The sequence below is a fragment of the Streptococcus sp. HMSC067H01 genome, from assembly GCF_001814775.1.
Classification (GTDB): domain Bacteria; phylum Bacillota; class Bacilli; order Lactobacillales; family Streptococcaceae; genus Streptococcus.
On the sequence record NZ_KV817803.1, the window covers coordinates 93,659 to 150,220 of the forward strand.

Sequence of the window (56,562 nt, forward strand, 5' to 3'; positions counted from 1 at the left end):
TAGGAAGCTAGCCGCAGGCTGTACTTGAGTACGGAAAGGTGAAGCTGACGTAGTTTGAATTTGATTTTCGAAGAGTATAAAAACGCCAGACGTCGTTTTTATGGCTATTAAGGTTTGATACGGTGCAACATACGTGGGAATGGAATGGCTTCACGGATGTGTTTAGTTCCAGCTGCGAAGGTTACCATACGCTCGATACCAATACCAAATCCACCGTGTGGTACTGTACCATATTTACGAAGGTCAAGGTAGAATTCGTACTCTGTAAGATCCATTCCAAGTGATTCCATCTTAGCGACAAGGGCATCGTAGTCTTCCTCACGCATGGAACCACCGATGATTTCTCCGTAACCTTCTGGCGCAAGCAAGTCTGCACAAAGCACGCGATCTGGGTTCCCAGGAACTGGTTTCATGTAGAAAGCTTTGATGTCTGATGGATAGTTGATCACAAAGGTTGGTACACCAAAGTGGTTTGAAATCCAAGTTTCGTGTGGTGAACCGAAATCATCTCCATGCTCAAGATGTTCGTAGTCAGCATCTTCGTCGTTCTCATGCTCTTGCAAAAGATCAATGGCTTCATCGTAAGTAATACGTTTGAATGGCTCTGCAATATAACGTTTCAAGAGCTCTGTATCACGTTCCAATGTTTCCAAGGCTTGAGGAGCACGATCTAGAACACCTTGAAGTAACGCTTTAACATAAGCTTCTTGCAAGTCAAGTGATTCATCGTGTGTTAAGTATGAATACTCAGCATCCATCATCCAGAACTCAGTCAAGTGACGGCGAGTTTTTGATTTCTCCGCACGGAATACTGGTCCAAAGTCAAAGACGCGACCAAGGGCCATAGCACCTGCTTCAAGATAAAGCTGTCCTGATTGGCTCAAATAAGCTGGTGTTCCAAAGTAGTCTGTTTCAAAAAGTTCTGTAGAATCTTCTGCAGCATTTCCTGAAAGGATTGGGCTATCAAATTTCATGAAGCCATTCTTATCAAAGAACTCATAAGTTGCATAGATAATAGCGTTACGGATTTGCATCACTGCTACTTGTTTGCGTGAACGCAACCACAAGTGGCGGTTATCCATCAAGAAGTCTGTTCCGTGTTCTTTTGGAGTAATTGGGTAGTCTTGAGATTCACCGATGACTTCGATGTCTGTAATATCCAACTCATAACCAAATTTTGAGCGCTCGTCTTCTTTAACAATCCCTGTTACAAAGACTGAAGTTTCTTGGCTTAGGCGTTTGATGGTGTCAAATTTTTCAAGACCTACTTCTTCTCCAAATTTTTCGATAAAGTTTGGTTTGAAAGCCACGCCTTGGAAGAAGGCAGTTCCGTCACGCAATTGCAAGAAGGCAATTTTTCCTTTTCCTGACTTGTTAGCAACCCAAGCACCGATAGTGACTTCTTGACCAACGTAGTCTTTTACTTCGATAATTGTTACACGTTTTGTCATGTTTTATCTTCCTTTTTTTGTTTAACTTGTCTAGAGACATTATTACCCACTATTGTACCACAAATAATGCCTGATAGCTAGATTCTATCAGAGAAAAATCTCAGGTTTTATCCAAAAAAATCTCCGTCAAGACGACGAAGATCTTAGTTTTATTTTTCCATAAATAGGTGCAAGCGACGAATAGCTTCTTTGAGTGTATCTAGGTCTGTCGCATAGCTGAGACGGACATTCTCTGGTGCTCCAAATCCTGCTCCTGTAATCAGGGCCAGACCAACTTCCTCAAGAATAGCCGTTGTAAATTCTGTTACATCTGTATAGCCTTTCATCTCCATAGCTTTTTTAACATTTGGGAAGAGGTAGAAAGCTCCTTGCGGTTTGACTACTTCAAAGCCAGGGACTTGGCACAAGAGAGGATAAATGGTATTGAGACGTTCCTCAAAAGCCTGACGCATGGTTTCTACAGAGTCTTGTGGACCAGTTAAGGCCTCGATTGTTGCGTATTGTGAAACAGCGGTTAGGTTAGAAGTTGTTTGACCAGTCAATTTGCTCATAGCAGCAATAATTTCTGGATCACCTACTGCATAACCAACACGCCATCCTGTCATAGCGTAGGCCTTAGACACTCCATTGATGACAATAGTTTGTTTGCGAATAGCTTCTGAAAGACTGGAGATTGGAACAAACTCATTCCCGTTATAGACCAAACGACCATAAATATCATCTGCTAGGATAAGAATATCATGCTCAACTGCCCAATTTCCAATGGCTAACAATTCCTCCCGAGAGTAGATCATACCGGTAGGATTAGATGGTGAGTTAAGAACTAAGACTTTAGTCTTATCTGTTCGAGCTGCTTCTAATTGCTCCACAGTTACTTTAAAGTGATTGTCTTCCTTGGCTTGGACAAATACTGGTACACCTTCAGCCATCTTAACCTGATCCCCATAGCTGACCCAGTAAGGAGTAGGAATGATTACCTCATCTCCAGGGTTGATAACAGCCATAAAGAAAGTATAAAGGGAAAACTTGGCACCTGTAGCAAATGTGACCTCATTAGCCGCTACAGAATAACCATAATAACGTTCAAAATAGGTATTGACCGCTGCTTTTAATTCAGGCAAACCTGAAGCTACCGTATAGAAAGAAGCACGTCCATCTCGAATAGCCTCAACAGCAGCATCTTGAATATTTTTAGGAGTATGGAAATCTGGCTGACCCAAGGTTAAAAAAAGGACATCCTTTCCTTCTGCTTTTAACTTCTTAGCTTTTGCATCGCTAGCCAGAGTGACGCTTTCTTCCATTTCTAAAACACGTTTGGATAATTTCATAGCTTCTCCTTTTCGAGTATGACACCTGTTTCAAAATCAACCAGATAGTAGTCTCCACCAGACTTGATTTCCCAGACGGGCTTATCAGCATACCGTCCAAAGGTAATCTTGTCGATTTCAGTTGCTCCTTTTTCTCTGACAACTGCTTCTGCTTTTTCTTGTGAAGTGCCACTTTCTAGTTGATACACATAGATTTTTTGACTATTTTTCTCAATTAAAACAGCTATTGGATTTTGATTTTTATCTTGGCCGATAACACTATAGTAGCTCTCTAAACCATTAAAAAAGTCAATCTGGCTAACCGTTTCCAGCTCAGCATACTGCTTGGCCAGTCTCTCCCCTTCTGTCTTTGCAGTTCGATAAGGCTTCATACCAAGCCACACCAAATAAAGAAAGGAAGAGGTCACAACTAGAGCCAGCATGGTTAAGCCAATACTGTACTGAAATAATAGGGAATTTTTTTCTTTTTTCTGTCTCATTTTCACTCGTCTATTTTACCATCTATCCTTCTTTATTACAAGTGAATAGAGGGACTGTTCTTGGATTTTTATAGGACTTGATTGGCTAGCTGGAGAAGGTCCAAACTAGCCATACATGGACTTTCCCTTAACCCTCCGTGAATAGAATTTTGCCTTTAGGTTATACTTTTAACAAAATTTTTTTGATTGCTGAGCAAATTCCTTGAAAATCATTTTGTTTTGTTGTAACATTGTATGTAACAACAGAGGAAACTCTGATTAAAATCTAAAGGAGACTTCCTATGTCTAAAAAAGTATTATTTATCGTTGGTTCACTTCGTGAAGGTTCTTTCAACCACCAAATGGCATTAGAAGCTGAAAAAGCACTTGCTGAAACTGTTGAAGTCAGCTACCTTGATTACTCAGCTATTCCACTATTTAGTCAAGATCTTGAAGTTCCAACTCTTCCAGCTGTAACAGCAGCTCGTGAAGCAGTTCTTGCTGCTGATGCTATCTGGATCTTCTCTCCAGTCTACAACTTCTCCATTCCTGGTACAGTGAAAAACTTGCTTGACTGGCTTTCACGCGCCATTGACTTATCTGATACACGCGGAGCATCTGCACTTCAAGATAAGATTGTTACAGTATCATCTGTAGCAAATGCTGGACACGCTCAACTCTTTGCGATTTACAAAGACCTCTTGCCATTTATCCGTACACAAGTTGTCGGTGATTTTACTGTAGCTCGTGTCAATGATTCTGCTTGGGCAGATGGTCAATTAGTTCTCGAAGATAGTGTTGCAGCATCGCTAAAAATTCAAGCTCAAGACCTGCTTAAAGCCATTCAATAAAAGTCCTAAACTGTCTTAACTAACAACCAAAAAAGCTATAGGAGAGAAAAAAATTACTCCTATAGCTTTTTGTTGTTAATCGACTAATTCTTCTACTAAGGCACTGTGTTTGAGAGGTAAACTACACATGACCAAGAGGAAGATGAAAGATGACTGAATCCAAAATAGAGCCAAGTCAAAAATTCCATGTACTGCTACTACAGTTAGGAATGAAAGATAAAGACCAACTATTGGACGTTTACTAGGTACCTGACTCATATCAATCAGCATACGGATTGGAGTCGCTGAAGCAATCCCTAAAAGTACTGTTCCCACCACACCGTAGCTTAAAATCGTGTCAATGTATATACTATGAGCATGTTCATGGTAGGGGGCACCGATACGTGGGAAAGAGTGCATATAGGTCAGAGGACCTTCACCCCAGAAGGGATTTTGCTTAAACAAAGCCATCCCGGCATTCCAGATCGATATTCGTTCTTCCATAGATGAATCCAAGGTCCCCATCCGAACTCCCAAATCACTTGAGAATAAAAATGCTAAGCCAACGCCAAAAACTCCTATACTAAGCCAGAAGGCACGCCAGTTTTTAATGGTTGTAAAGAGATAAATAACGGCTCCAAAGATGATGGCTGGAAAAGCTGTTCGATTCTGCGTAAAGTTCAAACCAAAGAGATTAGCAAAGATGGCAATCATAGAAAAAATTCGTAACCATCTTAATCGAGTCGTACTAATCAGGTAAAAACCAATCATGATACAGAAACAGCAGATAATCCCGTAATAATTAGGATTAAAGAAAGCAACCTCAGCTCGGTTTTGATGCCATACCTGCATCCGTGGTGATAGGAAGGTATAATCAAATTTCTTTACAATTTGGAAATGTTCCAAGGCTGCAAAGGCCGCTGCCAGAACACTAAAAGCTAAAACACCCTGTAAGGTCAAGCGGAAAAACTTAGGAGTTAACTGGGCTTGATAATAGTAAAAGAAAATGGCAAAAAGTAACATGCTCACCGAGGCCACTACTCCCATCACATTTTGTGCTAAGAGAGAAATAGCGGTACTATAGGCAATAAAAAAGAGCAAGACAGGGTGCTGAGACAAACGTTTCAAAATTCCCTTCATCTCCCCAGTATAAACTAACCAAAGTAAGTAGGAGAAAAAAATAATAACGAAAAGATAAAAAGGGAGAAAAATGCTAAGAATCACTCCAAGGAGAATTCTTTCTTGTTTCGATAAGCCCTTTAACTTTTCAATGATACCTATTGATTTCACAACAGATCCTTTCCTTCTGAATACTAAATTCAGATAAATAAGCTATTAAAACATTTTACCACTTTTCAAAGGATTTGAAAACAACTTTGCACATACCATGGATACTAAAACTCGGTAAAATTTTATAGCTTAAGAAGATTAGCCTAAAAAGCACTCACCCTTTTTTGAAAATATGGTACAATAACATTAATTGCTAGAGAAAGGTCTTACCATGAAATCCTACCAAGAAGTTTATAAAATTTTAGCTACTGAAAAAGACTATGTAAGTGGAGAAAAAATCGCTGAAAGATTAAGTCTATCCCGAACCTCTGTATGGAAGGCTATCCAGCGTCTCCAACAAGAAGGTCTTGAGATTAATAGCATTAAAAATCGTGGCTATAAACTCCTCCAAGGTGACCTTATCTTGCCCCAAGAGATTGAAGACCAGAGTCCCGTCACTGTCCGATTTAAACCCCAGACCAAATCAACCCAAACCGATGCCAAAGAAGCTCTGGAGGCTGGCTCTAACGGAGACACTCTCTATCTCTCAACTAGCCAAACTTCTGGACGTGGACGTTTTCAACGTCCCTACTTTTCTCCTCCTCAAGGAGGGATTTATATGTCTCTTCATCTCAAACCCAACCTTCCTTATCAAGACCTCCCTGCCTATACCCTCTTAACTGCTGGAGCTATCTACAAGGCTATCAAGAACCTTAGTCTGATTGATGTGGATATCAAGTGGGTTAATGATATTTATCTGAATCAGAAAAAAATTGCTGGCATCCTGACCGAAGCAATTACTTCTGTTGAAACTGGACTGGTAACAGATGTTATCATTGGGGTCGGGATCAACTTTTCTATTACTGATTTTCCCAAAAACCTACAAACAAAAGCTGGAAGCTTATTCCAGCAAAAAGCCCCTATCACTCGGAATGAACTCATCGCTGAGATTTGGAAATGCTTTTATGAAACAGAAGTCGATGAACTCCTCTATCTCTATAAAAAGCGCTCCATCGTTTTAGGAAAAGAGATTTCTTTTAAGCAAGATTCAGAGATTATTTCTGGTAGAGCATGTGAAATTTCTGACCATGGACAACTGCAGATAGAATTACCGACGGGTGAAAAAATATGGCTCCATAGCGGTGAAGTTTCCCTAACCAAATGGTAAGCACTCGTTAACAACATAAAAATCGACCTTCTTTAAAGAGAGGTCGATTTTCTTATCTTTTATTTTTTCAAACGTTCAACGTCACGAGCAATGACAAGCTCTTCATCAGTTGGGATGACAAGTACACGAATTTTTGCTGCTTCTGTTGAGATATCTCCAGTCACACCAAAGACATTTTTCTCTGGGTCTACATCACAACCGAACCAAGAAATACCAGTGATGACTTTCTCACGTACAAGAGCAGCATTTTCACCAACTCCTGCGGTGAAGATAATAGCATCTGCTCCGTTTAGGACAGCCAAGTATTGTCCGATGTGTTTCTGGATACGGTCAACGTACATTTCAAGAGCCAATGTTGCATCAGGATCACCTGCTTCCATTGCCGCTTGAACATCACGCATATCACTAGACTTACCTGAAACACCCATCAATCCTGACTCGCGATTGAGGATACGACTGATATCTTCAGGCTTGTTAAAGTCCTCTGTATATTGCATCAAATAAGGAATGATAGCCGGGTCAATATCCCCTGTACGAGTTCCCATCATAACACCACCAAGTGGAGTGAATCCCATGGATGTATCAACAGATTGACCACCCTTAACAGCTGTAATAGAAGCACCATTACCAATGTGACAGGTAATCAATTTCAACTCTTCAAGTGGACGTCCCAAGAGTTTTGCTGCTTCTTGAGCTACGTACTGGTGGCTTGTACCGTGAGCTCCATATTTACGAACCTTGTTTTCTGTATAGTACTTAGTTGGTAATGGATAGCGGTAGGCTTTTTCTGGCATTGTTGTATGGAATGATGTATCAAAGACTGCTACACTTGTAATCTCTGGCAACAATTCTTTGAAGGCACGAATACCAGCTGCGTTGGCAGGGTTGTGCAATGGAGCTAGAAGACCTAGTTCTTCGATTTTTTCTAGAACATCCCCTTCAACAACTGTAGATTCTTTAAAGTATTCTCCACCTGCAACGACGCGGTGTCCAACACCAGTAATTTCATCATAAGCTTTAATAATTTCAAAACGAATCAAGTCATCAAGCAAGATTTTTACAGCCAAAGTATGGTTTTCAATATCAAGAACTTGCTTCTCTGAACGACCATCAAACTTAACTGTGGAAACTGAATCATTCAATCCAATCCGCTCAATCAAACCTTTTGCAAGTACCTTTTCTTCTGGCATTTGGTACAGTTGCCATTTTAAGCTAGAGCTCCCAGCGTTAATTGCAATGGTTTTTGTCATAATTTATTCCCCTTTTTAAGCGTTTACAGCTATTATATCAAAATTTATACTAGATTTCATGTTCTTGAACCCAATTTTGAAAATTTTCCTTAAATTCCAACAAAATTTCAGGATCACGAAGACTAGCAAGTGGATAAACGAAGGTCTCAAAGCCTTCTATCACTTTCTTTTGTACAACAAAAATGGTCTTAGACTGGGCTCCTTGAGCGAAGAGATCCTCTGGTAAAGCTACGATAGCTACTAGTTGAGCCTGATCAGTCAGCCAGGATTTCAAGAGGTCACTCTGGGAACTCGTTAAAAGATCTGTTGGAGCAAGGAAAATAGCATAGCCTCCCATCTTAAGATACTTGAGAGATTGCTCCATCATCAAATGGTGAGCGTAAGTGTGTTCATCCTTAGCTGCCACTTGGTAACGTGAAGCTATTTGATTATCTGGATAGTAGCCAATCGGTAGGTCACTCACAATGACATCACTTTCTTTGAGGACCTGCGGCCTCACAGCATCACCCTGTACAAAGGCTGCTTGAAGATCCATGACTTCTGCCATACTTGCCGCCAGATCAATCAAGAGATCATCAATCTCAATCCCCAGGTAATCTACTTTTTTGTTCATAGATGTCAAGAAATTAGCACCCAGAATTCCCATCCCAGAACCCAATTCTAACAGACTCAAGGCTTCAGTTGGCCAAAGCTGCTCGATGATAAAAATCATCAAGCGACCAATCGCGTCAGGTGTAAACTGGTGATTAGCCTGAAGAGGTTCCGTTTGCGAAGCTTTCATCAATAGGAATTGGTAGGTCCGTAGCCACTCCTCTTTTCGAAGTGCCAAGCGTTTTAGGGCCTGGTTATTTTTTTTGACTTGCTCCAAATTGGTTTGGCCATCTAGGTAAATCCCATTTTGTTCAATCAAGGCATCGTAAAAATTTGTCGCCAAATCGTTTTGAATGATTTGAACGTTTTCTAGTAAATAAGTATATGCTTGTTCAATTTTTTCAAAATCCATAACTCTATCTTATCAAAAATAGTGTCCTTTTTCCAGATTTTCATAATTATGAAAATGAAAAAAAGAAAATCTACCTTCTCAGTAGACTTTCTCTGTTTCATGATTATTTCCAAGCACCGCTGCCATCTACATAGTAGCCGTCTGGTGTGTATGTATTGCGAAGCATTTTACCAGATGAAGCCAGATAGTACCACTTACCATTGTCCTTGACCCAGCCTGTTGCCATTGAACCTGAATCTTTTAGGTAATACCATTCCCCCTGATCCTTGACCCAGCCTGTCGCCATTGAACCTGACTTGTTTAGGTAATACCAAGTGCCACCATCTTTAAGCCAGCCTGTTGCCATAGAACCTGAATCTTTCAGGTAATACCAAGACCCATTATCATATAACCAATCAGCTGAAATCATGGCTCCTGATGACTTAAAGGCATACCAACTGTCACCTTGATAGAGCCATGTTTGATTAAACATAACTCCTTCATCATCCATAAAGTACCAAGTTCCATTATCCTTAACCCAAGCATTTTGAACTAATTGACCTTGTTTTTGATAATACCAGTTCTGATGTGATTTTAACCAGCTTTCTGCTTTTACAATTGGATAAAGTTCTCTGAATGCTCCTCCCCCCTTATAGTAATGACTGATAGATTCTGGTTTTGTAAGTTTTAACTCACCATTGTCATAGTCTTCCCAAGCATAGACTTTTTGACCATTGACAGTTTCTGGTAAGGTAGCTGTGTAGGTCTTGGTTTGATAGTCCCATTTAGTATCAAGGTAGGTGTATTGATCATTTGATTCTTTAATATGGTAGTAGCCACTCTTTCCGCCATTATATACGTCATCTACCACTTTAGTGGACCAGGTCTTTACTTCATTTCCGCTCTTAGCTTCTACTACAATATCTCCACGGTATCCATAAGGTACATAGAAATTCAGGTAACGCCCCTCTGAACCTACCATAGACTTGTCCTTTTCTTGACCTAGGAAATTGACTGTCTGATCCTGACCATTTAAAGTAACTTTCCACTCGATTTTCTCGTTTTTTGGCAAATCCAAGACTTTAATATCTACTTCATGGCCATTATTAAATCGGAGAATTTTGCCATCTTGATACCAAACGCCACCCTTGATAACCCATTCTTCTTCCAATTCGAAGGCCTTTCCTGAATGAGGGAAAGCTAATAAAGCTAGACCTGCTAAAGACAAACTAAATAGTGTGATTTTTTTCATGGGATTTCCTCCTGTTTTTTATGTTAATTATATCACTATGTTGTTTTTTTGACAAAAGATATCTAAATTTATATAGGAAAAACCTCTGAGATTGTTCTCAAAGGTTCTGATTTTGCTAATTGCTGTTCTCAACCGCTGCAGTCACAAAAGCAGTGTAGAGTTCTTCTGGGCGGTTTGGACGGCTTGATAGCTCTGGATGGTACTGACAAGCCACAAAGAATTTATTTTCTGGAATTTCCACAATTTCTACCAAACGATTATCTGGTGACACTCCTGAAAAGACAAAACCTGCTCCTTCAAACTGTTCACGAAAAGCATTGTTAAACTCATAACGGTGACGGTGACGGCGTTGCACCACCTCTTTGTTATGATAAGCTGCCGCTGCCTTAGAACCACGTTTTAACTTAGAAGGATAAAGTCCCAAACGAAGGGTACCACCCATGTCCTCAACATCAATCTGATCACGCATGATATCGATGATAGGGTATTTGGTATCAGGATTTAGCTCTGCTGAATTAGCTCCTTCAAGACCCAAGACATTACGGGCAAACTCGATACAGGTCAACTGCATTCCCAAGCAGACTCCCAACATTGGTACATCATTTTCACGCGCATAGCGAATCGCTTGAATCTTACCTTCTGTCCCACGTTGACCAAAACCACCTGGAACGATAATTCCATCAGCGTCATCTAATAGTTCCGCCACATTGTCAGCTGTCACATCGTTAGCATTGACCCAATCAATCTTCACTTCTGCATCATTGGCATAACCAGAGTGTTTCAAAGCCTCTACGACAGAAATGTAGGCATCTTGCAACTCGACATACTTACCAACAAGGGCAATCTTGACTTGTTTTTTGAGATTCATGACCTTGTCAACCATAGCTGACCACTCTGTCATATCTGCTGCCGGTGCATCAATCTTCAAATGGTCACAGACGATTTTATCCATGCCTTGTGCTTGCAGATTAAGTGGGATTTGGTAAAGATGATCCACATCCAAGGACTCAATAACTGCTTCTGGCGCCACATCACAGAACTGGGCTAGTTTATTTTTAATCCCTTGTCCTGCTGGTTTTTCTGTACGAATGACCAACATATTTGGCTGGATTCCCAAACCACGCAATTCTTTGACAGAGTGTTGAGTCGGCTTGGTCTTCATTTCTCCAGCCGCCTTGAGGTAAGGAAGCAAGGTTGTATGGATATACATGACATTTTCTGCTCCGACATCAGACTTCATCTGACGAAGCGCCTCTAAGAATGGAAGGGACTCAATATCGCCGACTGTTCCCCCAACCTCTGTAATAATAACATCAGAGTCAGTCGTTAGGGCAGCACGCTTGATTTTTTCTTTCAAGGCATCTGTAATATGAGGAATGACTTGGACAGTTGCACCGAGGTACTCTCCACGACGTTCCTTACGAAGAACTTCACTGTAGATTTTACCAGTTGTCACGTTTGAGTATTTGTTGAGGTTGATATCGATAAAACGTTCATAGTGACCCAAGTCCAAATCTGTCTCAGCCCCATCATCAGTTACAAAGACTTCCCCGTGCTGGTAAGGACTCATGGTTCCTGGGTCGATATTGATATAAGGGTCAAATTTTTGAATGGTCACCTTCAAACCACGATTTTTCAAGAGCCGTCCTAGGCTCGCCGCAACGATCCCTTTCCCAATAGACGACACCACACCACCAGTGACAAAAATATATTTCGTAGACATAGATTCCTCTTTCTAAAATTCACAAGGTCTTGTTCACTAACAGGGGATTGAGAAAACAAGACCTTCATCGACAACTACAATCCAGTATGATAATTTTCCTGGAAAAACAAAAATAGCTCCCTAAAAACTAGGAAGCTCCGACCTCAAAAAGAGGTGCCCGAACAATATCTTACCTCAAAATGAACCATTTGTCAAATAGAACAAATCGTTGACTTGGCGCATTCCAGCTTACAAAACTAATTCAGACTAATACAAAAAAGCTGGACTAGGAAATCGAGACTTGATAGACCGATTCCAGCTCCAACTCCTTTTTATTTTTATTCTTCCTCTTCTTCAGAGTCTTCGTCGTCTTCTTCATTAAGATCGACTTCTTCATCTAGATCATCTGGTGCGATTTCGTTGATTTCAGCATCATAGGCTTCAACCTCATTCTTCTCATCATCTGGATTTTCATCGTCATAAGAAAGGGCTGGATCTTCTTCATAAGCATCCTCATCTTCAGGATCATCTGCATCATAATCAATGGCATCTGCATCTCCGTCCATGAAGGCATTAACACGTTTTTTCTTAGGTTTAGGTGCGACCTCTTCATCGTCACTTTCTTCAAGAGCAATGATTTCCTCATCGATTTCGTCCACTCCATACCATGAACGAAGACCCCATTTATTATCTCCAAGAGAGATAAAGCTTCCGTCAAAGTTCAACTCTGTATAGAACAAAGGCAAAGCTTCACGAATATCGCTGTTAGAGGTACCGAGATAGTTTTGGATTTCATTCACTAAATCACTAAAATGCATCTCATTATCACGACCACGAAGTTCTAAGATGGCACGAGCCACCTCAATCATAGATAGTTCACTTTTTTCTTGCCCAGCAAATACTTCTAATTCCAAAGCGTTTCTCCTCAATTATTACTACTATTGCCAGAGTGAATAAACTCTGATCTCATTTTATCATGTACTCTTTATTGTACGATAATTTTGCCTAATAGTCAAAGGTTTAGAAGAAATAAATGTGAAATATTTCAGCTAATTGAAAGACCTGAGAGATACACTCACAGGTCCAATAATTTATTTGTAACTTAAAGCTCGTTTAAAGGTTTTCCAGATACCTAAATCATCTGTTTGAAGGACCAGACTAGCATACATCCGTCCGATAAAGATGGTTGCAGTCACCGCAAAAGCAATCGTAATCATAAGTGAAATCCAAGCTTCCAAACCATTTGCATAGCCATTGATAGCTCTAAAAGGCATAAAGAAGGTCGAAATGAAAGGAATATAAGAACCGATTTTCAAAATCAAATTGTCTCCTGCAGCGCCTAGGGCAGTAACGCCTACAAAACCAGCTATTATCAAAATCATCAACGGAGATAAGGCCTTTCCTGCATCTTCAGGACGGGAAACCATAGAACCTAAGAAGGCAGCCAAGACCACATACATAAAGAGACTGACTAAGACAAATAACAAGGTATTGATCGAAAAGGCTTCTCCCAAGTGATTCAGAATACCTGAATTAGCCAAGATAGGCATATCCTTAAAGAATAAGATAGCTCCGAGTCCACCTACAACATAAATCCCAATATGACTTAAAATGACTAGGAGCAGGGCAATCATGCGGGCGTAGAAGTAATGGCTGGCACGAATACTGGAGAAGACCACTTCCATGATTTTGGTCCCTTTCTCGCTGGCTACTTCCTGAGCAGTAACACTAGCATAAGTGATTAAGATCATATAAAGGAAGAATCCCAGTCCTGCAGCCGCAAAGGTTTGGACCATCTTTTTATTTTCCTTGGCTTCATCAATTTTCTCTGTAAATTGAACCGTTTGAGCCAAGCGTTTTTCCTGTTCCTGAGACAAATTTGCTTCTGAACGGTTGAGTTGGGACTGGAGTTCATTCAACTTAGCGGTCACTGCTAATTTAATTCCACTCTCTAGTGAAGTTTCACCATGATAGACTGCCTTAAGGACACTATCTTCTTGGTCAATCATCAGATAGCCCTTGATTTTCTCATCCTTGATAGCAGCTTGGGCACTGGCTTCGTCCTGATAATCAAAATTAAGACCATTGGCTGTTTTAAGACCTTCTGTAACAGTTGGAACCGAGCTAATCACTGCAACTTTATCATTTTGTGCCAAAGACGTTCCTTGAAGATAACCAATTCCTCCAGACAGACCTAAAAAGAGGAAAGGTGAAATCACCATAAAGAAGAAACTCCACGACTTAACATGTCGTAAATAAGTTTCTTTGATTACAACCCACATATTTCTCATACTTCCACCCCTGATTCTAGTTTAAAGATTTCATCGATTGTCGGCGCTTGTTGGTCAAAGGTTGCGATATATTTCCCCTGAGTCAAGATTGGGAAGAGTTCCCTACCAGCACTTTCATCATCCAAGATCAACTTCCAACTACCTTGCTTGGTCAAGCTAACCTGTTTGACATGAGGAAGACTCTCCAGTTCTTCCTTGCTTCGTTCACTTGAAACAAAAAGTCGTGTTTTCCCGTATTGATTGCGGACTTCTTGGACAGGTCCATGCAAGACCACACGCCCATCACGAATCATGAGGATATCATCACAGAGTTCCTCGACATTGGTCATGACGTGATCAGAAAAGATAATGGTCGCGCCACGTTCTTTTTCTTTTAGGATAACCTGCTTAAGGAGTTCGGTATTGACTGGATCCAAGCCACTAAAAGGCTCATCTAGGATAATCAAGTCGGGTTCATGAATCAGAGTAATAATCAATTGAATCTTCTGTTGATTTCCTTTTGAGAGACTCTTGATCTTATCCGTCAGTTTTCCCTTGACTTCCAGTTTTTCCATCCATTGAGGGAGTTTTTCTTTGATTTCCTTGGTGTCCATGCCTTTTAGGGTCGCCAAGTAACGAACTTGTTCAAGGACTGTCAATTTAGGCATAAGACTACGTTCTTCAGGGAGATAACCAATGCGAGCATAGGTCTCCTGACGAATATCTTGACCATCAAGCTCAATCTCCCCTTGATAGTCTAAAAATTTCAAAATACTGTGAAAAATAGTGGTTTTCCCAGCTCCATTTTTCCCAACCAGCCCCAAAATACGCCCTGGTCGTGCTTGAAAGTCAACACCAAACAAAACTTGCTTAGGCCCAAAACTTTTCTCTAGATTCCTTACTTCGAGCATCATCCACCTCCGAAATTTATTGCACTCATTATACTCCTTTTTGATAACTTTTACAATGATTTATGTACATTTTTAAATCTTTGTTTTTAAAAGGATATTTACTGAATTGGTATTTTATTGGCTCTTCGCCAAGTATTTTATCCCCAGATTTTAAGTGATAAATTTATTATACTCATTTCTTGATAAATCCGTTGGCTATGTCCTCAAATGTTCATTTTCAGTCCTGAATTGTGACTAGCAATCTTCATCATCCTGCCTAGCTTATCGTGCTATTTTATGGTATATTTTTGATAGACTATAGATTATCATAGGCAAGGAATCTGATATGAAAAAAAGACTTAAACTCGAACCAAACAACAATAACTTAATCATTTGGGAAGCTGAACAGCCAAAAGCCGTTCTTCAGCTTGTACATGGAATGGTAGAGTACGTGGAACGATATGAAGAATTTGCTCTAGCCATGAATAAAGAAGGCTTTACGGTTATCGGCCATGATCAGCTTGGCCATGGTCATACTGCTCAAAATCCAAGTCAACTCGGAGTCTTTCCTGAATCTCCCGAGGAACTCATCGATGATATTGAAAGAGTGACCTCCTTCATTCAAGAAAGCTATCCAGAACTTCCAATCGTCCTTCTAGGGCATTCTATGGGTTCTCTTATGTGTCGCTATTATGTAGCTAAACGAAAACCACCTATCAATGCCTTGATTATCATGGCGACTGGTCAACAACCTCAGTTTCTAACTCGATTTGCTCTCATCCTAACAGAATGCATCCGACTTATAAAAGGGAATAAACACCGTAGTAAACTCCTGACCTATCTATCAACTGATAGTTTTAACCGTAGTATTAAGAATCCTAAAACATCTGTCGATTGGCTCTCAAAAAATGAGGAATCCAATCAAGCTTATCTGAAGGATCCATTCTGTCAATTCATACCTACGATTCCTATGTACAGATCTATTTTTTACTTTTCTAACCAAGTAGCTAGTAAACAAGTGATTGATGAGATCCCAGCTCAACTTCCTATTCTCGTTATTTCGGGACAAGAAGACCCTCTAGGTGAAAATGGTAAAGGTATCGAAAGATTTGTAAAACTCCTAAAGGCTTCACATTCGAAAGTAAGCCTCCGATTAGTTGAAGAGGTTCGTCACGAAATTCTAAACGAGAATAATCGAAACGATACCTATCACTTCATAGCTGATTGGATGACAAAAAATACCGATGTCTGATCATCTTGTAACAGTATTAAAAAGGAGTTGTTTCCCCGTCAATTTAATTCAATCATCAGGCTAAAGCTTGATGATTTTTTCTACTAAAAAATCCATCCCTAGGGATGGATTGAAAATTTTTAACGCACTTCTGCATTCACTTTTTCTTCGAGTGATGCTTGGATTTTTTCCATGTAGCGTGCGACTTCTTCGTCGGTCAAGCTATCTTCTGGATTTTGGAAGGTCAAGCTATAGGCCATTGACTTCATACCAAGTCCTAGTTTTTCACCTGAGAAGACGTCAAAGAGTTTGATGTCTGTCAAACGTTTCACGCCAGCAGCTTGGATGGCATCAACTACATTTTGGTGAGTGATTTCTGCTTTCAAGAGGAGAGCAATATCACGGCTGACTGCTGGGAATTTAGTAATTTCCTCAAATGGAGCGGCTGGTTGAAGAGCTGTCTCAATAGCTGAAAGGTTGAGCTCTGCTACATAAGTTTCTGGAATATCATAAGCCTTAGCCGTAACAGGGTGTACTTGACCGAGGAAACCAAGGACTTGGTCACCAAGTGAAATCAAGGCTGTACGTCCTGGGTGGAGACTAGCGATTTCAGAGGTTGCTGTATAAGTCACTTCAAGACCCAAGCGGGCAAAGAGAGCTTCCAAAATTCCTTTGGCGTAGAAGAAATCAACTGAAACTGCTGCTGTTTGGAAGTCTTTTTCAGCGACTAAACCTGTCAAGGCAAAGGCAAAGCTGTTGATTTCATTTGGCAATTCTTCTTTTGGATTACCAGTTTGCTCGAAGACTTTTCCTATCTCATAAAGAGCCAAGTTTTTATTCTTACGTGCTACGTTGTAGGCAACTGTATCCAAAATACCTGAAACCATATTTTGACGGAGAACTGAACGATCCACAGTCATTGGCCACATCAATTCTGTCAAATGACTTGGCTGAATCGTAAACTCGACCGCTTTTTCAGGAGTTGTAAGAGCGTAGGTGATGATTTCAGTTAATCCTGCTCCTTCAGCGATAGTACGAACTTGACGACGGAGTTTTTGTGTCGCAGTCAATTCACCAGCGGTACCATCATCTTTTGGAAGACTGGTTGGCAAGCGATCATATCCATAGATACGAGCGATTTCTTCAAAGAGGTCAGCCTCGATAGTGATATCCCAACGACGACGTGGTACGCTTACTGTGAAGCTATCTGCATTTCCAGAAAGACCGAAGCCAAGGCGACGGAAGACATCTTCAACATCAGCAAATGAAAGCTCTGTACCGAGGACACGGTTGACATCAGCAAGAGTTGAAGAAACTTCCACATCAGAAGTGTCAAGCTCACCTGCTGAAACAATGCCCTTACGCACTGTTGCACCTGCAAGCTCTGCAATCATGCTGGCTGCCGCATCAAGGGCTTCATTGACTGTTGCTACATTAATGCCTTTTTCAAAACGAGAAGAAGATTCAGAACGAAGGTTGAGACGACCGCTGGTCTTACGGATAGATTTGCCATTGAAGACAGCAGCTTCAAGGACAACACGATTAGATTTTTCAGAGATTTCTGTAGCCTGACCACCCATAACACCTGCAAGAGCAACTGGCTTGTCAGCCACAGTAATCACTAAGTCATTTATTTCCAACTCACGTTCTTCACCGTCCAAGGTTACCAATTTTTCACCAGCACGCGCTTCACGCACACGGATCTCGCTTCCTTCAAAGGTATCCAAGTCAAAGGCATGCATGGGTTGACCAAAGTAAAGCAGGATGTAGTTGGTCACGTCAACGACATTGTTAATCGGACGGATGCCTTCATTCATGAGAAGGTTTTGCAACCATTGTGGACTTGGTGCGATGGTCACATTGTCCAAGATACGAGCGGCATAATAAGGCGCCTTGTCTGTGTCAATGCTGACAGAAAGAGCATCGGCTGCAGCTTGGTCTGTTTCTGTTAAACTGAATTTCTTAAAGTTGACTGCCTTGCCACAGATAGCTGCTACTTCGTGCGCTACCCCACGCATAGAAAGAGCGTCTGCACGGTTAGGGGTGATGGAAAGTTCGATAATTTCATCATCCAAGTCTAGGTAAGAGAAGACTTCGTCTCCAGGAACGGCATCTTGAGGCAAGATTTGGATGCCATCTGCGAATTCCTTAGGTACAACGGAGTCAGAAATGCCCAATTCACCAAGTGAACAAATCATCCCGAGTGACTCTAAGCCACGGATTTTCCCTTTTTTGATCTTGTAGTTGTCCGCGATGCGAGCACCTGGAAGAGCTACCATAACCTTGATGCCTGCACGCACATTTGGTGCTCCACAGACGATTTGACGGGCTTCTTCTTCACCCACATTGACTTGGCAGACATGCAAGTGTGTTTCTGGCACATCTTCGCAAGACAAGACTTCTCCGACGACAATTTTTGAGAGACCAGCAGCTGGTGTTTCAACACCTTCTACCTCGATCCCTGTAGTTGACATTTTTTCAGCCAACTCTTGTGAGGACACATCAATGTCCACCAATTCTTTTAACCATTTGTATGATACTAACATAATTCTAATTGTAAGGTCCCAGCAAGCGAGACCTTTTCAATTCCTTTCTTTTTCTTCGAGTCAATCGTTTCAATTTCTAGACTATGTGAAAACGAGAACAACTGTTTAGGATTGTGTTTCAGGTTTCAATCTTATTTAAACTGTTCTGAGAAGCGGACATCTCCTTGGTAGAATCCACGGATATCGTTGATTCCGTAACGGAGCATAGCGACACGCTCTTGTCCAAGACCAAAGGCAAAACCAGAGTAAACAGTTGCATCGATGCCACTCATCTCAAGGACACGTGGGTGAACCATACCGGCACCCATAATCTCGATCCAACCTGTTTTCTTACATACGTTACAGCCGGCTCCTCCACACTTGAAGCATGAAACATCCACTTCAACAGATGGCTCAGTGAATGGGAAGTAAGATGGACGCAAACGAATTTGACGCTCTTCACCAAACATTTTTTGGACAATTAACTGGAGAGTTCCTTGAAGGTCAGCCATAGAGATGTTTTTCCCAACAACCAAACCTTCGATCTGGTGGAACTGGTGACTGTGGGTTGCATCATCCGTATCACGACGGAATACACGTCCTGGTGAGATCATCTTCAAAGGCCCTTTTGAAAAATCATGGGCATCCATAGCACGAGCCTGAACTGGAGACGTGTGAGTACGAAGCAAGATTTCTTCTGTGATATAGAAAGTGTCCTGCATATCACGAGCTGGGTGATCCTTTGGAAGGTTCATACGTTCAAAGTTATAGTAGTCTTGTTCTACTTCAAAACCATCCACTACTTGGTAACCCATCCCGATGAAGATGTCTTCAATTTCCTCACTAGTTTGTGTGAGGATGTGACGGTGACCAGTCGCAACTGGGCGACCTGGAAGCGTAACATCGATGCTCTCACTTGCTAGTTGAGCTTCAACTTTCTTTTCTTCCAAGAGCTTAGCTGATTCTTCAAATGCAGCTGTCAAAACATCACGAGCTTCATTGACGTGTTTTCCGATAATTGGACGCATTTCTGCAGAAACATCCTTCATCCCTTTAAGGATTTCAGTCAATGAACCTTTTTTACCAAGGACAGAGACGCGCAATTCTTGCAGCTCTTTTTCATTTTCAGCAGAAATCTGCTTTAAGCTAGCTAGCGTTTCTTCACGAAGCGCTTTTAATTGTTCTTCAATAGTTGACATATTTCCTCCATCAGTCTCTCATAAGATAAAAAGAAAACCACATGCCAAAAACTCCACTCGGAGCGTTGACACGCGGTACCATCCGTTTTCATCTGACAAGTCAGACCTTTATTTCTGAATCCATAGGCAAGTGAATTCACCCAGCTTTCATATAGAGAGCTTTCAGTCACGGCTCTCCTCCCTGATATACTTCCCCTGAGATACTAGTCTTGCAGATTCCTATTTAATTACTATTCATTTTATCAAATTTCAAGCATTCTTGCAAGATATTTTGCGACTAATCAACATAGTCTCCACCTTCAAAGCCATAGTACTCTTCTAAACTGAGACCACTAGCTGCGATTTCTTTAGCTTCTTTCCCGACGTAGCGAAGGTGCCATTCCTCAGCCATATAACCCGTTTCCTTTTCCTTACCTTTTAGATAACGAACGACAAAACCATAGTCTGCAGCATGATCTAAAAGCCATTGGGCAGCTTTTTCTTCTGTCACTAAATCTCCATCTGTGCCGATAAGGTCGAAAGCAAGACCAGTTTGGTGTTCACTATATCCAGGTCGTGCAGAATAGCGGTCAGCCTCTGCCTTTCCGTCTTGGTTGACATAGTCCTGATAAAGTTGAGTTTGAGTTTCATAACTTCTGAAACCACTATAGTGGTCGCTGATTGGGAAACCTGCTTCCTGCATGGCAGCAATAAGCTTCAACAACTCCGCCTTTGCTGTAGGATTTTCTCCAGGATTATAGTCTTTAGACAAGGGATAATGCTTATTAGCGATAACAATCTCATCGTACTTCCCTTGAACGCTATAGTAATCTCCCTTATTAACTACTTCTGCCTTTTTCTGGCTTGCTTCCTGAGATTTACTACCGACGGTCCCTTCTTGGACGGTTTTTTCTTCAGTTGAAGTCTGCGTTTCTGAAGTCGCTGGCTTTTCTTGCGAACAAGCTGCCAATGTCAAGGCTAGCAATCCTGATAATACAAGGTATCTTTTTTTCATTGTTTATCCTTTCATTTCTATCATTTGGTCCAAAGTTTCAGATAAGGTTTTAACCAAACCTTCTAATTTGCTTCCCTTAACCTGATATTCTTCAGCGGCCATTTCTTCCCAAGGAACCCACCAAACTGGGCCACGACCGTTAAGACCGTGTCCTTTCATATCGCCCTCTCGTCTAGGGAAAATATGCAAGTGAGCATGTGCATCTCCATTTCCCAATAACTCTACATTCATCTTTTGAGCTGAAAAAGCTTGGGAAACAGCTTCTTGGACCAAGCTCATTTCCTCTAAAAAGCGAAGTTTGACTGGAGCTTCCATATGATGCAATTCTGTCACATGTTCTTTTGCCAGGAATAGAGTATAGCCTTCAAAATACTGGTGATCTCCGATCACAACATAGCCTGTTTCCAGTTCTTTCACAAAGTAAGGATTTTCCCCTGACTTAATCCATTCAATTCGTTGGCAAATCAAGCACATCTTAGTCTACCAATCCACTCTTGAGGTAAGCGTCCACCATACGCTCAGTAGCAACTACAGAATCAATATGAGTCCGCTCGTATGAGTGACTAGACTCAATACCAGCTCCGAGAAGAGCGTGTTTGACTTCTGCTCCAGCTGACATAGCTGCAGAAGCATCCGAACCGTAAAATGGATAAATATCGAGTTTAAATGGAATATCCTGCTCTTTTGCCAAGGCAACCAGATGTTGACGAAATTCGTAGTGATAAGGACCTGAAGCATCTTTGACACAGATAGACACTGTGTACTCATCCGTCTGCTGATCATCTCCCATTGCTCCCATATCTACCGCTAGATATTCGACAACTTGACTTGGGATACTTGAGTTAGCACCATGCCCCACTTCTTCAAAGACTGAAAAAGCAAAATGCGTAGTAACAGGGAGTTCAACTCCTTCTTCTTTGTAGACTTTGAGGAGATTGAGGAGAATAGCTGCACTGACCTTATCATCCAAATGACGCGATTTGATAAAGCCTGTCTCAGTTACGACAGTTCGTGGGTCAAAGCTGATAAAGTCACCAACCTCAATACCAAGTGCGCGTGTTTCTTTTTCATTGGTCACTTTTTCATCCAAACGCACTTCCATATTGTCCTGCGTGCGTTCAGCAGTTCCAGCGTCCTTGTATACATGACAAGAAGTCTGGTGGATCAAAATGGTACCTGAAATAGTCTTACCTGTACTAGCCACATGAACTGTACAGTTTTCGCCTTCAATCATATTCCAAGGGTAGCCACCAATGCGGTCCATTTTAAGACGACCATCTGGTTTAACAGCGCGAACGATAGCTCCCAAGGTATCCACATGGGCAGTCACATAGCGTTGTTGCTCGTCATTTTTACCTTTGACAGTAACGTTGATACCACCTTTAGCAGTACGGATTGGTTGATAACCTAGTTTTTCAAGAGTCTCAACCAAATAATTCGTAATTTCACGTGTAAAACCTGTTGGCGATGCGATAGCAGTTAGTTCTTTGATATATTCTACAGTTTGATTCATTTCTTCACCTCTTCCTAATATTATATCACTTCTCCCATCTGAATATGTGTAAAAACAAGCGACACCTAATACTTTGATTCCCAAAAATGCCTGTGCTATAATGATATTAGATTTATGATGAAAGGAAAAAAGACATGAAGAAATATTTCAAAGCTAGCCTCTGTCTAGTTCTATCTTTGCTTGTCTTGTTGGGATGTTCTAAACAATCAACAACTACTTCCTCTAGCCCTAGCAAGGAGGAAAAAACCACGCTTGAAAACTCAGAGACAAAAGCTGAGGTAAAAACTGCTACCTTTGTCAATGATACTCGTCCTGGCTTTACTTCTACCCTGACTTATAGTGTTGAAGGAGACAAAGTATTGAAACAATTAGGTCATAATATCTATGATCCAGAATCTTACAACAAAACAGCAGAAGAACTTAAAACCTTGGTTGAAGAAACCTACAAAGGCTATAATGGCATCCAGGGTGTTCGCCAGACTATTGAAATTCAAGATGGGAAAGTCGTTCAAGATGCAGAATTTGATTTTACAGTCGCTAATATTGATGAACTCAGAAAAGCCTTCCCTGAAGAATATTCTGGGGTTGGAAAAACGATCAGTTTTGCTGCTTCTAAAAAATTGCTAACTGAACTTGGATTTACTGAAAAAACCGACTAAGATTTATAGAATATAAAAGAGGCTGGGACAAAAGTCCTAGCCTCTCAATTGTCTTTGGATTGCCGAGCAAGACGCAGTGGTTGAGTGGGCTCTTCTACGCTGATTTCATCAGCTTTTACAGCCCTACTCAACTGTGCGGAGGTGGGACGACGAAATCGAATTCTAACGAATTACCGATTTCTGTCCCACTCTCATTTTTTATTCCATTTCAAAAGTTTCGCTTTCTTGTTTGTTAGGAAGAACAAGAGAAAGCAAAATCCCAATAACTGCTGGTACTAACCATGGCAATGAAGCCTTAGCAAATGGTAGAGCATTCACAATATTGGCAAGGAAGGTCACTTCAAATGAACTTCCCAAGACACTAGCTACGGCAATAGCTGTTACCAGTCCCATCGTCAATTGCATGCCTGGTTTTGAAAGTGGCACAAACTTGTTCACAATCACAATCATAACAATCACAATGGTAATTGGATACAAGATAACTAGGACAGGGATAGAATATTTGATAATTGCATCAAGACCAAGGTTGGCAATTGCAAAACCAATCAAGGTAAAGACAGTCGCATAAACCTTATAGCTGATTTGTGGGAAACGTCCGTTAAAGAATTCCGCAGTTGAAACAATCAACCCTACAGTCGTTGTGAAGCAGGTTACTGTTACCATGGCTGCTAGGAATAATTGAGCTGTTGAACCAAAGATTTCTTGGGTCGCTTGTGACAAGATATAAACCCCTGGAGTTCCACCCTTCATCGCTTCTTCTGTCATTGGGAAGTGATTTCCAAGGAAACCTAGGCCAATGTATAGAGCACTAAAGCCAAGTGCTACGACAATTCCGACTACCCAAATGGTTGAGATATATTCTTTTTTACTTGAAAATCCAAGTTGTTTCAAGGTTTGAACCGCGATTACACTGAAGGCAACAGAGGCAAGAGCATCTAGAGTATTATATCCTTCAAGGAATCCTGCTCCAAATGCTGATGCCTGATAAGCCTCGGTAGCTGCTTGTGGAGCATTTCCACCATATTTAAAGGCTCCAAGGATTACCAAGATGATAATTAAGAGGGCAAAAACTGGAGTCAAAACACGGCCGATACGATCCAAAATCTTTGAAGGATTAAGCGCGATTAAGTATGCTGCAACAAAGTAGATAAGGGTAAAGACAATCAAGCCTAGACCTTTGTCAGCATCTGCCAAGAGGGGACTAATCCCTACTGCATAAGAAGTTGTTGCAGTACGTGGAATGGCAAAGAATGGACCAATCGACAAGTACAAAACTGCTAGATAAATCGTTGCAAACCAAGGGGAAATCTTTGTAGAAATCTCATAGATATATCCCTTAGGATTTAAGGTCCCGATGATCAAGGTCAAGACGGCAAGTCCGACACCTGAAAATACAAATCCTGCAATGGCAGGGAGAAAGTGTTCCCCAGATTGAGCACCTAGGGTAGGGGGGAAAATCAAATTACCCGCACCAAAAAATATTCCAAACAGGAGTAATCCTGTTAAAGCACCTTTTTTAGCCATAAACTCTCCTTATAAAAAATAAAATACTTACATAGTATACCATGATTAAAAGCATGAAAAGGCTGTCACAAAATAATTCTAAAATGTTTTCAATTTTCTGAATGTTTTTCTCTAAAAATTCCTAGGAGAAAACTATCTTCCCCTAGGAATTTAAGTATTATTCAAAAGCATCCATACCTGCAGGGACATTGATGACATCATAGCCCTTTTCTGTTAAAAATTGACAGGCATGGGCTGAACGGATACCAGACTTACAAATCACATAGTAAGGCTGGGTTTTATCTAGTTGTTCATAAGTATCTGCCAGTTGACTAAGAGGGAAATTACGAGCACCTTCTAAATGAAGAGCCTCAAATTCCTCTACTTCTCTCACATCCAATACAGAAAGCGACTCTTTCTGATAAAGCTGGTAAAAATTGTTAAAAGTAATTTCTTTCATCATTTCTCCTTTATAATGGCATTAAGGCAAGGTTACTACCTCATAGGTAAATCCAATTGACTCTAAAAATCGAAACAAGTCTTGGGTTTTAATAAAAATCGTTTTTTCATTGGTATTAGGGTGGAAGGTCATGACATCCTCTGAAACAATGTCCTTATCAAAATAAACATGAATGTCTTTCTCTTCATTATTTAACAAACCAAAAGGTGATACCGTTCCTGCTGGTAGGGTCATTTTCTCAGCCAAGGAATCTAACGAGGCCATTCGAATCCGACCGGCTCCCACTTGAACTTTAAAGTCATCCATATCCAATCGTTTCTTGTCATCCATTATGAGCAGATAGTACTGAGTTTTCTTCCTATTGGTCAAAAACATGGACTTAGTCCGGACTCCTTTCAATCCTTTTATATAGCTATCTGCCTGCTCTGTCGTGAATGCAGGTGGATGAGCCACCACATCATATATGATCCGCAACTCTTGCAACTTATTAGAGACTTGTTGATAAGCATCCATCCTTTTTCTCCTTTATTGATGAATAATCTTTTGTACCAATGCTTGTAATTCTGGAACCACTTCAGACTCAAACCAAGGATTTTTAGCTATCCAAATTTGATTACGAGGAGAAGGGTGAACTAGTGGGAAATAGGTTGGTAAGTAGTTCTGGTAATGTTTTACCCTTTCTGTTACCTTGCCACTGACTTTCTCATTTAGATAGTAGGCTTGGGCATACTGCCCTATCAAGAGGGTTAATTGAATATCTGGTAATTCATGTAATAACTGTGGGTGCCACTTTTCTGCAAAACCTGTACGAGGTGGCAAGTCACCAGATTTCCCATGTCCTGGAAAATAGAAATCCATGGGCATGACTGCAAAATAACCTGAGTTGTAAAAAGTATCTTCATCCACACCCAACCACTCCCGCAAGCGATCTCCGCTTTTATCCTTCCAGTAAAGCCCAGCTTCTTGGGTTTTGAGACCAGGCGCTTGACCAATGATATTGATACGAGCCGTTTTTGGTGCTGCAAAGAGAGGCTCGATACCTTGCTCAGTATAATGTTGATTTTGTGGATCTTCCATGATAGCTTGTTTGATTTTTTGAATTTCTGACATGGATTCTTCTCTTTCTCTAGCAATTTCAAAAAGAAGTCTAAGCATAAAATCTCAGACTTCTATAGCATTATTTGATCAATTCATAGATAGCTTCAGCGTAGATGGCTGCTGCACGGAAGAGATCATCCAAGGCGATAAATTCATTGGCTTGGTGCATAGTATCGATAGAGTCTGGGAACATAGCACCGTAGGCTACACCACGCTCTAAGAGACGTCCGAAAGTTCCACCACCAATAACTTGTTCATGCCCTTGAAGTCCAGTTTGTTTTTCATAAACATTTAACAAGGTTTGGACAAGCGGATCTTCCATTGGTACATAGTGAGGTGTGTGACCATGTTCAGAAAGGCTAACTGAAGCAACTGGCAAGGTTTCAAGAACTGACTTGATTTGCTCTGGACTTGTTCCCTTTGGATAACGGAAGTTAAGGGCAATGGTATTGTCAGCACTTGTTTCATCAAAGCGGAAGACACCAGCATTCATAGAAAGGGCACCCATCTTTTCATCCACATGAGCCACTTTCAAGTTTTTCCCTTCGTGGTCATTCAAAAGAATCTTACCAGCAATGTCAAGGAAGTCTTTTGCAGGTCCTTCAAAAGCAAACTGGCTGAGGAAGAGGGCAAGATAAGTCGCACCATTGACACCTGAAGCAGGCATAGCACCGTGAGCAGATTTACCGATAATCGTAACCTTGTACTTGCCGTTCTCTTCTTGAATGTCTCCTCTAAGCTTGTGCTCTGCAACAAAGGCATCTAGTTTCGCTTGCAAATCAGCCAAATCCCCTGAAACAACTGCCGTTGCTGATTCTGGCACCATGTTTTCACGCAAACCACCTGTGAAGCTGTGAAGACGAGCTTCACCCTTGTTTTCACCAGCAAAGTGAAGATATTCTGTGATATTTCCTTTTTCACCATTAATAATAGGGAATTCAGCATCTGGAGAGAATCCAAAGTCTGGCTTCGCAAGTCCTACATGCTCAAAATAGTAGTCCATATCTGCCCAACCTGATTCTTCATCAGTTCCGACAATAAAGCGAACTTTTTTAGAAGTTGGAAGACCAAGCTCTTTGATGATTTTCAAACCATAGTAACAAGCCGTTGTAGGGCCCTTGTCATCTGAAGCACCACGCGCATAGAGACGACCATCCTTGATGGTTGGAGTATAAGGATCAGTGTCCCATCCACTACCTGCTGGCACTACGTCCATGTGGGCAAAGATTCCGAGAACTTCTTCCCCTTGACCAAACTCGAAATGACCTGCATAGTTATCAACATTTTTTGTTGGGTAACCATCACGGTCTGCGATTTCAAGGAATTTCTCCAAAGCTTTTACTGGACCAGGTCCAAAAGGATGTTGCGCATCTGCCTTACTGTCATCGCGTTCTGAGTTGATTTCCAAAAGGCTAAACAAGTCAGCCAAGAGGTCTTCTTTACGTTTTTCTACTTCTGCTGTAAAATCAATAACTGTCATTTTTTCTTCCTATCTTTTTTCGATAATTTCATCTACTGGCAAGCGGTAACTTGGTTCCAACTTCTCGTCTGTGTATCCTACTGTAATCAAGAGCTCTGGACGGAAGCGTTCTTCGATTTCCAAGACTTCATTGGTTTTTGATTTATCAAAACCAAGGATAATGTTTGAACCGATTCCCTGGTCAGTCAATGCAAGGACTAAGTTCATCGCAACCAACCCTGCATTAAGGGCTAGGTAGTCACTGATTTGTTGTTCATTGTAACGCGCAAACTCTGCTGGAAGATTTTTCATAAAGTACTGAAGTTGTTCTTCTGAGAAGTTCTTTGCTCCACCAACACGGGCAATCTTGCGAGCACGTTTAGCTAGGTCAGTATCTGTAAACAAGGCAATGGTTACAGGGGCAGATGCTACTTGCTCAAAGTTTGAACCGTAAGCTAATTTTGCTAATTCAGCATTTCTCTCACGAACCACAACAAACTTCCAAGGTTGACTGTTGTGAGCACTCGGTGCCAAGGTTGCGATTTCAATAGCTGTTCGAACATCCTTGGGATCAACTGGTTTATCAATAAAATGCTTAGTCGCATGACGTTTTTTATTTAACTCAAGAAATTTCATAATTGATTTCCTTTTCTATTTCTACTGCTTCCATTTTACCATATTTTGAAAGAGCTTGCAGAGTTTTTTCATAATGTAGAGATCTTTATCCCAACTCTTAATCAGGAATTACATACTTTTCGATTTAGTTGCTATCTATAGTAAAAATTTTTTGCACAAGAAAAAGAGGCTGGGACAAAAGTCCTATCCTCTCAATTGTCTTTGGATTGTCGAGCAAGACGCAGTGGTTGAGTGGGCTCTTCTACGCTGATTTCATCAGCTTTTACAGCCCTACTCAACTGTGCGGAGGTGGGACGACGAAATCGAATTCTAACGAATTACCGATTTCTGTCCCACTCTCTTTACTCATATTATTGCCCTGATACAACTTTACTTGCAGCCTCAATCGCTTGTGTCATAGCATCACGTGCAGTCTTCAACTGTTGGAGAAAGACAGTACGTGATTCTTCTGGCATTTCTGTATCGTCAGAACCTGCGCTTGACAAGCCATCATTAAATGCTTTTCTTGAAGTCTCTAGTGAGTTAAGAGCAGGCTCTACTTGTTGTTTATAAACATCTTTTTCAGCCTCAGGAACTTTGTCACCGATTTCTTCAACATATTTCTTATAGTTGTCAATCAACTTACCAAAAAGAGTTTTCATATCTCCAATTGTTTTAGCCTTGTCGATTTCTTCATCTGTTAGAAGAGTAACTTCAGATGTGTTTGTCTTTGAGTTATCTGTTTTTGACGAAGCTGATGTTTGTTCAGTCGAGCTTGAAGCTTTACTTGCAGAATCAGAAGATTTATTTCCACAAGCTGCTAAAGTTGCAACTGATAAGAGCACAAGGCCCGCAGTAAGAAGTTTTTTCATGACTATCTCCTTTAAATAGTTTTATGATACCTATATTTTAAAATAAAATAATTTTATTGTCAAATTTTTACCGAATTATTGAAGCTAAAAAGCTCATTGAGTTCACTATTTATAAAATCTTTAATAAATTTATCGAATATTTTCAAAAAATTATCAAAGACCGTGGTTTAGACTTGAATGCGGTTGACTTAGAAAGCAATGATAATCCAAACAACTACATTATCTTTGTAAGCGACCAAAAAGAATTTAAAGAGCAATTTGACAATGTTCTCAAAGAACTCTACCAAGATGGAACCCTTGAAAAAGTCAGCAAAACCTATCTCGGTGGTTCTTACTTACCAGATCAATCTCAATTACAATAAGAAATATTAAAAGAGAGTGGGACAGAAATCGGTAATTCGTTAGAATTCGATTTCGTCGTCCCACCTCCGCACAGTTGAGTAGGGCTGTAAAAGCTTATGAAATCAGCGTAGTAGAGCCCACTCAACCACTGCGTCTTGCTCGACAATCCAAAATCAAAAAGAGGCTAGGACTTTTGTCCCAGACTCTTTATTTATTGTTAGTTAAAGCAACTCTTACAAATAATCAAAATAATTTTTCACATCCTCTACATAGCCATGCTTGTCAATTAAACTAGCTAACAAATCTCTATTATGGCCTTGATAGTTGTCCTCACGTCGCAACTCTTCATACATTTCGATAAAAGGAAGGCCTTTTTCCTTGGCTGATTCTAACTCTGCTTCATAATCATAGGCAACCTTACGAAATTGGATATTGACCAATTCACCATTTTCAACTTCGAGTAAGGCATACTGGGCTCGGTGATTTTTCAGCTCTTTCCAGTTAAAATAAGGCATACCAATCGAACCTGGATTGATGATTTGTTGGCCTTGGCTACCATAACGTAGGAGCTGTTTATGGACATGCCCATAGACGGCTACATCCGTAGTTTCATCAAGTAACTGGTCAAATTTTTCGGTATTATTTTCAACCAGCAAATCACCACCATAATTTTTCTCAGGTAAATTATGAGAAAGAGAAAAACGCAAGCCTTCAACTTCTTTCTTGGCTACCATAGGTAGCTTTCTCAACCAATCAATATGCTCTGGCTTTAGGTCCTCCATCAGATATTGGGTCATCCTGAGAAGCTGAATTTCTTCTGGATCCTCTAAACCATATTGCCCATCTAAAGCCTCTAACACACAATCATCCCAGTTTCCTCGAACGGATGCTGTAATGGGAAGGTCTTTCAAAAGAGCCACCAAGTCATTTGCTCCCGGCCCAGGAAGAAAAATATCTCCCAAAAGCCAATATTCAGTCGCTCCCAAATTTTTTGCGTCCTCAAGCACTCCAGCCAAGGCCGTCGTGTTACCATGAATGTCTGATAAAATTGCAATCTTATGGTTCATTTTCTGCTCCTTCTTTAGTGGATAGCTTTCAGTCTATCCAATTCACTCTTATAATTCTGTACTTTTCTCCATTATAGCATAAAATTGCTAGAAGATTTTATAACGGAAATATTCTCATCAACTTTCTCTTAAAAATATGTCAAAAATAGTTGACATTTTATTTTTAAAAGAATATACTATAGTCAAATATATGTGACATAAATAAAAAGGAGGAAGCATGAATCGTGTGAAAGAATTCCGCAAGGAATTGGGCATATCCCAGCTCGAACTTGCCAAGGATATCGGTGTCTCGAGACAAACCATCAACATGATTGAAAACGACAAGTACAACCCCACCCTGGAACTTTGTCTCAATCTCGCCCGCAGCCTCCAAACTGACCTCAACAGTCTCTTTTGGGAGGACGATTTTTAAAAAGGAGAAGAAAAATGAAAAAAGAACCCCTCAATGAAAAACTGATCAAACGTATCTATGGCATTTCAGGTCCCCTTGATGAACACAAACGGCGCGAGGCTGAGCACATCGGAAATAAAATCTTTATGATTCTATTTTACCTCATGACTTTAGGCAATCTTATTCCCTTTGTCCTTGCTTTTAGATATCCCCAAGTAGTCGCTTTTGGATATCCAATCATTATCTTTCTAATTTCCATGGTTTGTGCTATCTATGTCACTAGTCAAACTACAAAAACTGGTATTGCTTCTATTGATCCTGACGTGTTGAACCAGAAGGAAAAGAAACAGTTACGTAATCCTGGCCTTAAAGCTGGACTTTTCTATGGAGTCTTTATGTTCTTTGGCATACCACTTCTCCATATCCTAATGGATGATAGTAAAAGCTATCTTACCGCTCTTTTGAATACAAGAAGTATTTTGTCAACCATCGTTGCAGCCTTCTTTTTCGGATTAACAGTGCATATTGTCGTCACTCTTCGCATTCAAAAAGCCAAGGAAGATCAGGACGACGATTAGGAGGAAACTTATGAAATTACTAGTAACTTTACTTACCTATCATCTTTTGTTTGCTTCACTGCTCATCTTCATCATCGTTTCAGGGAACTTGCCAATCTACGATATAGTCCTCCTTCCAGTCTTTGTTCCAGCACTCAACAAAGGATTGACTTATCTAAAGATAGATTCCCAAAAAACGCGCATACTCAACTTAGCACTATGCTTTATGATTCTATCCTTGCCACAACTGACGGTCATCTCAAGCAACTGGAAATATTATTTACTATTCACTATCGCTATCCTTTCTTCTATCACTTATCTTTATTATCTCTATCAATTCGTAAAAGAAACAAAATAACATCGTTCATTTAGGAGAAATCACCCATGAAAAAAGAAGACTTAACAACTCGCTTACTTCGAAATTTCTTTCATATACAAGGGCCTTTTGACGAATGCCGTCAAGAGGTTATCTACAAGGCTTGCGCCCGTTCCATGGTCCAAATCTTTTACTCTTCCTTCTTTCTCTTCCTATTCTATATTTTGTTCGGACGCTTTATAGAAATTGTTCGATCGCTTATGCCCTACCTCTATTTTGGACTCATTCTGTTCATGAGTATAAAAGCTCAAAGAGCCGTACAAGAGCTTCATCTTGAAAAGGATGACAAATCAGAAATCATCTACAAAACCTACAGCAAACGCCAAATAAAAGTTCGTAGTTGGTTGGTATTTATAATTATTGAGATTGGCTTATTTGCCCTGCTGCTCTTTCATAAACTCTTCGTTCAACAGATGTCCCTTTCAACTTTCTTGGAAAAAATCATCCAAACAGAGATAATGATCCCCTTACTGGTCTTTGGTCTTAGTATTGGAGCAATCTTTGGAACTATGGTCTACAGCTTTCTATCGTTGCACAAGGAAAAGTAAGAAACTGCTTGGATTGTTGGTTATAAGCAAATGGGCAAAAACTCACTTTATTGAAAAATCCCAGTAAATATTTTCAAGATAAAACGCATAATATCAATTTTTTTGGATTCCTGATATTATGCGTTTTTATGATTTTAAAGACAGTTTGCCCCATTCCTTTTACAAAACGAAAAAGCCATCTTTACAGATGACTTTCTAACAACCGAATCGGTGCTCACTTTTTCAAGTTTGTATACGGACAAAGCCTTATTTTAACTTGCTGTGTTGACGAAAAATGGGGTAGTTGTTGGATTTTGGAACTATTCGAAACAACACACCTCTAAAACTAAGCGTGCAACTAGTCGAGCATTAAAGGCAACTGTAAACGAGATTCTGGAAGAATTTAAAGGCGCTTTAGAAGTCTTTAAAGATACAGGAGAAACTATTGAAAGTGCGACTGCTGATGGGGAACCGGTTTACTATGGTTTTTACAAAGAGCAGCTTTCTATGGATACTATTGATTTTGAAACGATTAAGGATGAGGCTAATGAGTTAGCTACTACTAATGTGAACTTTGTTGCGACAGCTAGTTCAGATGCTGCAACTAATGGTTAATATGGTGCAATTGTGTATGGATCGGATGCTGAAAAGTTGAAGAAATTGAAGATTCAATTAAACATGACCGCAGCAGGGTAGGAAGAAGGCGCAAGCTCTCCTTTTATCTTTTTTCTAGAAAGGAAAGTATATGGCTAATGTTAAATTTTTAATTAAAAACGAAAAGAGTCAGGACATTCAAAAGACCAATAAGGGAATTACTACTAAGGACTATCGTGACTACCTGATTCTCAATGAAGCACTATCTTCCGAATTGTCTGAAGTTGAAAAACTGGACAAGCAATTGGAATTCACCGCCTCATTGTTTGAAGATTTGGAAGTGGAAGAACTTTTGAAATACACTGATATGGCGGATATTTTTGCAGTATTTGCGGACATCTACGCTCATCTGGTCGGTGATGTCGACCCAAAGGAGAAAAATAAAGCCAAGTGAAGTGCTGAAACGGTTTTATGGATTTGTCAAGCAAGCTACTGAGGGACCTTATGAAATGATTATCCGTGATGTGATGGATACGAGTTGGGAGGATCTGATGGAGATCTTGGGAATGATGGAAACGAGTGAAAGAGAAGAAGTTATAGACCTAGCTGATTTGTTGGGAACTATATAGCTATTAACTTGCAAATGTAGCTACACAGGAGTACAATAATGTTGAAAAGATGGTGGCTACATGAATTAGCAATTTGTTAAACGAGCGAGAGTTGATGAGAAAATTGTAAAAAAACTAAATTTTGTATCAACAAAGCTACAGCAAGGACGATCAGAAACGATCCGTCAAGGGATAGAGAAGCTCTATAGAGATGGGAGGACAATATGAGTAGAAAAGGATTGTTTAGGGCACGTATTTGGTTAGGTGTGGCTATTTCTGCTTTGGCTTTCTATACCTATACGATTATTTATATCTTTAATCATGATATGGATGAAATCTTTGCGCCTTTCACCATGTTGTTAATTTATGCACCGTTGATTCCTTTGTTTTTGATAGCAGTTGGTGGAATGTCTTTATTAGCTTGTGTAGAATTTGCTTATCGTAATCTGCAACGATATAAATAAATGAAAAGAGTCCGTAAGGGCTTTTTTTATTTGCTCTTAGGAGTTAGGAAGGAGAACAAGATGGTAAGTGGTACGCCATTAGGTCAGATGTATATTGAGCTAGGGCTGGACGTGTCGAAGTTCAATCCCACTCTAAACGGTGCGAAAAATGCTGTAAAGTGTTTTAGAACCATTCGAAACAACACAGCTTTAAAACCTCGTGCTTGAAATCTTTGATTCTCTGCTAGTTTCGAATGGTTCCAAAACATATTTCACAAGCTAAATATATAACAAAAGTAGCCCCTAACACTTCTCAGTGCTAGGGGTTTTTTTAGCTCCTTAAATACCTCATATATTCTACTAATACATAGACAAGAATTGTTAAACAAATGATAGTTTCCAGCCAAACGAGGAGGTTAAGGATTGGAATCTGCAAAACTCCTTGGGCCATTTTCAATGAAGTTGCAGTGATGATAGTCGGGAAGGTTAGGGCTGAAAAAGCTGGTTGAAATCCCTGTTTTAAAATCCTTGGCAAACGACTGAGGACAAAGAAAAAGAAAGTCTGTGAGGCAAGGATCATGACTAGCAAAATCCAGCCATGAAGAGCTGATCCTCCGATTCGAACGAGTGCTGCTAACAGTAGAGAAAAGGGAGCACAATAGATTCCTTCTTGCCCCAGTAAAGCCCGTGGCAATGGATTACTTTTCAAATCTTGATAAATCAGAGGATAAAGGAAAAGGGTTAAGGTAAAGCCAAAAATCCAAGCGCCATAGGCAATTTCGACTATACCCACCACTGGGTAGGTCAAACTTGCTACTGCTATCCCCACATAAAGAACTGTCCAACTTGGCGTTGCGTTCGTTCTTGGTTTAGTCTGCACATAATTTTTAGTGAAGTAGATGATTAACCCTACATCCAGTAGAAAGGCAAACCACCACAGAGCTTGCGCTATGATACCCATACTCGTAGGTAAGATTCGCAGTAAGTAGGTTGATAAAATCATCCCTGCCATGGGAAAGGTCGCCATTCCCGATAATAGAGGAGCTTTCTTAAGTTCTTGCTGGCTCTCTTGCCAATCACTAAGATGACTGTATAAAAAATAAAACCATAAAATCAAGCCTGACAAACTAAAGACGTGCGATAATAGTGGAAAAATATCCAGGATGAGATTGCCTGCTCCAGCCAATCCCAATAAGCACCCTGAAAAGGCCAAGGGGAGTTTTTTCATGTGAACCTCCAATAGTCATGTTATTATCAGTATAGCATAAAAGCGCTTAAATGAAGGATTAAAAAACGAAGTTTAAAAAGATAAACCTCGTTTTTATTTTCTTTATTTTTAGTTTGTCGCTAGAATATGTCGCAATTGCACTGCACTAGGAGAAACAATTGGTAAAAAGGCACCTTCATTCCAACGACGTATGAAACCGGATGTCGATTTACTAAAGTATCCTCTACCGCCACCAGCTTGTAGTTCTAACAAGAGACTTTGAGCAACAACATCAACAATATCAATTCGTAACTGGAATAGCTCACGCGGATTTCTAACGAAATAGGACTCTTCAGATAGTCCTTGATAGAGAGAATGTCGAATATCATCTAACTGTTCGACCTGATGCTGCCATTCTTCCTTCAAGACACCTCGTTTCCCCAATTCTTTTTCGACTTCTGAGAGTGAACGTTCAGCCAAACCAAAGGCTAGGCCAAATTGGTATCCTAAAAAGGCTGGACGATTTTGCGCTAAAAATTGATGGGCATCCCTCGATAGAATCCACTCTTCCTTTAAAGATACCTTGTTAAAAGTCAGAGCTGCTGTATTTCCTCCTTGGAGAGAAACAAATTCCAAATCTTCGGAACGACTAAAGTTTTCTGCGTCCGATGGTACAGCTACTACGTAACTTTGACTCGGATCATCTGCAAATCCTGCTACAAAAATAGTAAGAAAGCGATCCCTACGTGCATTGGTTACCCAAGGAAGTCGTCCTTTTAGATAATAATTCCCATTTTCTTCAAGGATTCGAACATTTAGTTCTTCTAAGTCAGATAGATACTTGACTGCATTAGATAAGGCCGTAGCACCTGCATATTCTCCTGATAAGAGTTTTTCCAAGTAAACTTCTTTGAAATAAGCATTATCAGTATGAAGAATATTGTCTATTAAAGTTCGTTGCCCCCATGAGATAAAGGAGGCTGTTAAGGAATATTGAGCAAGTTCAGCAAGGATATTGATAACATCTTGATCATTTCCACCTAGCCCTCCAAGAACTTTGGGAACCCCTACACGAAAGGCTCCTTCTGCAGCAATTTTCTCAATCAGTTCTTCTCCAGCTTGACATGATTTTTTGTCAATTTCATCAGCGTGCTGGTCTAACCAGCTTAAAAATTCTTCTGAAAAAAATCCCATACTTTGTCCTCCTCTTATGCATAGGGTTGCAACTCTGGATTAATTGGTGTATTTGCCAGATTATTAGCATAGTTACAAAGACTTGCTAAACTGACACCGAGAACAACATCCAAGGCATTTTCTTGCGTATAGCCAGCTTCAAGGAATTCACTAAGAGCCTCATCTCCTACGCGCCCTTTGGTATTGATGACTGCTAGAGTAAACTTAGCTAGGGTATCCAGCTTAGGATCGCTTTCGATTGGAGTGCGATTGCGAAGGGCTTGGAGTAGGTCATCATTCATCTGGATTTGCTTGATAGAAAAAGCTGTGTGACCAGCGACGCAAAAGGCACAACCATTGGTTACAGCTGCCGTGATTTGCACCACTTCGCGCTCTACAGGTGTTAGACTATTGCGACGATTAATAGCTCCAACAGTTCGGTAAGCTTCTAGGGCTGTTGGGGCATTGGCCAAAAGACCGATAAGATTTGGGATATAGCCATTGTTGTCCTTTTGTACCGTTTCAAGAACTTCTTTAACTTCTGCTGGAGCTGATTCTACTGTGTGGATCGTAAATGTTGTCATAGGGGACCTCTTTTCCTTTTATTGACACTTAGTCTATCACAGAATCTATACCTTGCATAATATATATTTTAAATTGCACTGATAAAAAATTTTTATGAAAATAAAAAAATCACACCAAATGTGTGATCATAACTGTTAATCTATCTGATGCCTCTTGCTTAAAACTAAGATGGCCTCTACCAGCAAACATACTATAGCCAAGACAAAACTAGTAAATACTCCAAAATATTCTGTGATGGAACTCATTAGAAAAACAGAGGCAGAGAAAAACAATGTAGAGAGAACTTCAATAACGGAGTAAACATTTACAAGTTCCTTCTCATCAACCGATTCCTGTAATAATACACTCTCAGGGACTTCCTTGATTTGAGATAGAAAACCAATTACTAGAGATAGGAGTAAGAAAATAGGTGGATTTGGAAATAGCAATATCAAGAGTGTTACTAGTGCTGTCGCTAACAAAGAAAAGATCATAGTCTGATATTTATGGGTAACAACTTTCTCAGCTAGACGGAAGATAATAGCTCCTCCCAAGATAATCCCCAAGGAATAAGCTGTATTGACATAACCCCAATAGCTTTCTGACTGATGTAAAATTTCAGTCACAAAAACAAGTAAAACAGAAGATACCCAAATAGCATTGGCTTGGATTTCTAAGAGATTAGTCTGGACAATAAAGCGTAATCTTGATTCTTTAACCACCAGCCGCCAACCTTTTGTGAGCGTCTCAAAACTCGTTTCAGAGGACAGCACTTCTTTTTCGACAAGTGGTAAACCGAACATCAAAATCGTAGAAATTGTAAACAAGGCTAACACAATGAGCAGGCTAGGCTTCATTCCCAGACTCGCAAATAAGAAGCCTCCTAAACCCCAACCAACGAGTTGCACACTTTCTCCACTCATAGAAATGGCTGCATTCGCTTTAGCTAAATCTCTTGCGTAGCGTGGAACAATCGCATAGGAAACAGGTGCTGCAAAACCATCCAAAATGGAGATTAAAGTGACAATAGCGTATAAAAGAGGGATAGAGATATTTCCAGTGTACTTGAGTAGAAAAACCAAAATCGCTAGCAGAATTGTCTTACCAAATTGAGTCAAGAAAAGAACACGATTTAAAGCTAGTCTCTTCGTTACTAATGGAACAAGGAAACTGGCTAAAAAGGAGGATAGACCAATCAGAATTGGCACTAGGGAGGTTGAAATAACCGAACCAGATAAAATAAACACATTTGCAATCACAACAACTCTAAAAAAGACATCTGCTAGATTCGCAATCCCCTGTGAAACCATTAGTTTTCGAATATCTTTTGACATAAACACCTCCAGTTTATTTCTCTTTCGCATATAGATGAAACAAGATATACCAGAACAAAAACAGATTTATGCTGACTATTATACAATAAATAAAAGTGCAAATAAATGACATCATTAAAAATGTACTATTGAATTACATTCATCTTATGACATAAAACAAAAGACTAGCCCTAGAAGTGAAAAAAAGCCAGCATCTCACAAACAGATGCTAGCATTTCCTTTAAATGGAAAGATCAATCTTACATTATTTATCAAAATATTTCTTAGTCTCAGCAATAACAACTGGCGACAAGGCTAAGAGTGCAATCAAGTTTGGTAGAGCCATAAGTGCATTGACAATATCCGCAATGACCCAGACCATATCCAACTCAATGAAGCCACCCAGTAAGACCATGGCAACAAAGACCACACGATAGAGCCAGATAAAGCGAACACCAAAGAGAAACTCAAAGCAACGCTCTCCGTAATAGTTCCATCCCAAAATCGTGGTAAAGGCAAAAAGCACCAAGAACACTGTTAAAAGAGCTGGACCAAAGAAAGAAAATACCGTAGAAAAAGCTGACTGAGTCAAAGCAACACCATTCAAATCACCACTCCAAACACCTGTTACCAAGATGGTCAAACCAGTCAATGTACAGATAATCAAGGTATCAATAAAGGTACCTGTCATGGAAATCAAACCTTGCTCCACCGGCTCATTTGTCTTGGCTGCCGCTGCCGCAATGGGAGCTGAACCCAAGCCAGATTCATTTGAGAAGACACCACGCGCTACACCATTTTGGATAGCAGTTCGAATACTGGCTCCAGCGAACCCTCCGACTGCAGCTACTGGACTAAAAGCTGATGTGAGAATTAGGGAAAGAGTTGCTGGTATTTTGTCAATATTAACAAAAATGACTGTCAAGGTTCCCAAGATATAGACAATAGCCATAAAGGGAACTACTGTGGTAGAAACTTTCGAAATAGATTTGAGTCCACCAAAGACCGCAATCCCAACAAATATTGAAAGGATCAAAGCAGTAATGGTCGGTGTCAAGCTGGTTGTATTTTGTATAGACTCTGTGATGGAGTTGACCTGAGTAAAGGTACCAATACCTAAGAGAGCTACCAAAACACCTGCCAAGGCAAAGAGCATCGCCAAGGGGCGCCACCTTTCTCCCATACCTAGAAGGATATAGTGCATAGGTCCTCCTGCGATAGCGCCATTTTCATCCTTACTCCGATATTTGATAGCAAGTAAGCCCTCTGCATACTTGGTTGCCATTCCAAAGAAAGCAGCCACCCACATCCAGAAGAGGGCACCAGGACCTCCCACCTTGATAGCTGTTGCCACCCCGATAATATTTCCCGTACCAACAGTTGCCGCTAGGGCTGTACACAAGGCAGCAAAGCTCGAAACATCACCATGTCCCTTGTCTTTGGTAAAAATAAGCTGGAAGGCCTTAGGGAGACGCAAAATTTGTAAAAGTCCTAAACGAAGAGTCAAGTAAATCCCTGTACCAACCAATAAGAGCAAAAGGGGTGGTCCCCATACTAGAGCATCCAGCTCTTTTAGCAAATTTAACATACCATTCTCCTATCTATTCAACCCCAAAAGAAAGAGCACATGCTAGAAACATGTACTCTGGAATGCATCGATAAATGCCAAAAAGCGCTCTATCATTGCTCTGTCCTTTTACCTGAGAGTTTGAGCAGTTGCCTGCCTTGCCCCTTCGGTGCCTTTACGGTCTCTCCAGAGTTCCGTCCATTTACAGTCATGAAAAATCAAACGATTTTCCACTTCTATTAAACTTCATTCGGTGTTGTATGTAATTTTTACTTATTTTACAAGAAAAAGAAATACTTGTCAATTGTTTTCAGAAAATTTTATTCAAATTCTCATTATTTTCGCTTTATCCCTTAAAGGTTACGATCGTTGCGCCAGATCCACCTGCATTTTGTGGTGCATAGCCAAAGCTCTTGACTTGTTTGTTTCTTTGCAAGTATTTGGTTACTCCTTCACGGATGACTCCTGTACCAATACCGTGGATAATGTCAACTTGAGCCATGTTGTTGAGTAGGGCTTGGTCGATAAAGGCATCCAAGGCTTCCATAGCTTCCTCGTAGCGTTTGCCACGAAGGTCTAGTCTAGCCTGCGGTGCTTTACCAGCAGCACGTTTGACCACATTGACTTGTTTTTTCTTGACTGGTGCTTCTTGCTGTACCTGAACTAAATCAAACTCTTTTTCCTCAAGCGTCATCTTGATTAAGCCAACTTGAGCTTCCCAACGACCATCCTTGAGTTGATTGGTCAAGGTACCACGTTGACCATAGCTTAGAACGATGATATCATCCCCAACTTTTGGAGCTCGTTTTTTCTTGGCCTTTTGGAGGACCTTATTTTTAGAAAGGTCAACTTTTTCAGGGGCTAATTTTTTGAGCTTAGCCTTGGCTTCGATAATCTCGTGTGGTTTTAGTTGAGATTTACTGTGAAGTTTTTTTAAAATATCGTCACTTTCAGCCAGAGCCAAGTCAACAATCTCCGCAGCTTGCTCACGCGCCTTATTGAGTTCTGTTTCCTTCTCACGATTGAGCTCGTTGTAGAGTTTTTTAAGCGCACGGTTCATCTTGAGGTTTTCTTGCTCGACTTGGCGAATATTCTCAAGACGTTTACGGCTTTCAAGCGTCTGCTCTTCCAATTGCTCAATAATGCGATTGACATCGTTGTCTTGGTCAATTTGCTTACTAGCGTCACCTACAATGACATCTGACAAACCTAGACGTTTAGCAATCTCAAAAGCATTACTTCGACCAGGTACACCCTGCATAAAGCGATAAGTTGGACGCAGGCTAGCTATATCAAACTCCATGCTAGCATTTTGAACATAAGCCGTTTCAATCCCGTAGGCCTTGAGTTCAGGATAGTGAGTGGTTGCCATAGTCCTGACCTGACGCAAACGCAAGTCTTCTAGGATAGACATGGCTAGGGCAGCTCCTTCCTGAGGATCTGTACCTGCTCCAAGCTCATCAAGTAGCAAGAGCGAGTTTTGATTGACCTTACCAAGAATATCTACGATATTGGTCATATGACTAGAGAAGGTTGAGAGACTTTGTTCGATGGACTGTTCGTCTCCGATATCTGCGAAAATCTCCTCGAAAATCCCTACACGACTGCCCTTATCGGCTAGAATTGGCAGTCCAGACTGGGCCATCAATTGCGTCAAACCTAAGGTCTTTAGCATGATAGTCTTACCACCCGTATTTGGACCAGTGATGACGATAGCTGTTAATTCTTTGCCGAAGTGCACATCATTTGCGATGGCATTCTTCACCAAGGGATGACGAACGTGAAGGAGTTGAATCTCCTGTCCCTCAGATACTTGAGGTACTACTGCCTCCGTCTCTTGGATAAAGCGGACCTTAGCCCGAATCAAGTCTAAATGTCCAATAATCCAGGCATCATTTGCTATTTCTGCCGCGTGCGGTCTTACACGCTCAGAGAGTTCTTGGAGGATACGTATCATCTCATAGCGTTCATCTGCACGTAGACTTGCAATCTCCTCACTCAGCTTGACTACTTCACGCGGTTCGATATAGACAGTGTTCCCGCTGGCAGAAATATCATGAACCACACCGGCAATCTTATTACGATAGGTATTTTTAACTGGAAGAACCTGGCGACCATTTCTACTTGCGATGATACCTTCCGTCAACATCTGGACCTTTTGTTTTAGAAGATCTTGCAAGACATCACGGACTTGGCTCTCACTGTCATGGATTTTACGGCGGATTCGAGCCAAATCTTCGCTAGCAAAGTTTTCGATAAATCCAGCTTCATTGATGGCTTGGAGATTACCCTGCAGATGCGAGAAATCATGAAGTTTCTCAAACCAGTTAGCTAGATGCTCTAAACGTACATTTTCAAGATTGTCATAGAAATTCTTTAATTCACGACTAGCAAAAATGACGCGTTTGAGAAGGAGAAATTCCTCGATGTTGAGATCTGCTCCCATTTCTAAACGTTTGCAGGTTGCAGCAATGTCTTTTGTTGCCGAGATACTGAAGTGAGGATGCTCAACAAAGAGCTCTTGCATTTCTTCCATCTCTGCAAAAGCTTGCTTAATCTTATCCCCTTTATCTGTCGGGACTAGCTCTTTTAACTGCTCTAATCCCTGCTCGGTCAAAATATGGGGCTCAAATAAAGCCTTGACCTTATTAAATTCTAATGTTTCTAGTATTTTCTTATTCATTTTCTTTTCCTTAGTTATAAGCCTAGGAACCCTGTATTCAAGCTCTCAAGCTTTCTTAAAAGTCTCCTTAACTTTTGGAATTGTAAACAAAAGGCTAGGAATAATTCCCGCCCTTTTTATCCGATTAGTTTGGTTACCCAGAGTTGTTTAATCAAGTCAGTAGTCACTGGAATACTTTGAATCATATGTTTGGCTACTAGACTATTTTCAAGTGAATTTTGAACGATTGCTAGGGGCACAGTCGCAAGGATGGTCAGCATCATCTGAAGGACAAATAAGGTCACTCCAACTGATAAGACTCCTGCACCGATGCGAAAATATTTGCCACCTAACTTTTTGGTTGGTACTAGGTTAAAAAAGAGTCCAATCAAACGACCGATGCAGTAAAATACGGCAAAGGCTAAAAGATAGCCAATACCTGCGTAAAAGACCTTGTCCAATTGGAAGAGCTGGTCAGATGGGAAGAAAAAGGTACCCTGCCCTTCCTGGGGATTGGCATACGGAATCAACAAATGAAATTTTTCTCCCAATGACTGATAAAAATTCCCCGCAAAATAAGCTGAGACGATTGTAGCTAGGAGATAATAGACTTGTAGGACCAAGCCTCTGCGATAGCCGATATAAAAACTCCAAGCCAGAACCAATAAAAGAAAGATGGAAATCATAGTGAGTCCTCAATCTTGCTATGCTCTTGTTTAGTCGCTACAACTTGATGACGAAGGGCGTCTAATTCTTGCTCCTTATCATCAAATTCAATCTCACGACTGAGTTGAGTTGACAAGCTATTGACTGCTAATAAAATAGCGATTGTCTCATCATCCGCTCCAGGCATTTGCTCTTTAATTGCTTCATATTTTTCTGTTGCGACCTTGGCAATTTCCTCCATAAAGAGGTTGTCATGCTCAGTTGTTAGGGTCAATGTTTTTTTTCCGAATGTAAACTTGTATCGATTTAAATTTGCCATAAAATTCACCTCACGATATTATACCAAATTTCACTTAGTTTGTCAGTTTTTACCAATTCTACGGCTTTTATGGTACAATAAGAGTTATGGCAAGTATTACATTAACTCCGAGCGAAAAGGAAATCCAAGCCTTTGTTCAGAAATATGAACAAGCACTGACTCCTAGTAAAAATCCTTATATTCGCTATTTTTTGAAGCTTCCGCAGGCAAGTGTTTCCATCTACACATCTGGAAAAGTCCTCTTACAAGGAGAAGCTACTGAACGTTACGCCAGCTTTTTTGGTTATCAGGTCAGCCCAGTAGCTAGTGGACAAAACTTTCCGATGATTGGAACTGACGAAGTGGGAAATGGTTCCTACTTTGGTGGTCTAGCTGTAGTAGCATCCTTTGTTACGCCTGACCAGCATGACTTTCTGCGAAAACTAGGTGTTGGGGACTCTAAGACTCTGACAGACCAAAAGATTCGTCAACTTGCTCCTCTGCTTAAGGAAAAAATTCAGCACCAAGCTCTACTGCTTTCTCCAAGCAAGTATAATGAAGTCATCGGTGAGCGCTACAATGCCGTTTCTGTCAAGGTAGCCCTGCACAATCAAGCCATTTTTCTCCTTCTCCAAAATGGAGTTCATCCTGAAAAGATTGTTATCGATGCTTTTACTAGTGCTCAAAACTATGAAAAGTACTTGAAAAATGAAGCCAATCATTTTTCCAATCCAGTTAGTCTGGAGGAAAAAGCAGAAGGCAAATACTTAGCAGTCGCAGTAAGCTCTATCATTGCGCGTGATCTCTTTCTGGAAAATTTAGAAAATCTGGGTAGAGAACTTGGTTATCAACTTCCAAGTGGGGCCGGAACGGCTTCTGATAAGGTAGCTAGCCAAATCCTTCGTGCTTATGGTATACAGGGGCTCAACTTCTGCGCCAAGCTACACTTTAAAAATACTGAAAAAGCCAAAAAACTGCTAGAAAGGTAAATTATGAATTATTTTAAATCGTTTTTAAAAGAGTGGGGGAGTTTTATCCTCATTATCACTCTTGTCGCCCTTAGTCGTCTCTTTCTCTGGAGGAATGTCAGTGTAGAAGGACATTCGATGGATCCTACCCTGGCAGATGGAGAAGTCCTCTTTGTGGTTAAACATCTTCCTATTGATCGTTTTGATATTGTGGTTGCTCATGAAGACGATGGGAACAAGGATATCGTTAAACGGGTCATTGGTATGCCAGGAGATACTATCCGTTACGAAAGCGACAAGCTCTATATCAATGGTCAAGAAACTGATGAGCCCTATTTAGCAGAATACCTTAAGCGTTTCAAGGAAGATAAACTCCAAAGCACTTATACTGGAACTGGTTGGGATGGTAAAAAGGGAGAATACTTTAGAACTTTAGCTCAAAAGGCTCAGGCCTTTACCCTAGATGTTAATTACAACACTAGCTTTACCTTCACTGTTCCAGAAGGAGAATACCTCCTCCTAGGTGATGACCGTCTGGTATCTAGCGACAGTCGACATGTTGGTACCTTTAAGGCAAAAGATATCACTGGTGAAGCCAAATTCCGCTTCTGGCCACTCAAACGTATCGGAACATTTTAAAAACTAGGAAGAGGCCGAGAATTTTCCATCTCAGCCTCTTCTCATTCTATTTTGATTAAGTCTGGGATAAATTTTCTCAGACACTATTGTAAGGAATTTTATGGAAGTTTATTTTTCAGGCACCATTGAGCGCATTATCTTTGAAAATGTCAGCAATTTTTTCCGTATTTTACTTCTAGATATTGAGGATACCAATGCTGAAGACTTTGATGATTATGAAATCATTGTCACAGGTACCATGGCTGATATCATTGAAGGAGAGGAATACACTTTTTGGGGACAAATCGTCCAACACTCCAAATATGGTGAACAACTACAAATGACTCGCTATGAGAGAGCCAAGCCGACTAGTAAGGGCTTGGTCAAGTATTTCTCCAGCAGTCATTTCAAGGGAATTGGACTCAAAACAGCCCAGAAAATTGTGGATATTTACGGTGAAAACACTATTGACAAAATCTTAGAAAATCCAGACAAACTCCAGTCTATCTCTGGCCTCTCTGCTAAAAATCGTGAAGCCTTTGTCTCAACCCTTCGTCTTAATTACGGAACAGAGATGGTCTTAGCCAAACTAGCTAATTACGGCATCCCAAATAAACTAGCCTTTCAGATCCAAGACTTTTACAAGGAAGAAACGCTAGATATTGTCGAGAACTATCCCTATCAACTGGTCGAGGATATCAAGGGCTTAGGATTTACCATCGCTGACCAATTGGCCCAAGAACTGGGGATTGAGAGTCAGGCTCCCGAGCGTTTCCGTGCGGGTCTTGTCCATAGTCTCTTTCAAGGTTGCATGGAGACGGGAGATACCTATATGGAAGCTAGAGACTTGTTGGAGCAAACCCTCAACCTTCTGGAATCCTCCCGTCCAGTCGAACTAGATCCCAGCCAAGTCGCCCAAGAACTTGCTTATCTGATTGAAGAAGATAAGGTCCAGCAGATTGATACCAAAATCTTTGATAATAGCCTCTTTTTTGCAGAAGAAGGGATTCGCAGTCATCTCATCAGAATCCTCGAAAAAGATCAAAGTAAAAAACATGATCTAGAGACTATTCAAGACCATATCACAACTGTTGAGGAAGAACTTGGGATTGAGTATGATAGTATTCAAAAACAGGCCATCTGCGATGCTATCCAAAACAAGGTCTTTATACTTACAGGTGGACCTGGTACTGGTAAGACAACTGTTATCAATGGCATTATCGCTGTCTATGCTCTTTTGGAAGGACTGGACCTCAAGAAAAAGAGCAATTTACCCATTCTCCTAGCTGCTCCAACTGGTCGCGCAGCCCGTCGCATGAACGAATTAACAGGTCTACCAAGCGCTACCATTCACCGCCACCTGGGCATGACTGGAGATGACGACACTAGCCATCTGGAAGATTATCTGGATGCTGACTTTATCATTGTTGACGAGTTTTCTATGGTGGACACTTGGCTAGCTAACCAACTCTTCTCCAACATCTCTTCAAACAGTAAAATTCTCATCGTGGGTGATAGCGACCAGCTGCCTTCTGTCAGTCCTGGTCAAGTCCTAGCAGATTTACTCCAGATACCAAGTATCCCTCAAACACGTTTGGAAAGAATCTACCGTCAGAGCGAAGAATCAACCATCGTCACTCTTGCAAGTCAGATTCGCCAGGGAATATTACCTGCAGATTTTACCCAGAAAAAAGCAGACCGCTCCTACTTTGAAATCGCTAGTAACCATATCCCTGCTAGCATTGAAAAAATCCTAGGTGCTGCTATCAGAAGTGGCATTCCTGCTCGCGACATTCAGGTTCTTGCCCCTATGTACCGTGGAACTGCAGGTATTGATGCCATCAACCAGCTCATGCAAGACCTCCTTAATCCTCCACAAAAAGACCTGCTTAGCTTTGAAGCTCCTCAGTGTCACTATCGAACAGGAGATAAGGTTATCCACCTAGTTAACGATGCAGAGGTCAATGTCTTTAACGGAGACTTAGGCTATATCACAGACTTGATTCCAGGAAAATACACCGAGTCCAAGCAAGATGAAATTGTCATCGACTTTGATGGGAACGAGGTTTCCTATCCTCGAAATGAATGGTACAAGATTCGCTTAGCCTATGCCATGAGTATCCATAAGTCTCAGGGTAGCGAGTTTCCCGTCGTTATTCTACCTATCACCAGTGCAAGCAAGCGCATGTTAGAGCGTAATCTCATCTACACTGCTATCACTCGGGCCAAAAGTAAACTGATTTTATTAGGTGAATTACAGGCCTTTGACTATGCAACTCAACATATCGGAACAGCTCGTAAGACCTATCTAATTGAACGTTTCGCTGACATAATGGAGAATGCCGAGAAAACAAAGCCACTCGCTACCGATATTACAACTTCAACAGATTCTAAACAATCCTACATTCTAACCGAAGATAACTGGTCTAATATTCCAGCCATGATTGGGATTAGCCAAGAAGACCTGCAGGAGTTTTTCGGAAAATAAAGCATAAGAAAACCCACCGAATTCGGTGGGCTTTTATCTTGTAAAGATTATTTTACTGTTGCAGTGCTTGTGATCAATTCAACAGCTTTTTTGATTGTGATGTCGTGTTTCAACATATCAGCAGAAAGCAAGCTTTGCACTTGTGCAACTTCCATGTTGTAGTCTGCAGCCAATTGCTCAATTTCTTTTTGGATTTCTTCGTCAGTAGCGTCAAATCCTTCAGCTTTAGCAACTGCTTCGATAACAAGGTTAGTCTTGGTACGTGACTCAGCTTCTGCTTCGTATTGTTTGTGAAGGTCTTCTTGAGTAGTTCCAGTGATTTGGAAGTACATGTCAGGGTTGATACCTTGACGTTGCAAGTTTCCAAGGAATTCATTTACTGAACGGTGAACTTCTTCGTGGATCATTTCTTCTGGAAGTTCTACGATTTCAGCATTTTCAACTGCTTTATCGATTGCTGCACCTTCAACTGCATCTTTGTATGCTTCTTCTTTAGCAGCAGCCAATTCGTTGCGGTATTTTTCTTTCAATTCAGCAAGTGTTTCAACTTCTTCGTCGATGTCTTTTGCAAGTTCATCGTCTAGAGCTGGAACTTCTTTAGCTTTTACTTCGTGGATAGTTGTCACGAATTTAGCTTCTTTACCGGCAAGGTCTTCTGCTTGATAGTCTTCTGGGAATGTTACGATAACATCAACAGTTTCACCAGCTGAGTGACCTACCAATTGATCTTCGAAACCAGGGATGAATTGACCTGAACCAAGTCCAAGTGAGAAGTTTTCACCTTTTCCACCGTCAAATTCAACACCGTCAATAGAACCAACAAAGTCGATAACAACAGTGTCGCCGTTTTCAGCAGCAGCTTCTTTGATCACCAATTCAGCCAAGTTGTTGCGTTCGCGTTCGATACGCTCTTCAACGTCAGCATCTGTTACTTCTTTTTCTAGATCAACTGATACTTCAAGATTTTTGTAGTCACCCAATTTAACTTCAGGTTTTGTAACAACTTCAGCAGTGATAACCCAGTCTTGACCTTTTTCCATTGAAGTTACGTCAATTTTTGGTTGAGCAACCACTTCAAGACCAGCTTCTTTTACAGCTGCTTCATAAGCGTTTGGCAAAAGAGCGTTCATAACGTCTTGGTAAAGTGATTCTTCACCAAATTTCTTGTCAAAGATAGGACGTGGAAGGTGACCTTTACGGAAACCTGGAACATTAAGAGATTTCTTTACTGAGTTAAATACACGGTCCAATTCTGGTTTGATTTGGTCTTGAGAGATAGTGAAAGTCAAGACACCACGGTTTGTTTCTTTGTTTTCAAATGATACAGACATTCTGTCATTTCTCCTTAAAATTTTTTAATACAGTCCATTATACCATATAGTAACGACTTTTTTCAAGTCAGAAATGAGTTTTCAGGACTTCATGAGACACTTGTTTGTTCTAGATTTTTTCATGCTCTTAATTTACTAAAAATCCTCGATTGACTAAGGAAAAACTTGAAAATTCTTCTCCCTAAGAAAAAATCTTGCTTTGGAAAAAGTAAACCTTGCTTTCACATCTAGAAGTCCTCATGTCCTACTAAGTGGTGTTGAAAGGCATAAACTGCTGCCTGGGTACGATCGCTAACCTGAAGCTTTGCTAAAATATTAGATACGTGGGTCTTGACTGTCTTGAGAGAGATAAAAAGCTCATCAGCAATGCGCTGATTTTCATAGCCCTTGGCAATCAGTTGAAGGACATCGCGTTCACGCGCAGTTAATTCTTCGTGAAGTTCCATATGATTGCGGTGGTATTCTACTTTCTTACTCACCTCTTGTTCGATAGCTAGCTCTCCAGCTGCCACCTTTTGAACAGCGTGGAACAATTCATCTGCACTGGACGTCTTGAGCATATAGCCTTTAGCCCCAGCATTTAAGACTGGCATGATTTTTTCATTGTCTAGATAAGATGTTACAATCAAGATTTTAGCCTCCGGCCATTCTTTGAGAATAGCTAGAGTTGCGTCAATCCCGTTAACTTCTGGCATGACAATATCCATGACAATCACATCGGGACGAAGAGCCAAAGCCATGGAAATCCCTTCGGCACCATTGATTGCTTCTCCTACAACCTCTACATCATCTTGTAATTCAAAATAACTTTTTAAACCCAGACGCACCATTTGGTGGTCATCTACTAATAATAGTTTCATTTTATTTCCTTTTGTTAGTCAATCAAGCAAGGGGATCCGAATATCCACTGCCAAACCCTGCTTGGGTGCTGTTAATAGTTGTATGCTACCAGCCATATCTTCCACTCGTTCTTTGATATTGCGTAGTCCATAGCTTAGTTCATCAACATCATCTAACTGAAAACCGCGACCGTTGTCTACTACCTTCAACTGCAAGCCTGTTTCCGTTTGATAAAGATAAACATCTAGACAAGAAGCTTGGGCATGACGGAGAGTATTACTAATCAATTCTTGGACGATACGAAAGACATGCTCCTCAATCTTTTTAGGTAATTGGTCTACCTGATATTTAAAACTGACTTTGAGTTCACTTTTTTCTTCCAATTCTTTGAGAAGCAACTGAATCCCCTCAACCAAACTCTTTTGTTCCAGTTCAATAGGGCGCAAATGCAAGAGTAGAATACGCAAATCTCTTTGGGCTGTCTCCAAAATAGCTGTTACACTCTGAAGTTGTGTCTGCATCTTCTCTTTGTCTAATCTGGAAGCTTGTTGACTGAGTCCTGATAAAATCATATGGGCAGCAAAAATTTCTTGGCTAACCGTATCATGCAAGTCACGTGCGATTCGCTTTCGCTCCTTTTCAACTATCTCTTCTTCTTTGACTAAAACCTGATTGTCCGCTTTTTGAATGGCTTCTGTCAATAAACCAAGCTTGCCTGATAAATTTCTAAAACTTGCGTCTAAGTCAGCATCTCCCAGACTTTCAATCTCTTTGCCAGCTAGCAGACGTTTGAGATTTGCTTGGATTCTTCTTTTTGAAATTTCATCAACAATTGTCCAGAATAATACTAATAAAAAGGCCAGGGCAGCACTAAACATTAAAGCCAGAAATAAGACTTTTTCTGTCTTTTCTAGATCTTGAAAGAGAGAAGTCCACTCTAAATCCAGAACCTTAAAAATGCTTCGAAATAGAAAAGCAACAAAGAGAAATGAGGTGAGTCCAATTAAAATATAGGGTTGCTTTTTCATCCTCTCACCACCTCAACATCTCCAACCATAGTTGTCAAAAGAATCTTAACGCTCTTTGGACTCTTGAGATAGTCTCTCGTTTCTTGGTGAAATTGCTCATTACGCAAAGCACGTTTAGGCTGGTCAAAAAAGGTTAAATCTCCGTACAGAGAATTAACACTAAGGCTGACTTCAACATCCACTGGTACGATAATTCTGGTTGTGCCGACTAGTTTTCTCAAGATGATGACATTATCATGATTGCTCAAAATCACGTGCTCCAGATGAATAGTATCCTTCCCCATAAGGCGAAAGAGATTGATATCATCAAAACGACAGGTCTGATAGCTTGAGAAGTGATGAAGACTTCCAAACCAGCGATTTTTCTCCTTCTTTACGGTCACAACTTCTTCAAAGACCAGATTGGTATCTTCTCTTTCCTGGTTCATCATAGGATAAAGCAGGAACAGGCTGTATATCAAGGCCACAAAGATGGCTAAAATGACAAAGGGATTGAGCATGATGATAAAGAAAAATAGGATGCTCACCGCCACTAAAATAAAGTTATTTCCCTGTTTTCCAGTATAATATCGAATCAGAAGTAAAAACAAGAGCAATATCAGTAGAAAACGGGAAAAATGCTCTGATACCATCATAATCAGAGCTCCTGTCAATAAACAAGCTTCAATAAATAGAAAAATTTGAAATTTTCGCATGTATCCGTCCTCTCTATTTAATTGTATCACAAATCCCAAAAGTCACATCCGTCTGAGGAATGATAAAAAGATCGGGACTAAAATCCCGACCTCCTTCTTTACATTTGGTCTTTTGCTTCTTTTAATTTTCCATATAGGAGAAAGTCGACCTCTTGCAAATCCTCAATCTTTGCACAATTAAGGGAACACATGATCAAGCGTAGGTCTTCCTTCCAACCTTCAACAATGGAAATAACGACATCAACAGAGTAATTTTCAACCAGCTCTAACATAGTGCGTGATAGACCAACTGCCTTGGCTCCAAAGACCAAGCATTTGATGATGTCTAGTGGATTGCGAACTCCTCCACTAACCAAAAGTTCCATCTTGTCTTTCCAGTCTTGGGCATTCAGAAGTGCTTGCATAGTTGATTGACCCCAATCATTGAGGTAGTCACGTTGACCACTGCGACGGTTTTCAATGTAGGCAAAGCTGGTTCCCCCACGCCCAGACAAATCAACTGTTCGTATTCCCATCTCATAAGCCTTAGCAATGGTCTTCACATCCATACCAAAGCCGACTTCTTTTAAAACAAGTGGCACAGAGATTTGTTCAGCATAATCTTTCAGATTATGCTGCCATAATTTAAATCGACGTTCACCCTCTGGCATGAGTAATTCTTGCATGACATTAACATGAACTTGTAAGAGAAGGGGATTCATCTCTTTTACTGTTTGTAGACCCAATTCAACTGGCTTGTCTAAGCCAATGTTGGTTCCAAGAAGGAGGTCAGGGTAACTAGTTTTGACTGAAAAAGAGTCATCTGATGGATCCTTAAGTGCCGCACTGTAAGAACCCGTCACAAATAAAATCCCACAAGCATCTGCCACCTGAGCCAATTTTTGATTGATTTCTTTACCCTTTTCACTCCCACCTGTCATAGCATTGATATAAAAGGGAAAGTCCCACTTTCGCCCTGCAAATTCTGTCGAAAGATCAATTTCATCTAAGTCATATAAGGGTAGCGAGGAGTGGATCAACTCCACTTCATCAAAACTATTATAAGTACTGTTTTGTTCAAGGGCATAGCGGATGTGTTCATCCTTCCGATTTATCGTCATGTCCTATCCTTTCTTGGTATAAGAGCTCAATTCCTAGATCAGCCCAGCGTTTTTTCAGTAATGTGGTCGAATCTTGGTCAAAGCTAAGTGCTATCCCACAGTCTCCACCACCAGCACCACTGCTCTTAGCGACAGCTTTTAAGTCTCTACTGGCATCTTTTAATTGTCTGAGCGAAGGTGTGTAAATATCTGAACTCAAGCCTTCTAAGAGTTGGCTAGCTTGTTCTAGTAAGTCAATAACGGTTTCTTCTTGACCTACCTGCAAAGCCTTTACCAAGTTAGCTACAATTTTTTTTGAAGCCTGCAAAAAGCCAGAGTTCATATTATCCTTGATTTGCTTGACCATATGACTAGATACAGCCACTTCCTTGGTCCAACCAACCAGAAAGTCAAATGTCAAAACCGGTTCAACGCTCGCGATTGAAAAACCCCAATCACGATTTAATACAGTCTGCAAGTCTTCTTTTTCTAGCCAATCTGCCACTTTCTCACGGTCAAATGACTGATAGAGGACGAGGTTTTCTGATACGATACAGGCAATGTCCCCCATGGAGCCATTGTCCCCACGTTTAAGAAGTACAGCACTCGCCAATTTAAACAAGAGTTCTCTGTCAGCGGGTCTTTCATAGAACGCAAGCATGGCCTTGATGACCAAAACAACCACACTGCCACTAGAACCCAGGCCAAACTTCTTCCCCTCACGCTCCATTTTCCCACGAATGTCTAAAGAAAAAGGCTGCAGTTCAACTCCTTGGGCAGTTAGATACTCCTCCACCAAGGCAACTGTTTCTTGAATCAAAGCATAAGAAGAATCCGCTCGCAAGTCCACACTATAGGAAAACATATCTGAGTAGAGTCGATAATCATTAGACGCTTTAATCTCAGCCGTCATATAGATGGGAATAGCCTTTATTAGCGCTAACTGTCCTGGTTCTAAAACGGCATACTCCCCAGCCCAATAGAGCTTCCCACAAGTTTTAACAATCGTCATCTTGGCTCAAATCCTTTGTTTTTGAAACGATTAAGCGATAGCGTTGACCTAAAAGTTCTGATAAATGTTCCAAGTCCTCTTCCAAGCAAAGAACCTTGACATTAGGGCCCGCATCCATGGTAAAGTAGCAAGATTCTCCTTGTTCTCTAAGCTGACGAACAAAATCCATAGCCTCATAGCTAGCATCTGTCAGATAAGAGAAGGATGGAGTTGCAGTTTTTGTCGTAGCATGCATAGCAAGAGCGTTCTTTTCTGTCAATTCTCCAACTTTCTGAAAGTCATTTTCCTTAAGGTAGACCAACATATCCTTGTAGTCTTGTTCAGACTGACGAACCCAGTCTTCAAAAGTTGTCGAAGTTTCCACACAGAGCTTCATCCCATCTCGACTGGAAATTGGTTTTTTCTGGTCTTCCAAGACCAACATAATCATAGCTAGTTTCAAGTCCGTTTCAACTGGATAAATTTCTCCACTATCCTTGTCCCAGGCTGCTAAGGGGCCATAAAAACTACGAGATGAAGATCCCGATGCAAACTTAGCTTCCAAGGCCAATTCTCTACGATTCAACCCAAGTTGGAAATATGCGTTACAAGCTTTGATCAAGGCAGACAAACCACTGGAACTTGAAGAAAGGCCTGCTGCTGTTGGCATATTGTTCTTAGTATCGATACGAACAAACCCTGCTCCTTCAGGGCGATAGCGATCAATAATTATACGCATCTTGGCATGCTCTGCTTCATTTTGCAACTGACCATTGATGTAAAAGGCATCTGCGGTTGCATCAGCTGGTAAAGGAGAAAGTGTCGTCTCCGTATACATATTTTCTAAGGTTAGAGAGATACTGCTAGTCGCAGGAACCATCTCTTTTTCTGCTTTCTTACCCCAATATTTGATAATAGCAATATTGGCATAGGAACGTACTGTTACAGGCTTTCGATCCATGTCTGAACAGCTCCTTTCTCTTCTAATCTTTCTGCTAGTTCTTGCGCTTGGCTTACATTAGCAACCAAGGCGATGATGCAGCCTCCTAGACCTCCACCACTCATCTTGGCTCCTAGGGCTCCATGTTGAAGAGCAGTTTCAACCAAGGCATCAGCCTCAGGGCTACTAACTCCAATTTCCTTTAGATTTCCATGAGCTTTGGTTAGAATTTCTCCCAGCTTCACGGCATCTTTTGTTTTTATTGCTTCTTCAGCTTGTTTGGTCAACTCTCCTAGTGCATCTAAGAAAGGTAAGGCTTCCTTGCCCTTGCTCTCAACAACTTGGATAGCTTCACGAGTATGTCCATAGATTCCTGTATCTGCAATGACCAGATAAGCTGACAAATCCATGGCTAATTCTTCAAAACCTACATTCTTGATAAAACGAATAGGCTGGTCACTAAGACAGGTCTTGGCATCCAATCCACTAGGATTCATATGGGCAATCATCTCCGCCCGATTGACTAAAATCTCTAAAACATCTCGCGGAAGTTCTGCTTGGTAATAATCAAATACCGCACGAATGGCCGCAATGCTAATGGCTGCTGAGGACCCCATCCCTCGCTTTTCCGGAATAGCCGAGTCAATTTGACAACGAATGCAAGCTTCTCTGATATTTAGATACTCGAGAGAAGCATAGACTGCCATGGACAAGGTGTCCTCTTCAAACAGACGCCATGGTGTCCCTGCCGGTACAACCCGACAAGTCACCTCTACCTCTAAAAGAGGCAAAGAGATGGCCGGATAGCCATAAACCACTGCATGCTCTCCTATTAAAATAATTTTACTATGTGCCTGACCGACACCAACTTCTTTTGTCATTTAATCCTGCTATCAGACGAAAATCGTCTTTTTCTAGATAAAATTTTAGAACTTTATTCCTTTCTATTTTATTATATTTTAACAAAAAAAGCGATTGTTTCCTTCACAATCGCTTGTTTTCATTACTGTACCCATTCACCATTATAGTTGACGTAGTAGCCATCTACTTTTGTATTCACAGCTAGGGCACCTGAACTATAGGCATAGTACCATTTACCATTAACTTGGAACCAACCTGTCTTCATGTCGCCATTACTTGCATTGAGATAATACCAAGTGGAGCCATCTTGAAGCCAGCCTGTCGCCATAGCTCCTGATGAACGGAGGTAATACCAATAGCCATTGATAGAAGCCCAACCTGTTTTCATATCCCCATTTTCAGCGTCAAGATAATACCAAGTTGAGCCGTCTTGATACCAACCATTTGCCATAGCTCCTGATGAACGGAGATAGTACCACTTGTTACCAAGATATTGCCAACCAGTTTGCATAATACCAGTTGTTGGATCTAGATAATACCATGGAGCAGGTTTGCTTCTATCAATGCCAAAAGTAACATGGAAATCTTGAGTCCAACCCTTAGCAACTTCACCAATTGGTAGTGGATTGTAAGAATCATCGCCAGAAATTCCTAGCTTATTTAAATAATACCAATTGCCGTCTTCATAAGTCCAACCTGTCTTTACAGCATAATTATTATCAAAATAATAAGTTCTCTTTTCAGCAGATAGAGGATATTGTTCACCGTATACTTTTCCTGTATTTTCAGACGTTTTTGCCTCTAGTACTTGTTTATCTGTTTGTTCTAGCAAAGCACCATCTTGTCCAAAATAGTACCACTTGTGTTGAAGACCGATTTCATTAACTGGTTGGTTATCTAATAAATCATCACGATAACCTGTTCCAAGAATTTCTAAGTATTGCCATCCAACTACCATTTCTCCTTTATCACCAAAATAGTAAGTTTTTCCGTCTATTTTATGCCAATAGATTGCTTTATGATCATCTTTTACATAATATTTTCTATTATCCTTATCAACAAATTGACCACCTGTGGTATCCGCAAATACAGTATTTGTAGCTAGCAAACCAAAGAAAAATGCTGTTAGTCCAACTTGCATAGTTTTTTTTAAAAGTTTCATTTATATGTCCTCCAATATTAAATCCACTCACCAGATGAAGCAAAGTTATAAACTTTACCATCGATAGTTTGGCTACCTGTAACCATTGCTCCAGAGGAATTGAGATAATACCAGTTTCCTCCTACTTTTGTCCAACCTGTCTTCATATCTCCATTACTTGCATTTAGGTAGTACCAAGTTGAACCATCTTTCACCCAACCAGTTGCCATGGCTCCTGATGAACGGAGA

At 40.6% G+C, this 56,562-nt stretch carries 56 protein-coding genes, 2 pseudogenes and 1 riboswitch; of the genes and pseudogenes, 16 read left to right on the forward strand and 42 right to left on the reverse strand.

Annotation, left to right across the window (positions count from 1 at the left end):
- Positions 1-107 precede the first annotated feature (107 nt).
- The 3 genes from asnS to HMPREF2987_RS06950 all read right to left on the reverse strand — a co-directional run bounded on the left by asnS (position 108) and on the right by HMPREF2987_RS06950 (position 3,264).
- Positions 108-1,451: an asparagine--tRNA ligase gene (asnS, locus tag HMPREF2987_RS06940; RefSeq protein ID WP_075229901.1), complete on the reverse strand. Its 1,344-nt coding sequence runs from the start codon at positions 1,449-1,451 to the stop codon at positions 108-110.
- A gap of 149 nt (positions 1,452-1,600) precedes the next feature.
- Positions 1,601-2,779, reverse strand: a complete 1,179-nt coding sequence (locus tag HMPREF2987_RS06945; protein ID WP_075229902.1) for a pyridoxal phosphate-dependent aminotransferase — start codon at positions 2,777-2,779, stop codon at positions 1,601-1,603.
- Positions 2,776-3,264, reverse strand: coding sequence for a cell wall elongation regulator TseB-like domain-containing protein (locus HMPREF2987_RS06950; RefSeq protein WP_075229903.1), 489 nt, complete (start codon positions 3,262-3,264; stop codon positions 2,776-2,778). The genes HMPREF2987_RS06945 and HMPREF2987_RS06950 overlap by 4 nt, the downstream gene beginning before the upstream one ends.
- Before the next feature lie 275 nt (positions 3,265-3,539).
- Here HMPREF2987_RS06950 and HMPREF2987_RS06955 point away from each other — a divergent pair, with 275 nt between their 5' ends.
- Positions 3,540-4,088 carry an NADPH-dependent FMN reductase gene (locus HMPREF2987_RS06955; protein ID WP_075229904.1) on the forward strand — a complete coding sequence of 183 codons (549 nt, stop codon included), beginning with the start codon at positions 3,540-3,542 and terminating at the stop codon, positions 4,086-4,088.
- 75 nt (positions 4,089-4,163) lie between these two features.
- Here the strand turns inward: HMPREF2987_RS06955 and HMPREF2987_RS06960 are convergent, their stop codons facing one another.
- Entirely contained in the window at positions 4,164-5,357 is a 1,194-nt protein-coding gene (locus HMPREF2987_RS06960; protein ID WP_075229905.1) for an O-antigen ligase family protein, read from the reverse strand.
- A gap of 211 nt (positions 5,358-5,568) precedes the next feature.
- On the opposite strand from HMPREF2987_RS06960, the gene birA reads away from it, so the two are divergent.
- Positions 5,569-6,504, forward strand: coding sequence for a bifunctional biotin--[acetyl-CoA-carboxylase] ligase/biotin operon repressor BirA (gene birA, locus HMPREF2987_RS06965; protein ID WP_075229906.1), 936 nt, complete (start codon positions 5,569-5,571; stop codon positions 6,502-6,504).
- A 59-nt stretch (positions 6,505-6,563) separates the two neighbouring features.
- On the opposite strand, the gene HMPREF2987_RS06970 is transcribed toward birA, so the two are convergent.
- The 7 genes from HMPREF2987_RS06970 to HMPREF2987_RS07000 form a co-directional block, all read right to left on the reverse strand.
- Entirely contained in the window at positions 6,564-7,754 is a 1,191-nt protein-coding gene (locus HMPREF2987_RS06970) for an acetate kinase (RefSeq protein WP_075229907.1), read from the reverse strand.
- Between the two features lie 49 nt (positions 7,755-7,803).
- Positions 7,804-8,757 (reverse strand): class I SAM-dependent methyltransferase, encoded by a 954-nt coding sequence (locus HMPREF2987_RS06975; RefSeq protein WP_075229908.1) that lies wholly within the window; start codon positions 8,755-8,757, stop codon positions 7,804-7,806.
- A 103-nt stretch (positions 8,758-8,860) separates the two neighbouring features.
- A complete protein-coding gene (locus HMPREF2987_RS06980) occupies positions 8,861-9,988 on the reverse strand; it encodes an N-acetylmuramoyl-L-alanine amidase family protein (protein WP_075229909.1) in 1,128 nt (375 codons plus the stop codon).
- A 115-nt stretch (positions 9,989-10,103) separates the two neighbouring features.
- Positions 10,104-11,711 carry a CTP synthase gene (locus tag HMPREF2987_RS06985; RefSeq protein WP_075229910.1) on the reverse strand — a complete coding sequence of 536 codons (1,608 nt, stop codon included), beginning with the start codon at positions 11,709-11,711 and terminating at the stop codon, positions 10,104-10,106.
- Positions 11,712-12,028: 317 nt separating this feature from the next.
- Positions 12,029-12,604 (reverse strand): DNA-directed RNA polymerase subunit delta, encoded by a 576-nt coding sequence (rpoE, locus tag HMPREF2987_RS06990; protein ID WP_075229911.1) that lies wholly within the window; start codon positions 12,602-12,604, stop codon positions 12,029-12,031.
- Positions 12,605-12,781: 177 nt separating this feature from the next.
- Positions 12,782-13,981 (reverse strand): ABC transporter permease, encoded by a 1,200-nt coding sequence (locus HMPREF2987_RS06995; protein ID WP_075229912.1) that lies wholly within the window; start codon positions 13,979-13,981, stop codon positions 12,782-12,784.
- A complete protein-coding gene (locus HMPREF2987_RS07000) occupies positions 13,978-14,871 on the reverse strand; it encodes an ABC transporter ATP-binding protein (RefSeq protein WP_075230065.1) in 894 nt (297 codons plus the stop codon). Before HMPREF2987_RS07000 ends, HMPREF2987_RS06995 begins: the two co-directional genes overlap by 4 nt.
- Before the next feature lie 325 nt (positions 14,872-15,196).
- On the opposite strand from HMPREF2987_RS07000, the gene HMPREF2987_RS07005 reads away from it, so the two are divergent.
- The gene (locus HMPREF2987_RS07005; protein ID WP_075229913.1) at positions 15,197-16,102 is read left to right on the forward strand and encodes an alpha/beta fold hydrolase; all 906 of its coding nucleotides are present in this window, start codon (positions 15,197-15,199) and stop codon (positions 16,100-16,102) included.
- A gap of 119 nt (positions 16,103-16,221) precedes the next feature.
- Here the strand turns inward: HMPREF2987_RS07005 and pheT are convergent, their stop codons facing one another.
- The 5 genes from pheT to HMPREF2987_RS07030 form a co-directional block, all read right to left on the reverse strand.
- A complete protein-coding gene (pheT, locus tag HMPREF2987_RS07010; protein ID WP_075229914.1) occupies positions 16,222-18,627 on the reverse strand; it encodes a phenylalanine--tRNA ligase subunit beta in 2,406 nt (801 codons plus the stop codon).
- Between the two features lie 131 nt (positions 18,628-18,758).
- Positions 18,759-19,805 (reverse strand): phenylalanine--tRNA ligase subunit alpha, encoded by a 1,047-nt coding sequence (pheS, locus tag HMPREF2987_RS07015; protein ID WP_075229915.1) that lies wholly within the window; start codon positions 19,803-19,805, stop codon positions 18,759-18,761.
- Positions 19,806-20,082: 277 nt separating this feature from the next.
- A complete protein-coding gene (gene ldcB, locus HMPREF2987_RS07020; RefSeq protein ID WP_075229916.1) occupies positions 20,083-20,799 on the reverse strand; it encodes an LD-carboxypeptidase LdcB/DacB in 717 nt (238 codons plus the stop codon).
- Positions 20,800-20,802: 3 nt separating this feature from the next.
- The gene (locus tag HMPREF2987_RS07025) at positions 20,803-21,273 is read right to left on the reverse strand and encodes an HIT family protein (protein ID WP_075229917.1); all 471 of its coding nucleotides are present in this window, start codon (positions 21,271-21,273) and stop codon (positions 20,803-20,805) included.
- Position 21,274: 1 nt separating this feature from the next.
- Positions 21,275-22,312, reverse strand: a complete 1,038-nt coding sequence (locus HMPREF2987_RS07030) for a M42 family metallopeptidase (protein WP_075229918.1) — start codon at positions 22,310-22,312, stop codon at positions 21,275-21,277.
- Between the two features lie 134 nt (positions 22,313-22,446).
- On the opposite strand from HMPREF2987_RS07030, the gene HMPREF2987_RS07035 reads away from it, so the two are divergent.
- A complete protein-coding gene (locus tag HMPREF2987_RS07035; RefSeq protein ID WP_075229919.1) occupies positions 22,447-22,971 on the forward strand; it encodes a DUF1307 domain-containing protein in 525 nt (174 codons plus the stop codon).
- Positions 22,972-23,169: 198 nt separating this feature from the next.
- Here the strand turns inward: HMPREF2987_RS07035 and brnQ are convergent, their stop codons facing one another.
- The 7 genes from brnQ to HMPREF2987_RS07070 form a co-directional block, all read right to left on the reverse strand.
- On the reverse strand, positions 23,170-24,495 hold the full coding sequence (gene brnQ / locus HMPREF2987_RS07040; RefSeq protein ID WP_075229920.1) for a branched-chain amino acid transport system II carrier protein: 1,326 nt from the start codon (positions 24,493-24,495) through the stop codon (positions 23,170-23,172).
- A 157-nt stretch (positions 24,496-24,652) separates the two neighbouring features.
- Positions 24,653-24,934 carry a rhodanese-like domain-containing protein gene (locus HMPREF2987_RS07045; RefSeq protein ID WP_075229921.1) on the reverse strand — a complete coding sequence of 94 codons (282 nt, stop codon included), beginning with the start codon at positions 24,932-24,934 and terminating at the stop codon, positions 24,653-24,655.
- Positions 24,935-24,955: 21 nt separating this feature from the next.
- Positions 24,956-25,447 carry a prolyl-tRNA synthetase associated domain-containing protein gene (locus tag HMPREF2987_RS07050; protein WP_075229922.1) on the reverse strand — a complete coding sequence of 164 codons (492 nt, stop codon included), beginning with the start codon at positions 25,445-25,447 and terminating at the stop codon, positions 24,956-24,958.
- Positions 25,448-25,459: 12 nt separating this feature from the next.
- Positions 25,460-26,044, reverse strand: coding sequence for a uracil-DNA glycosylase family protein (locus HMPREF2987_RS07055; protein ID WP_075229923.1), 585 nt, complete (start codon positions 26,042-26,044; stop codon positions 25,460-25,462).
- A gap of 67 nt (positions 26,045-26,111) precedes the next feature.
- Positions 26,112-27,512 (reverse strand): dipeptidase PepV, encoded by a 1,401-nt coding sequence (gene pepV / locus HMPREF2987_RS07060; protein ID WP_075229924.1) that lies wholly within the window; start codon positions 27,510-27,512, stop codon positions 26,112-26,114.
- A gap of 9 nt (positions 27,513-27,521) precedes the next feature.
- Positions 27,522-28,127, reverse strand: a complete 606-nt coding sequence (locus HMPREF2987_RS07065) for a nitroreductase family protein (RefSeq protein WP_075229925.1) — start codon at positions 28,125-28,127, stop codon at positions 27,522-27,524.
- A 350-nt stretch (positions 28,128-28,477) separates the two neighbouring features.
- Positions 28,478-28,978, reverse strand: coding sequence for a hypothetical protein (locus HMPREF2987_RS07070; protein ID WP_075229926.1), 501 nt, complete (start codon positions 28,976-28,978; stop codon positions 28,478-28,480).
- A gap of 143 nt (positions 28,979-29,121) precedes the next feature.
- Between HMPREF2987_RS07070 and HMPREF2987_RS07075 the strand changes: the two are divergent.
- Positions 29,122-29,340 (forward strand): annotated as a pseudogene (locus HMPREF2987_RS07075) (amino acid ABC transporter substrate-binding protein); the annotation flags it as partial.
- 213 nt (positions 29,341-29,553) lie between these two features.
- Here HMPREF2987_RS07075 and HMPREF2987_RS07080 read toward each other — a convergent pair.
- Complete coding sequence (locus HMPREF2987_RS07080; protein WP_075229928.1) at positions 29,554-30,387, reverse strand: metallophosphoesterase family protein; 834 nt, start codon at positions 30,385-30,387, stop codon at positions 29,554-29,556.
- A gap of 217 nt (positions 30,388-30,604) precedes the next feature.
- On the opposite strand from HMPREF2987_RS07080, the gene HMPREF2987_RS07085 reads away from it, so the two are divergent.
- The 8 genes from HMPREF2987_RS07085 (at position 30,605) to HMPREF2987_RS07115 (ending at position 33,904) form a co-directional block, all read left to right on the forward strand.
- Positions 30,605-30,799 (forward strand): helix-turn-helix transcriptional regulator, encoded by a 195-nt coding sequence (locus HMPREF2987_RS07085; protein ID WP_001082470.1) that lies wholly within the window; start codon positions 30,605-30,607, stop codon positions 30,797-30,799.
- Positions 30,800-30,813: 14 nt separating this feature from the next.
- Positions 30,814-31,356 carry a DUF3278 domain-containing protein gene (locus tag HMPREF2987_RS07090; protein WP_075229929.1) on the forward strand — a complete coding sequence of 181 codons (543 nt, stop codon included), beginning with the start codon at positions 30,814-30,816 and terminating at the stop codon, positions 31,354-31,356.
- A gap of 10 nt (positions 31,357-31,366) precedes the next feature.
- Entirely contained in the window at positions 31,367-31,693 is a 327-nt protein-coding gene (locus tag HMPREF2987_RS07095; protein ID WP_075229930.1) for a hypothetical protein, read from the forward strand.
- A 26-nt stretch (positions 31,694-31,719) separates the two neighbouring features.
- Positions 31,720-32,259: a DUF3278 domain-containing protein gene (locus HMPREF2987_RS07100; RefSeq protein WP_075229931.1), complete on the forward strand. Its 540-nt coding sequence runs from the start codon at positions 31,720-31,722 to the stop codon at positions 32,257-32,259.
- A gap of 261 nt (positions 32,260-32,520) precedes the next feature.
- Entirely contained in the window at positions 32,521-32,853 is a 333-nt protein-coding gene (locus tag HMPREF2987_RS07105) for a hypothetical protein (RefSeq protein WP_257375156.1), read from the forward strand.
- Positions 32,854-32,983: 130 nt separating this feature from the next.
- On the forward strand, positions 32,984-33,286 hold the full coding sequence (gene gpG / locus HMPREF2987_RS07110) for a phage tail assembly chaperone G (RefSeq protein WP_075229932.1): 303 nt from the start codon (positions 32,984-32,986) through the stop codon (positions 33,284-33,286).
- 1 nt (position 33,287) lies between these two features.
- Positions 33,288-33,461 (forward strand): hypothetical protein, encoded by a 174-nt coding sequence (locus tag HMPREF2987_RS11040; RefSeq protein WP_180364509.1) that lies wholly within the window; start codon positions 33,288-33,290, stop codon positions 33,459-33,461.
- Positions 33,462-33,664: 203 nt separating this feature from the next.
- Positions 33,665-33,904: a hypothetical protein gene (locus HMPREF2987_RS07115; RefSeq protein ID WP_075229933.1), complete on the forward strand. Its 240-nt coding sequence runs from the start codon at positions 33,665-33,667 to the stop codon at positions 33,902-33,904.
- A gap of 310 nt (positions 33,905-34,214) precedes the next feature.
- Here the strand turns inward: HMPREF2987_RS07115 and HMPREF2987_RS07120 are convergent, their stop codons facing one another.
- The 8 genes from HMPREF2987_RS07120 to zapA form a co-directional block, all read right to left on the reverse strand.
- Positions 34,215-35,111, reverse strand: coding sequence for a TDT family transporter (locus tag HMPREF2987_RS07120; RefSeq protein WP_075229934.1), 897 nt, complete (start codon positions 35,109-35,111; stop codon positions 34,215-34,217).
- A gap of 108 nt (positions 35,112-35,219) precedes the next feature.
- Positions 35,220-36,284 carry an acyl-CoA dehydrogenase family protein gene (locus tag HMPREF2987_RS07125; RefSeq protein ID WP_075229935.1) on the reverse strand — a complete coding sequence of 355 codons (1,065 nt, stop codon included), beginning with the start codon at positions 36,282-36,284 and terminating at the stop codon, positions 35,220-35,222.
- Positions 36,285-36,298: 14 nt separating this feature from the next.
- Positions 36,299-36,847, reverse strand: a complete 549-nt coding sequence (locus HMPREF2987_RS07130; RefSeq protein WP_075229936.1) for a carboxymuconolactone decarboxylase family protein — start codon at positions 36,845-36,847, stop codon at positions 36,299-36,301.
- 135 nt (positions 36,848-36,982) lie between these two features.
- Complete coding sequence (locus tag HMPREF2987_RS07135) at positions 36,983-38,161, reverse strand: ryptide export MFS transporter (protein WP_075229937.1); 1,179 nt, start codon at positions 38,159-38,161, stop codon at positions 36,983-36,985.
- Between the two features lie 244 nt (positions 38,162-38,405).
- Positions 38,406-39,728 carry an alanine/glycine:cation symporter family protein gene (locus tag HMPREF2987_RS07140; RefSeq protein ID WP_075229938.1) on the reverse strand — a complete coding sequence of 441 codons (1,323 nt, stop codon included), beginning with the start codon at positions 39,726-39,728 and terminating at the stop codon, positions 38,406-38,408.
- A 90-nt stretch (positions 39,729-39,818) separates the two neighbouring features.
- Positions 39,819-39,907: riboswitch (glycine riboswitch) on the reverse strand.
- Between the two features lie 146 nt (positions 39,908-40,053).
- On the reverse strand, positions 40,054-42,390 hold the full coding sequence (locus HMPREF2987_RS07145; RefSeq protein WP_075229939.1) for an endonuclease MutS2: 2,337 nt from the start codon (positions 42,388-42,390) through the stop codon (positions 40,054-40,056).
- A 116-nt stretch (positions 42,391-42,506) separates the two neighbouring features.
- Complete coding sequence (locus HMPREF2987_RS07150; protein WP_075229940.1) at positions 42,507-43,055, reverse strand: CvpA family protein; 549 nt, start codon at positions 43,053-43,055, stop codon at positions 42,507-42,509.
- The gene (gene zapA / locus HMPREF2987_RS07155; protein WP_075229941.1) at positions 43,052-43,354 is read right to left on the reverse strand and encodes a cell division protein ZapA; all 303 of its coding nucleotides are present in this window, start codon (positions 43,352-43,354) and stop codon (positions 43,052-43,054) included. The genes HMPREF2987_RS07150 and zapA overlap by 4 nt, the downstream gene beginning before the upstream one ends.
- An 86-nt stretch (positions 43,355-43,440) precedes the next feature.
- Here zapA and rnhC point away from each other — a divergent pair, with 86 nt between their 5' ends.
- The 3 genes from rnhC (at position 43,441) to HMPREF2987_RS07170 (ending at position 47,407) form a co-directional block, all read left to right on the forward strand.
- Entirely contained in the window at positions 43,441-44,322 is an 882-nt protein-coding gene (gene rnhC, locus HMPREF2987_RS07160; RefSeq protein WP_075229942.1) for a ribonuclease HIII, read from the forward strand.
- A gap of 3 nt (positions 44,323-44,325) precedes the next feature.
- A complete protein-coding gene (lepB, locus tag HMPREF2987_RS07165) occupies positions 44,326-44,940 on the forward strand; it encodes a signal peptidase I (protein ID WP_083312433.1) in 615 nt (204 codons plus the stop codon).
- A gap of 100 nt (positions 44,941-45,040) precedes the next feature.
- Positions 45,041-47,407 (forward strand): SF1B family DNA helicase RecD2, encoded by a 2,367-nt coding sequence (locus HMPREF2987_RS07170; RefSeq protein ID WP_075229944.1) that lies wholly within the window; start codon positions 45,041-45,043, stop codon positions 47,405-47,407.
- 47 nt (positions 47,408-47,454) lie between these two features.
- On the opposite strand, the gene tig is transcribed toward HMPREF2987_RS07170, so the two are convergent.
- The 10 genes and pseudogenes from tig to HMPREF2987_RS11305 all read right to left on the reverse strand — a co-directional run.
- Positions 47,455-48,738, reverse strand: a complete 1,284-nt coding sequence (tig, locus tag HMPREF2987_RS07175) for a trigger factor (RefSeq protein WP_075229945.1) — start codon at positions 48,736-48,738, stop codon at positions 47,455-47,457.
- Positions 48,739-48,965: 227 nt separating this feature from the next.
- Positions 48,966-49,598 (reverse strand): response regulator transcription factor, encoded by a 633-nt coding sequence (locus HMPREF2987_RS07180; RefSeq protein ID WP_075229946.1) that lies wholly within the window; start codon positions 49,596-49,598, stop codon positions 48,966-48,968.
- Positions 49,599-49,616: 18 nt separating this feature from the next.
- Complete coding sequence (locus HMPREF2987_RS07185) at positions 49,617-50,606, reverse strand: envelope stress sensor histidine kinase LiaS (RefSeq protein ID WP_075229947.1); 990 nt, start codon at positions 50,604-50,606, stop codon at positions 49,617-49,619.
- On the reverse strand, positions 50,603-51,301 hold the full coding sequence (liaF, locus tag HMPREF2987_RS07190; RefSeq protein WP_075229948.1) for a cell wall-active antibiotics response protein LiaF: 699 nt from the start codon (positions 51,299-51,301) through the stop codon (positions 50,603-50,605). The genes HMPREF2987_RS07185 and liaF overlap by 4 nt, the downstream gene beginning before the upstream one ends.
- 98 nt (positions 51,302-51,399) lie before the next feature.
- Entirely contained in the window at positions 51,400-52,401 is a 1,002-nt protein-coding gene (gene fni / locus HMPREF2987_RS07195) for a type 2 isopentenyl-diphosphate Delta-isomerase (RefSeq protein ID WP_075229949.1), read from the reverse strand.
- On the reverse strand, positions 52,379-53,392 hold the full coding sequence (locus tag HMPREF2987_RS07200) for a phosphomevalonate kinase (protein WP_075229950.1): 1,014 nt from the start codon (positions 53,390-53,392) through the stop codon (positions 52,379-52,381). Before HMPREF2987_RS07200 ends, fni begins: the two co-directional genes overlap by 23 nt.
- A complete protein-coding gene (gene mvaD, locus HMPREF2987_RS07205) occupies positions 53,379-54,332 on the reverse strand; it encodes a diphosphomevalonate decarboxylase (RefSeq protein ID WP_075229951.1) in 954 nt (317 codons plus the stop codon). Before mvaD ends, HMPREF2987_RS07200 begins: the two co-directional genes overlap by 14 nt.
- Positions 54,314-55,192, reverse strand: a complete 879-nt coding sequence (gene mvk / locus HMPREF2987_RS07210) for a mevalonate kinase (RefSeq protein ID WP_075229952.1) — start codon at positions 55,190-55,192, stop codon at positions 54,314-54,316. The genes mvaD and mvk overlap by 19 nt, the downstream gene beginning before the upstream one ends.
- A gap of 122 nt (positions 55,193-55,314) precedes the next feature.
- Positions 55,315-56,334: a choline-binding protein CbpC gene (gene cbpC, locus HMPREF2987_RS07215; RefSeq protein ID WP_075229953.1), complete on the reverse strand. Its 1,020-nt coding sequence runs from the start codon at positions 56,332-56,334 to the stop codon at positions 55,315-55,317.
- Between the two features lie 17 nt (positions 56,335-56,351).
- Positions 56,352-56,562 (reverse strand): annotated as a pseudogene (locus HMPREF2987_RS11305) (N-acetylmuramoyl-L-alanine amidase family protein); the annotation flags it as partial.

Excerpts from the sequence above, each read along its gene's own strand:
- brnQ (WP_075229920.1), bottom strand. The coding sequence starts at position 24,495 with ATGGCTAAAAAAGGTGCTTTAACAGGATTACTCCTGTTTGGAATATTT.
- cbpC (WP_075229953.1), bottom strand. The coding sequence starts at position 56,334 with ATGAAACTTTTAAAAAAAACTATGCAAGTTGGACTAACAGCATTTTTC.
- HMPREF2987_RS07185 (WP_075229947.1), bottom strand. The coding sequence starts at position 50,606 with ATGAAAAAGCAACCCTATATTTTAATTGGACTCACCTCATTTCTCTTT.
- pheT (WP_075229914.1), bottom strand. The coding sequence starts at position 18,627 with ATGTTAGTATCATACAAATGGTTAAAAGAATTGGTGGACATTGATGTG.
- HMPREF2987_RS06945 (WP_075229902.1), bottom strand. The coding sequence starts at position 2,779 with ATGAAATTATCCAAACGTGTTTTAGAAATGGAAGAAAGCGTCACTCTG.
- HMPREF2987_RS07005 (WP_075229913.1), top strand. The coding sequence starts at position 15,197 with ATGAAAAAAAGACTTAAACTCGAACCAAACAACAATAACTTAATCATT.
- HMPREF2987_RS07170 (WP_075229944.1), top strand. The coding sequence starts at position 45,041 with ATGGAAGTTTATTTTTCAGGCACCATTGAGCGCATTATCTTTGAAAAT.
- HMPREF2987_RS07150 (WP_075229940.1), bottom strand. The coding sequence starts at position 43,055 with ATGATTTCCATCTTTCTTTTATTGGTTCTGGCTTGGAGTTTTTATATC.
- HMPREF2987_RS07130 (WP_075229936.1), bottom strand. The coding sequence starts at position 36,847 with ATGACAACATTTACGATCCACACAGTAGAATCAGCTCCAGCAGAAGTT.
- birA (WP_075229906.1), top strand. The coding sequence starts at position 5,569 with ATGAAATCCTACCAAGAAGTTTATAAAATTTTAGCTACTGAAAAAGAC.
- pepV (WP_075229924.1), bottom strand. The coding sequence starts at position 27,512 with ATGACAGTTATTGATTTTACAGCAGAAGTAGAAAAACGTAAAGAAGAC.
- HMPREF2987_RS07135 (WP_075229937.1), bottom strand. The coding sequence starts at position 38,161 with ATGTCAAAAGATATTCGAAAACTAATGGTTTCACAGGGGATTGCGAAT.
- HMPREF2987_RS07070 (WP_075229926.1), bottom strand. The coding sequence starts at position 28,978 with ATGAAAAAACTTCTTACTGCGGGCCTTGTGCTCTTATCAGTTGCAACT.
- HMPREF2987_RS07080 (WP_075229928.1), bottom strand. The coding sequence starts at position 30,387 with ATGAACCATAAGATTGCAATTTTATCAGACATTCATGGTAACACGACG.
- HMPREF2987_RS07180 (WP_075229946.1), bottom strand. The coding sequence starts at position 49,598 with ATGAAACTATTATTAGTAGATGACCACCAAATGGTGCGTCTGGGTTTA.
- gpG (WP_075229932.1), top strand. The coding sequence starts at position 32,984 with ATGGCTAATGTTAAATTTTTAATTAAAAACGAAAAGAGTCAGGACATT.
- HMPREF2987_RS06980 (WP_075229909.1), bottom strand. The coding sequence starts at position 9,988 with ATGAAAAAAATCACACTATTTAGTTTGTCTTTAGCAGGTCTAGCTTTA.
- HMPREF2987_RS07200 (WP_075229950.1), bottom strand. The coding sequence starts at position 53,392 with ATGACGATTGTTAAAACTTGTGGGAAGCTCTATTGGGCTGGGGAGTAT.
- HMPREF2987_RS07000 (WP_075230065.1), bottom strand. The coding sequence starts at position 14,871 with ATGCTCGAAGTAAGGAATCTAGAGAAAAGTTTTGGGCCTAAGCAAGTT.
- HMPREF2987_RS07090 (WP_075229929.1), top strand. The coding sequence starts at position 30,814 with ATGAAAAAAGAACCCCTCAATGAAAAACTGATCAAACGTATCTATGGC.
- HMPREF2987_RS07115 (WP_075229933.1), top strand. The coding sequence starts at position 33,665 with ATGAGTAGAAAAGGATTGTTTAGGGCACGTATTTGGTTAGGTGTGGCT.
- HMPREF2987_RS07085 (WP_001082470.1), top strand. The coding sequence starts at position 30,605 with ATGAATCGTGTGAAAGAATTCCGCAAGGAATTGGGCATATCCCAGCTC.
- HMPREF2987_RS07055 (WP_075229923.1), bottom strand. The coding sequence starts at position 26,044 with ATGTCAGAAATTCAAAAAATCAAACAAGCTATCATGGAAGATCCACAA.
- HMPREF2987_RS07050 (WP_075229922.1), bottom strand. The coding sequence starts at position 25,447 with ATGGATGCTTATCAACAAGTCTCTAATAAGTTGCAAGAGTTGCGGATC.
- mvk (WP_075229952.1), bottom strand. The coding sequence starts at position 55,192 with ATGACAAAAGAAGTTGGTGTCGGTCAGGCACATAGTAAAATTATTTTA.
- HMPREF2987_RS07125 (WP_075229935.1), bottom strand. The coding sequence starts at position 36,284 with ATGGGATTTTTTTCAGAAGAATTTTTAAGCTGGTTAGACCAGCACGCT.
- HMPREF2987_RS07120 (WP_075229934.1), bottom strand. The coding sequence starts at position 35,111 with ATGAAAAAACTCCCCTTGGCCTTTTCAGGGTGCTTATTGGGATTGGCT.
- ldcB (WP_075229916.1), bottom strand. The coding sequence starts at position 20,799 with ATGAAAAAAAGATACCTTGTATTATCAGGATTGCTAGCCTTGACATTG.
- pheS (WP_075229915.1), bottom strand. The coding sequence starts at position 19,805 with ATGTCAACTATTGAAGAACAATTAAAAGCGCTTCGTGAAGAAACGCTA.
- HMPREF2987_RS06975 (WP_075229908.1), bottom strand. The coding sequence starts at position 8,757 with ATGGATTTTGAAAAAATTGAACAAGCATATACTTATTTACTAGAAAAC.
- asnS (WP_075229901.1), bottom strand. The coding sequence starts at position 1,451 with ATGACAAAACGTGTAACAATTATCGAAGTAAAAGACTACGTTGGTCAA.
- zapA (WP_075229941.1), bottom strand. The coding sequence starts at position 43,354 with ATGGCAAATTTAAATCGATACAAGTTTACATTCGGAAAAAAAACATTG.
- HMPREF2987_RS07140 (WP_075229938.1), bottom strand. The coding sequence starts at position 39,728 with ATGTTAAATTTGCTAAAAGAGCTGGATGCTCTAGTATGGGGACCACCC.
- HMPREF2987_RS07025 (WP_075229917.1), bottom strand. The coding sequence starts at position 21,273 with ATGTGCTTGATTTGCCAACGAATTGAATGGATTAAGTCAGGGGAAAAT.
- HMPREF2987_RS07045 (WP_075229921.1), bottom strand. The coding sequence starts at position 24,934 with ATGAAAGAAATTACTTTTAACAATTTTTACCAGCTTTATCAGAAAGAG.
- HMPREF2987_RS06970 (WP_075229907.1), bottom strand. The coding sequence starts at position 7,754 with ATGACAAAAACCATTGCAATTAACGCTGGGAGCTCTAGCTTAAAATGG.
- HMPREF2987_RS07100 (WP_075229931.1), top strand. The coding sequence starts at position 31,720 with ATGAAAAAAGAAGACTTAACAACTCGCTTACTTCGAAATTTCTTTCAT.
- HMPREF2987_RS06995 (WP_075229912.1), bottom strand. The coding sequence starts at position 13,981 with ATGAGAAATATGTGGGTTGTAATCAAAGAAACTTATTTACGACATGTT.
- liaF (WP_075229948.1), bottom strand. The coding sequence starts at position 51,301 with ATGCGAAAATTTCAAATTTTTCTATTTATTGAAGCTTGTTTATTGACA.
- mvaD (WP_075229951.1), bottom strand. The coding sequence starts at position 54,332 with ATGGATCGAAAGCCTGTAACAGTACGTTCCTATGCCAATATTGCTATT.
- HMPREF2987_RS07095 (WP_075229930.1), top strand. The coding sequence starts at position 31,367 with ATGAAATTACTAGTAACTTTACTTACCTATCATCTTTTGTTTGCTTCA.
- tig (WP_075229945.1), bottom strand. The coding sequence starts at position 48,738 with ATGTCTGTATCATTTGAAAACAAAGAAACAAACCGTGGTGTCTTGACT.
- HMPREF2987_RS07145 (WP_075229939.1), bottom strand. The coding sequence starts at position 42,390 with ATGAATAAGAAAATACTAGAAACATTAGAATTTAATAAGGTCAAGGCT.
- fni (WP_075229949.1), bottom strand. The coding sequence starts at position 52,401 with ATGACGATAAATCGGAAGGATGAACACATCCGCTATGCCCTTGAACAA.
- HMPREF2987_RS07035 (WP_075229919.1), top strand. The coding sequence starts at position 22,447 with ATGAAGAAATATTTCAAAGCTAGCCTCTGTCTAGTTCTATCTTTGCTT.
- lepB (WP_083312433.1), top strand. The coding sequence starts at position 44,326 with ATGAATTATTTTAAATCGTTTTTAAAAGAGTGGGGGAGTTTTATCCTC.
- HMPREF2987_RS06955 (WP_075229904.1), top strand. The coding sequence starts at position 3,540 with ATGTCTAAAAAAGTATTATTTATCGTTGGTTCACTTCGTGAAGGTTCT.
- HMPREF2987_RS07065 (WP_075229925.1), bottom strand. The coding sequence starts at position 28,127 with ATGAAATTTCTTGAGTTAAATAAAAAACGTCATGCGACTAAGCATTTT.
- rnhC (WP_075229942.1), top strand. The coding sequence starts at position 43,441 with ATGGCAAGTATTACATTAACTCCGAGCGAAAAGGAAATCCAAGCCTTT.
- HMPREF2987_RS06985 (WP_075229910.1), bottom strand. The coding sequence starts at position 11,711 with ATGTCTACGAAATATATTTTTGTCACTGGTGGTGTGGTGTCGTCTATT.
- HMPREF2987_RS07030 (WP_075229918.1), bottom strand. The coding sequence starts at position 22,312 with ATGAATCAAACTGTAGAATATATCAAAGAACTAACTGCTATCGCATCG.